48 protein-coding genes, 1 tRNA gene and 1 pseudogene (2 of these 50 cut by a window edge) are annotated in these 56,074 nt (G+C 67.0%); 14 read left to right on the forward strand and 36 right to left on the reverse strand.

From position 1 onward, the window contains the following. The 4 genes from gabD to KVG96_RS23625 form a co-directional block, all read right to left on the reverse strand. A protein-coding gene (gene gabD / locus KVG96_RS23610) for an NADP-dependent succinate-semialdehyde dehydrogenase (protein WP_085639510.1) crosses the window boundary here: on the reverse strand, nucleotides 1–1,270 show its 5' portion. 173 nt of this gene lie to the left of the window's left edge; only the first 1,270 of its 1,443 coding nucleotides appear in the window; its start codon is at nucleotides 1,268–1,270; the stop codon falls past the left edge of the window. 318 nt (nucleotides 1,271–1,588) lie between these two features. Continuing rightward, complete coding sequence (locus tag KVG96_RS23615) at nucleotides 1,589–1,873, reverse strand: RebB family R body protein (RefSeq protein WP_217894169.1); 285 nt, start codon at nucleotides 1,871–1,873, stop codon at nucleotides 1,589–1,591. Nucleotides 1,874–1,905: 32 nt separating this feature from the next. Further along, nucleotides 1,906–2,448 (reverse strand): hypothetical protein, encoded by a 543-nt coding sequence (locus KVG96_RS23620; protein WP_217894170.1) that lies wholly within the window; start codon nucleotides 2,446–2,448, stop codon nucleotides 1,906–1,908. After that, complete coding sequence (locus KVG96_RS23625; protein ID WP_085582097.1) at nucleotides 2,445–2,672, reverse strand: RebB family R body protein; 228 nt, start codon at nucleotides 2,670–2,672, stop codon at nucleotides 2,445–2,447. The genes KVG96_RS23620 and KVG96_RS23625 overlap by 4 nt, the downstream gene beginning before the upstream one ends. 197 nt (nucleotides 2,673–2,869) lie before the next feature. Between KVG96_RS23625 and KVG96_RS23630 the strand changes: the two genes are divergently transcribed. Beyond that, nucleotides 2,870–2,946 (forward strand) — tRNA-Arg (locus tag KVG96_RS23630). Nucleotides 2,947–3,022: 76 nt separating this feature from the next. On the opposite strand, the gene KVG96_RS23635 is transcribed toward KVG96_RS23630, so the two are convergent. From KVG96_RS23635 to KVG96_RS23655, 5 genes are all read right to left on the reverse strand, one after another. After that, the gene (locus KVG96_RS23635; RefSeq protein WP_437180515.1) at nucleotides 3,023–3,313 is read right to left on the reverse strand and encodes a hypothetical protein; all 291 of its coding nucleotides are present in this window, start codon (nucleotides 3,311–3,313) and stop codon (nucleotides 3,023–3,025) included. After that, nucleotides 3,310–3,921, reverse strand: coding sequence for a hypothetical protein (locus KVG96_RS23640; protein ID WP_217894171.1), 612 nt, complete (start codon nucleotides 3,919–3,921; stop codon nucleotides 3,310–3,312). Before KVG96_RS23640 ends, KVG96_RS23635 begins: the two co-directional genes overlap by 4 nt. Further along, nucleotides 3,918–4,499 carry an RNA polymerase sigma factor gene (locus KVG96_RS23645; protein ID WP_217894272.1) on the reverse strand — a complete coding sequence of 194 codons (582 nt, stop codon included), beginning with the start codon at nucleotides 4,497–4,499 and terminating at the stop codon, nucleotides 3,918–3,920. The genes KVG96_RS23640 and KVG96_RS23645 overlap by 4 nt, the downstream gene beginning before the upstream one ends. Nucleotides 4,500–4,528: 29 nt before the next feature. Next, nucleotides 4,529–6,214 carry a vWA domain-containing protein gene (locus tag KVG96_RS23650; RefSeq protein ID WP_217894172.1) on the reverse strand — a complete coding sequence of 562 codons (1,686 nt, stop codon included), beginning with the start codon at nucleotides 6,212–6,214 and terminating at the stop codon, nucleotides 4,529–4,531. Between the two features lie 88 nt (nucleotides 6,215–6,302). After that, nucleotides 6,303–6,863, reverse strand: a complete 561-nt coding sequence (locus KVG96_RS23655) for a YbhB/YbcL family Raf kinase inhibitor-like protein (RefSeq protein ID WP_217894173.1) — start codon at nucleotides 6,861–6,863, stop codon at nucleotides 6,303–6,305. Nucleotides 6,864–7,002: 139 nt separating this feature from the next. Here KVG96_RS23655 and KVG96_RS23660 point away from each other — a divergent pair, with 139 nt between their 5' ends. Continuing rightward, nucleotides 7,003–8,532 (forward strand): FAD-dependent oxidoreductase, encoded by a 1,530-nt coding sequence (locus KVG96_RS23660; protein WP_217894174.1) that lies wholly within the window; start codon nucleotides 7,003–7,005, stop codon nucleotides 8,530–8,532. On the opposite strand, the gene pgaD is transcribed toward KVG96_RS23660, so the two are convergent. From pgaD to KVG96_RS23715, 11 genes are all read right to left on the reverse strand, one after another. Next, nucleotides 8,525–9,058, reverse strand: a complete 534-nt coding sequence (pgaD, locus tag KVG96_RS23665) for a poly-beta-1,6-N-acetyl-D-glucosamine biosynthesis protein PgaD (RefSeq protein ID WP_217894175.1) — start codon at nucleotides 9,056–9,058, stop codon at nucleotides 8,525–8,527. The two genes, KVG96_RS23660 and pgaD, sit on opposite strands and share 8 nt — an antisense overlap. Beyond that, a complete protein-coding gene (gene pgaC, locus KVG96_RS23670) occupies nucleotides 9,055–10,410 on the reverse strand; it encodes a poly-beta-1,6-N-acetyl-D-glucosamine synthase (RefSeq protein ID WP_217894176.1) in 1,356 nt (451 codons plus the stop codon). Before pgaC ends, pgaD begins: the two co-directional genes overlap by 4 nt. Nucleotide 10,411: 1 nt before the next feature. Further along, nucleotides 10,412–12,409: a poly-beta-1,6-N-acetyl-D-glucosamine N-deacetylase PgaB gene (gene pgaB, locus KVG96_RS23675; RefSeq protein WP_217894177.1), complete on the reverse strand. Its 1,998-nt coding sequence runs from the start codon at nucleotides 12,407–12,409 to the stop codon at nucleotides 10,412–10,414. 12 nt (nucleotides 12,410–12,421) lie between these two features. After that, the gene (gene pgaA, locus KVG96_RS23680) at nucleotides 12,422–14,902 is read right to left on the reverse strand and encodes a poly-beta-1,6 N-acetyl-D-glucosamine export porin PgaA (protein ID WP_217894178.1); all 2,481 of its coding nucleotides are present in this window, start codon (nucleotides 14,900–14,902) and stop codon (nucleotides 12,422–12,424) included. 252 nt (nucleotides 14,903–15,154) lie between these two features. Further along, nucleotides 15,155–16,660: a YdgA family protein gene (locus KVG96_RS23685; RefSeq protein ID WP_217894179.1), complete on the reverse strand. Its 1,506-nt coding sequence runs from the start codon at nucleotides 16,658–16,660 to the stop codon at nucleotides 15,155–15,157. Between the two features lie 191 nt (nucleotides 16,661–16,851). Beyond that, on the reverse strand, nucleotides 16,852–17,487 hold the full coding sequence (locus KVG96_RS23690) for an NADH:ubiquinone oxidoreductase subunit N (protein WP_217894180.1): 636 nt from the start codon (nucleotides 17,485–17,487) through the stop codon (nucleotides 16,852–16,854). 91 nt (nucleotides 17,488–17,578) lie between these two features. Then, the gene (locus KVG96_RS23695; RefSeq protein WP_217894181.1) at nucleotides 17,579–19,021 is read right to left on the reverse strand and encodes an efflux transporter outer membrane subunit; all 1,443 of its coding nucleotides are present in this window, start codon (nucleotides 19,019–19,021) and stop codon (nucleotides 17,579–17,581) included. After that, nucleotides 19,018–19,905, reverse strand: a complete 888-nt coding sequence (locus tag KVG96_RS23700) for an efflux RND transporter periplasmic adaptor subunit (RefSeq protein WP_217894182.1) — start codon at nucleotides 19,903–19,905, stop codon at nucleotides 19,018–19,020. Before KVG96_RS23700 ends, KVG96_RS23695 begins: the two co-directional genes overlap by 4 nt. Beyond that, nucleotides 19,902–20,111 (reverse strand): DUF1656 domain-containing protein, encoded by a 210-nt coding sequence (locus KVG96_RS23705; RefSeq protein ID WP_085582123.1) that lies wholly within the window; start codon nucleotides 20,109–20,111, stop codon nucleotides 19,902–19,904. Before KVG96_RS23705 ends, KVG96_RS23700 begins: the two co-directional genes overlap by 4 nt. Further along, the gene (locus KVG96_RS23710) at nucleotides 20,108–22,180 is read right to left on the reverse strand and encodes an FUSC family protein (protein ID WP_217894183.1); all 2,073 of its coding nucleotides are present in this window, start codon (nucleotides 22,178–22,180) and stop codon (nucleotides 20,108–20,110) included. Before KVG96_RS23710 ends, KVG96_RS23705 begins: the two co-directional genes overlap by 4 nt. Then, complete coding sequence (locus KVG96_RS23715) at nucleotides 22,177–22,605, reverse strand: MarR family winged helix-turn-helix transcriptional regulator (RefSeq protein WP_217894273.1); 429 nt, start codon at nucleotides 22,603–22,605, stop codon at nucleotides 22,177–22,179. Before KVG96_RS23715 ends, KVG96_RS23710 begins: the two co-directional genes overlap by 4 nt. A gap of 129 nt (nucleotides 22,606–22,734) precedes the next feature. On the opposite strand from KVG96_RS23715, the pseudogene KVG96_RS23720 reads away from it, so the two are divergent. Next, a pseudogene (locus tag KVG96_RS23720) lies at nucleotides 22,735–22,932 on the forward strand (type II toxin-antitoxin system RelE/ParE family toxin); the annotation flags it as partial. Nucleotides 22,933–22,935: 3 nt separating this feature from the next. Here the strand turns inward: KVG96_RS23720 and KVG96_RS23725 are convergent. Together KVG96_RS23725 and KVG96_RS23730 are read right to left on the reverse strand one after the other, a co-directional pair. Next, nucleotides 22,936–23,181, reverse strand: coding sequence for a DUF2789 domain-containing protein (locus KVG96_RS23725; RefSeq protein WP_217894185.1), 246 nt, complete (start codon nucleotides 23,179–23,181; stop codon nucleotides 22,936–22,938). 95 nt (nucleotides 23,182–23,276) lie between these two features. Further along, nucleotides 23,277–23,738, reverse strand: a complete 462-nt coding sequence (locus KVG96_RS23730) for an aminoacyl-tRNA deacylase (RefSeq protein ID WP_217894186.1) — start codon at nucleotides 23,736–23,738, stop codon at nucleotides 23,277–23,279. A gap of 193 nt (nucleotides 23,739–23,931) precedes the next feature. Between KVG96_RS23730 and KVG96_RS23735 the strand changes: the two genes are divergently transcribed. Beyond that, nucleotides 23,932–24,462, forward strand: coding sequence for an NfeD family protein (locus KVG96_RS23735; protein WP_217894187.1), 531 nt, complete (start codon nucleotides 23,932–23,934; stop codon nucleotides 24,460–24,462). A 2-nt stretch (nucleotides 24,463–24,464) separates the two neighbouring features. After that, nucleotides 24,465–25,223 (forward strand): slipin family protein, encoded by a 759-nt coding sequence (locus KVG96_RS23740; protein ID WP_085582135.1) that lies wholly within the window; start codon nucleotides 24,465–24,467, stop codon nucleotides 25,221–25,223. On the opposite strand, the gene KVG96_RS23745 is transcribed toward KVG96_RS23740, so the two are convergent. The 6 genes from KVG96_RS23745 to KVG96_RS23770 form a co-directional block, all read right to left on the reverse strand. Then, a complete protein-coding gene (locus KVG96_RS23745; RefSeq protein ID WP_217894188.1) occupies nucleotides 25,189–26,181 on the reverse strand; it encodes a sulfotransferase family protein in 993 nt (330 codons plus the stop codon). The genes KVG96_RS23740 and KVG96_RS23745 overlap by 35 nt on opposite strands. Further along, nucleotides 26,169–26,954, reverse strand: coding sequence for an aspartyl/asparaginyl beta-hydroxylase domain-containing protein (locus KVG96_RS23750; protein ID WP_217894189.1), 786 nt, complete (start codon nucleotides 26,952–26,954; stop codon nucleotides 26,169–26,171). The genes KVG96_RS23745 and KVG96_RS23750 overlap by 13 nt, the downstream gene beginning before the upstream one ends. Before the next feature lie 15 nt (nucleotides 26,955–26,969). Then, nucleotides 26,970–28,484 (reverse strand): TolC family protein, encoded by a 1,515-nt coding sequence (locus KVG96_RS23755; RefSeq protein ID WP_217894190.1) that lies wholly within the window; start codon nucleotides 28,482–28,484, stop codon nucleotides 26,970–26,972. Between the two features lie 41 nt (nucleotides 28,485–28,525). Further along, nucleotides 28,526–34,900, reverse strand: coding sequence for an Ig-like domain-containing protein (locus KVG96_RS23760; RefSeq protein ID WP_217894274.1), 6,375 nt, complete (start codon nucleotides 34,898–34,900; stop codon nucleotides 28,526–28,528). A gap of 53 nt (nucleotides 34,901–34,953) precedes the next feature. Beyond that, nucleotides 34,954–35,790 (reverse strand): sulfotransferase family protein, encoded by an 837-nt coding sequence (locus KVG96_RS23765; RefSeq protein ID WP_217894191.1) that lies wholly within the window; start codon nucleotides 35,788–35,790, stop codon nucleotides 34,954–34,956. A gap of 149 nt (nucleotides 35,791–35,939) precedes the next feature. Next, on the reverse strand, nucleotides 35,940–37,526 hold the full coding sequence (locus KVG96_RS23770; protein WP_217894192.1) for a glycosyltransferase family 39 protein: 1,587 nt from the start codon (nucleotides 37,524–37,526) through the stop codon (nucleotides 35,940–35,942). Nucleotides 37,527–37,766: 240 nt separating this feature from the next. Between KVG96_RS23770 and KVG96_RS23775 the strand changes: the two genes are divergently transcribed. The 7 genes from KVG96_RS23775 (at nucleotide 37,767) to KVG96_RS23805 (ending at nucleotide 45,607) form a co-directional block, all read left to right on the forward strand. Further along, nucleotides 37,767–38,354: a phage tail protein gene (locus KVG96_RS23775; protein WP_217894193.1), complete on the forward strand. Its 588-nt coding sequence runs from the start codon at nucleotides 37,767–37,769 to the stop codon at nucleotides 38,352–38,354. A gap of 53 nt (nucleotides 38,355–38,407) precedes the next feature. Beyond that, nucleotides 38,408–38,719: a DUF6916 family protein gene (locus KVG96_RS23780; RefSeq protein WP_217894194.1), complete on the forward strand. Its 312-nt coding sequence runs from the start codon at nucleotides 38,408–38,410 to the stop codon at nucleotides 38,717–38,719. 147 nt (nucleotides 38,720–38,866) lie between these two features. After that, a complete protein-coding gene (locus KVG96_RS23785; protein ID WP_217894195.1) occupies nucleotides 38,867–40,939 on the forward strand; it encodes a type VI secretion system Vgr family protein in 2,073 nt (690 codons plus the stop codon). Next, a complete protein-coding gene (locus KVG96_RS23790; RefSeq protein WP_217894196.1) occupies nucleotides 40,936–41,790 on the forward strand; it encodes a DUF4123 domain-containing protein in 855 nt (284 codons plus the stop codon). Before KVG96_RS23785 ends, KVG96_RS23790 begins: the two co-directional genes overlap by 4 nt. Further along, nucleotides 41,787–42,560 (forward strand): hypothetical protein, encoded by a 774-nt coding sequence (locus KVG96_RS23795; protein ID WP_217894197.1) that lies wholly within the window; start codon nucleotides 41,787–41,789, stop codon nucleotides 42,558–42,560. Before KVG96_RS23790 ends, KVG96_RS23795 begins: the two co-directional genes overlap by 4 nt. A 12-nt stretch (nucleotides 42,561–42,572) precedes the next feature. After that, complete coding sequence (locus tag KVG96_RS23800) at nucleotides 42,573–43,409, forward strand: hypothetical protein (RefSeq protein ID WP_225927446.1); 837 nt, start codon at nucleotides 42,573–42,575, stop codon at nucleotides 43,407–43,409. Between the two features lie 11 nt (nucleotides 43,410–43,420). After that, complete coding sequence (locus KVG96_RS23805) at nucleotides 43,421–45,607, forward strand: lipase family protein (RefSeq protein ID WP_217894198.1); 2,187 nt, start codon at nucleotides 43,421–43,423, stop codon at nucleotides 45,605–45,607. Nucleotides 45,608–45,619: 12 nt separating this feature from the next. On the opposite strand, the gene KVG96_RS23810 is transcribed toward KVG96_RS23805, so the two are convergent. Genes KVG96_RS23810 through KVG96_RS23825 form a run of 4 tightly spaced genes read right to left on the reverse strand, consistent with a single transcriptional unit; the run spans nucleotide 45,620 to nucleotide 50,325 of the window. After that, complete coding sequence (locus tag KVG96_RS23810; RefSeq protein WP_217894199.1) at nucleotides 45,620–46,117, reverse strand: GNAT family N-acetyltransferase; 498 nt, start codon at nucleotides 46,115–46,117, stop codon at nucleotides 45,620–45,622. A gap of 12 nt (nucleotides 46,118–46,129) precedes the next feature. Next, nucleotides 46,130–48,226: a site-2 protease family protein gene (locus KVG96_RS23815; protein WP_217894200.1), complete on the reverse strand. Its 2,097-nt coding sequence runs from the start codon at nucleotides 48,224–48,226 to the stop codon at nucleotides 46,130–46,132. Next, complete coding sequence (locus KVG96_RS23820; protein ID WP_217894201.1) at nucleotides 48,227–49,546, reverse strand: efflux RND transporter periplasmic adaptor subunit; 1,320 nt, start codon at nucleotides 49,544–49,546, stop codon at nucleotides 48,227–48,229. Then, nucleotides 49,543–50,325: an efflux RND transporter periplasmic adaptor subunit gene (locus KVG96_RS23825; protein WP_217894202.1), complete on the reverse strand. Its 783-nt coding sequence runs from the start codon at nucleotides 50,323–50,325 to the stop codon at nucleotides 49,543–49,545. The genes KVG96_RS23820 and KVG96_RS23825 overlap by 4 nt, the downstream gene beginning before the upstream one ends. Nucleotides 50,326–50,494: 169 nt before the next feature. Between KVG96_RS23825 and KVG96_RS23830 the strand changes: the two genes are divergently transcribed. Together KVG96_RS23830 and KVG96_RS23835 are read left to right on the forward strand one after the other, a co-directional pair. Then, nucleotides 50,495–50,860 (forward strand): type II toxin-antitoxin system RelE/ParE family toxin, encoded by a 366-nt coding sequence (locus tag KVG96_RS23830; protein ID WP_217894203.1) that lies wholly within the window; start codon nucleotides 50,495–50,497, stop codon nucleotides 50,858–50,860. Next, nucleotides 50,853–51,158 (forward strand): XRE family transcriptional regulator, encoded by a 306-nt coding sequence (locus KVG96_RS23835; protein ID WP_217894204.1) that lies wholly within the window; start codon nucleotides 50,853–50,855, stop codon nucleotides 51,156–51,158. Before KVG96_RS23830 ends, KVG96_RS23835 begins: the two co-directional genes overlap by 8 nt. 91 nt (nucleotides 51,159–51,249) lie before the next feature. Here KVG96_RS23835 and KVG96_RS23840 read toward each other — a convergent pair whose 3' ends face one another. From KVG96_RS23840 to KVG96_RS23855, 4 genes are all read right to left on the reverse strand, one after another. Further along, a complete protein-coding gene (locus KVG96_RS23840; RefSeq protein WP_217894205.1) occupies nucleotides 51,250–52,782 on the reverse strand; it encodes an efflux transporter outer membrane subunit in 1,533 nt (510 codons plus the stop codon). Beyond that, nucleotides 52,779–53,849 (reverse strand): HlyD family secretion protein, encoded by a 1,071-nt coding sequence (locus KVG96_RS23845; RefSeq protein WP_217894206.1) that lies wholly within the window; start codon nucleotides 53,847–53,849, stop codon nucleotides 52,779–52,781. The genes KVG96_RS23840 and KVG96_RS23845 overlap by 4 nt, the downstream gene beginning before the upstream one ends. Nucleotides 53,850–53,867: 18 nt before the next feature. Then, entirely contained in the window at nucleotides 53,868–55,406 is a 1,539-nt protein-coding gene (locus KVG96_RS23850; protein WP_217894207.1) for an MFS transporter, read from the reverse strand. A gap of 220 nt (nucleotides 55,407–55,626) precedes the next feature. Beyond that, nucleotides 55,627–56,074: the final stretch of a LysR family transcriptional regulator gene (locus KVG96_RS23855; RefSeq protein ID WP_217894208.1), read on the reverse strand. It continues 470 nt past the right edge of the window; 448 of the gene's 918 nt are visible here — the last part of the coding sequence; its start codon lies beyond the right edge, outside the window — the gene reads right to left on this strand; it ends in the stop codon at nucleotides 55,627–55,629.

Consider the following 56,074-nt stretch of genomic DNA (forward strand, 5'->3'; position numbering starts at 1 on the left):
CACGGCCCAGGTCGCGGGCATAGAAGTAGGAGGCCAGGCCGAACTCGGTGTCGTTGGACATCGCGATCACTTCGGCTTCGTCCTTGAAGCGGAACAGCGGCGCCAGCGGGCCGAAGGTCTCTTCCTTGGCCACGGCGGCATCCTTGGACACGTTGGTCAGGATGGTCGGCTCGAAGAAGTTGCCTTGCATCGGCTTGCCGCCGGACAGCACGGTCGCGCCTTTGCCCACGGCGTCGGCGATGTGCTCCTGCACCTTGGCCACGGCCTTCTCGTCGATCAAGGGACCGGTGGTGGTGCCTTCCTCCAGACCGTTGCCGATCTTGAGCTTGGCCACGGCGGCCTTCAGCTTCTCGGCGAACGCGTCGTAGACCGCGTCCTGGATGTACAGGCGGTTGGCGCAGACGCAGGTCTGGCCGTTGTTGCGGTACTTGGAAATGATCGCGCCTTCGACGGCCTTATCCAGGTCCGCGTCGTCGAACACGATGAACGGCGCGTTGCCGCCCAGTTCCAGGGACACTTTCTTGATGTCCTTGGCGCATTCCGACATCAGTTGGCGACCGATCTCGGTGGAGCCGGTGAAGGACAGCTTGCGCACGGTCGGGTTGCCGGTCAGTTCGCTGCCGATGTCGCCGGCGCTGCCGGTGACCACGCTGAACACGCCTTTGGGAATGCCGGCGCGCTGGGCCAGTTCAGCCAAGGCGAAGGCGGAGAACGGGGTCTGCGAAGCGGGCTTGAGCACCATGGTGCAACCGGCGGCCAGGGCCGGGCCGGCCTTGCGGGTGATCATCGCCGCCGGGAAGTTCCACGGGGTGATGGCGGCGGTGACGCCGATCGGCTGCTTGATCACGATCAGGCGCTTGTCCGGCTGGTGGCCGGGGATCACGTCGCCGTAGATGCGCTTGGCTTCCTCGGCGAACCACTCGATGAACGAGGCGGCGTAGACGATTTCGCCCTTGGCTTCGGCCAGCGGCTTGCCTTGCTCGAGGGTCATCAGACGGGCCAGGTCGTCCTGGTTCTCGATGATCAGCTCGAACCAGCGGCGCAGCTTGGAGGCGCGCTCCTTGGCGGTCAGCGCACGCCAGGCCGGCAGCGCCTTGTCGGCGGCCTCGATGGCGCGGCGGGTCTCGGCGGTGCCCATCTTCGGCACGGTGCCCAGGATTTCGCCCGTGGCCGGGTTGTTGACCTTGATCGTCTGACCGTTGTCCGCATCGACCCAAGCGCCATCGATGAAGGCTTGCTGGCGGAACAACTGGGTGTCTTTAAGCTGCATGTCGGCTTTCCTTAACAGCACCGCGCACGGCGCGGAGCAAAATTATGATTGTAGAAAGGCGCCTCTCGAGGCTGCCGTCAGGGAAATCATTCACCGGGTGAAGCACATGGATGGCGCACGGTCCGTAGCGTGTGCGGCTCAGCACCCAGACAAGGAGCGTTTGAAATCTCAAACGAATCCTAGGTTCAACAGGTTTAAAGGACAATAGGCCGTTCGAAAAAAAGAACAAAAACGGCGCATTTGCTGAGGTTTTCGGATCAACGAGCAAAAGGCCCCGCTCGGTGGGCGGGGCCTTTTGCAGTATCGGCGACGGGTGTTTCAGGTTTTCGGCGCCTTGGCGGCGGCATCCTGGAGGATGTTCCGGGTCGCCAGGGCATCCGCCGTGGTGTCGAGGCTGTAGATCTGCATCACGCCCTGGGTGGCCGCTGCCTGGGCCAGGATGTTCTGCTGTTGCTGGGCGTTCACGGCATTCTCGAACAGGATGCCGGTGGAGTGCGCCATGGATTGGTAGAGACTGCCCAACGCCATCGCCGGCGCCTCGGCCAGCACGTTGACGTTGGTTTGGGTGACCGCATCGGTGATCTGATCATTCACGGTTGCCATGTTCCGGCTCCTTTCGCTGGACGCTGGGTTGCTCATGCATTGGCGGCCCGCTCGGCCAGGTTGGCGCTGAAGCGGGCGATGCTCTGGTTGATCCGTTCAAGCGCCTGGTCCACGCCTTCGCCGTCCAGGGCACCGGTGGCCGCCGCGACCGCCGCGGCGCCGCCCACCAGCAGGTGAGTGTTGAGCGCCCCCAATGCGCTTTCGCTGGCGATCTCCAGTTCGTCGTTGACGATGCTTTCGGTCATCTTGCGCAGCAGCACGCCCTGGGCGGCCAGGGCCAGTTTGGTCACGCCGTCGAAATAGCTGGCCGCCGACTGCGCCACCAGGCCGCTGGCCTGACGCACCAGCAGCTCCGACGCGAGGGCCGAGACCACCGGCGTCTGCGTGGCCAGTTGGGTGTTCAGCAAATTGATCGACTCGACGATCTGCCGGTTCAGGGATTCGCTGCCGACGCCGTCGGCCACTTGCTTGAGCAACTGCTCGTTGAGCGATTCCAGCAGCGAGGCCGCCGTGGCGGCGGGGTCGGCCGCTGTCGGCTCTGCGGCGGCGCTGCGGGCCTGCTCCTTGTCCGTCATGATTTGTCTCCCACCGCCAGGATCTGCCGCACGGCCGCCGCCACCGTGGCGTTGCCGACGATGTTCATCGCCTGCTGGTGGCTGACCGCGTTCTCCAGGGCCAGGCCGACCGCATGGCTGGCGACCTGGGACAGCGTGGCGATGGCCGTGGACGGCGCAGAGCCCACGACCTGTACGTTCGATTGGGTGACGGCATCGGTGATTTGTGGATTGACGGTAGTCATGGGTTTCTCCTTGGGGATGGGCATCCGGAAGCCCGCCGCAGGAAAACGATAGATCAGCCGCGCCAAAGCGCCAGAAGCGCTCATTGCAGGACATTGCAGCCGGCCGGCGCAGAAAAGGCCGGTAACGGAAACGCAATGCGCCGAGCTGAAAACCGGCATGGACGCCCCGGATCGACCTAGGTATGATGTCGCCCGCTGCACCAGTAGCTCAGCTGGATAGAGTACTGCCCTCCGAAGGCAGGGGTCGTGGGTTCGAATCCCGCCTGGTGCGCCATGAACAGAAACGAGAAAGCCCCGAACCGCAAGGTCCGGGGCTTTTTTGTGGGTGTCGGAACGGGCCGGTTTCGAACCTACTCCGTCGTCCAGTCGAACTCGTCGTACCCGTCGTCCTCGTCTTCCCCGGCCTCCTCGTCAAAGACATCTTCCTCGTCAGCCACGTTCTCCTCTGCTTGGTTCAGCAGAAACTCCTTGCGGGCTTCGGTAATCGCTCGCCGCATCTCCTCGCCCTTTTCCGGGCAGTTGAGGAGTTGGGCGATGCGGTCGATTTTCGGTGCCACGGTGTTCTCCAGCGCATCGGCAATGCCCCGATAGTGCGCGCTTTTGCGGGGCAATGCCAAATCGCTGGCGGACGCAGCGGTCATTTTTCCTGCAATTGCGTGAGCCGCGCGTCGAGGTCGGTGCCCGGATAGCGCTTGTGCAGTTCGTTGAACAGCCTGTCGGCTGCCTGGGCCTGGCCGGCTTCGCGCAGGCGCAGGACCTCGCGCAGTTGCCGGTCGAGGCCGTTGGCCGGGGCCGCGGCGCGCTTGCTGGCCTTGGCCTCGTCGACGCTGTCGGCGCTGAACGCTTCGCTCTCCATCGGCGCCGCCCTTTCGGCCATCGGCGCCGGCGCAGGGGCCGACAGCGCGGCGGCCGGCGCGGCCAGCGAGCGGGATTCGGCCGCTTCCTTGCGGGCCGCAGGCGCATCGGGTTTGGCGGCGGGGGCGAAATCGTAGCGGGGCACCGGCTCGGGTGCCTGCTGCACCATGGACAGCATCAGCGCCACGCCGACCAGGCTGGCGAACGCCACCTGATAACGCGGCTGACGGCAAATCCGCAGCCAGCGCTGCCACAGGCCCGGTTCCGCGGCCGGCGCCTGTCGGCGGGCGGCGTCGAGGATGAACGCATCCAGGTGCGCCGGCGGTTCGCCAGCGTGGTGCTCGCGCACGTGCGCAGTCACCGGGTCTTCGGGTGTCCGGCGGGCGTCAGTCATGTCAGTACCTCCTCGGCCAGCAGCCGACGCAGTTTGTGCTGGGCGTAGCGCAGGCGGCTCTTGACCGTTTCCAGCGGTGTTTCGGTGAGGCTGGCGATCTGCGCCAGGTCGAGGTCGCCGTGGGCGCACAGCAGGAACACTTCGCGCTGGTCGGCGGGCAGGGCCTGCAAGGCGTTCTCCAGGCGCTGGCTGTCGCGGCTCAAACTCAACAGTTGTTCAGGGTCGGTGGTTTCGTCGCTGACGGCGTGCGCCTGCTCGTCGTAGCTGTCGTGCAGCGGCTGACGGGCGCCGTGCTTGCGCCAATGGTCGATCAAGCGGTTGCGGGCGATCTGGAACAGCCAGGTGCGGAACGTCGCCCGCCCCTGCGGTTGGCTGGCGCTGCGGATCAGGCTCAGCCAGGTTTCCTGGTACACCTCCTCCGCCAGTTCGGGCTGGCCGCTCAAGCCCAGCAGAAAACGGTACAGACTCTGACGGTGGCGGGCGTACAGAATCTCGAACGCCGCGCCGTCGCCCTCGCGGTAGCGCGCCAGCAGCGATTCGTCGCTGCTGGCGGCAAGGCTGTCCTTGGCTGCGAACAGCTGGCTGATGAAGCCTTTCAGGCCGCTCACTATTCGATCCGTCGCTCGGTGGCTTCGGGGGCCGATGCGGTGGTGTCGCGCAGGCTCCGGGTCAGCTCCACCAGTTGCACGAATTCGTTGCGCAGGCCGAAGCGGTCATCGCCACGGGCGCCACGGGCCAGGTCTTCGGTGTCCTTCAGGCTGAAATCGCCGGTGTAGCGCCCGTCCTTGAGCTGTTGGGAAAACGCGGCGACAGCAGCGGCGAACCGCAGGTCTTCGCTCGGCGGCGCGACCCGGTCGGCGATCGGCCGTTCGATGAGTAGACTTTTCCCACCCTGAGGCTGTTGATAGCGCACACGCAGCATCGCCAATTCTCCGTTCTTTTCCGACGCCGCCGCGCTGGCCTTGCCGTAGCGCAACGGCTCCAGCCAGCCCTTCCCGCCGCTCGGGACAATTTCGTACAGCGCGGTCACCGTATGCCCTGCACCGATTTCCCCGGCATCGACCTTGTCGTTGCTGAAGTCTTCGCGCTTCAGGGCCCGGTTCTCGTAGCCCAGCAACCGGTACTCGCTGACCTGCGCCGGGTTGAACTCCACTTGCAGTTTGACGTTCTTCGCCACCGTGGCCAGGGTCGAGCCCAACTGATCCACCAGCACCTTGCGCGCTTCGCGCAGGTTGTCGATGTAGGCGTAGTTGCCGTCGCCGGCGTCGGCCAGCTGTTCCATCAGGTGTTCATTGTAGTTATCCACACCAAAACCCAGGGTGGTCAGGGAGATGCCGGTCTTGCGTTTATCCACAGCCATTTGCTTGAGGCTGTCGAAGTCGCTGACGCCGACGTTGAAGTCACCGTCGGTGGCCAGCAGGATGCGGTTGATGCCGTTGGGGATGAACGCCTGCTGCGCCATCCGGTAGGCCAGTTCGATGCCCGAGGCGCCGGCCGTGGAGCCGCCCGCCGTCAGTTGCTCGATGGCATTGCGGATCTTCGCCTTGTCCCGTCCGGAGGTGGGTTCCAGCACCACCCGCGATTCGCCGGCATACACCACCAGCGATACCCGATCCTGCTCACGCAACTGATCGACCAGCAGTTTCAGGGTGCCTTTGACCATCGGCAGGCCTTCGCGGCGATCCATCGAGCCGGACACGTCCACCAGGAACACCAGGTTGGCCGGGGCCAGTTCCGCTACTGCGCGGTCGGATGCCTTGATGCCGATGCGCAGCAAGCGGGTGTGCGGGTTCCACGGCGTCGCGGCCAGTTCGGTGGTCACGCCGAACGGCGAGCCGTCGCCGGGCAGCGCGTAGGCGTAGGGGAAGTAATTGACCATCTCCTCCAGGCGCACCGCGCCTTCGGGCGGCAGGCGGCCCTGATTGAGCAGGCGACGGACGTTGGCGTAGGCGCCGGTGTCGACGTCGGCGCTGAAGGTCGAGACCGGTGACTCGGCGACACTGTGGACAGGATTGTCGGCCAGGGTCTGGTACTGCTCGCGGTACTCGTCGCGGTAGCCCTGTGGATAACTTTCTGCGGCGGGCACCGGCGCATAAGCGGCCATCGGTGCGGCGCGCAGGCTGCGCTTGGCCATCGCGCTGTCCGCCATGGCCGCTTCCTCCCTGATTTGCGGGGCGGAGGGAGCCGGCGGCGCCACTGCGGCGGAATCCGGTGCGGAGGACACCCCGCAGCCGGCGATGACCAGCATCACAGCGGCGGCGACGGGACGCAGAAACAGGGAAGGAAAGGACATGGGGGGCTGACCTCGGGCGGAAATTGATCCATTCATCCCGTGAGACGGACAGCCCCTCGCGTTCGGGTTAACCCCGGACAACTTTTTTTCAGCGGTGGTAGCGCCGCACTGCGCTGCTGTTGCGCAGCACGTGGCCCTTGATCTTGTCCATCAGCTCGGCGCGGGTCAGCCCGGCCGGCAAGGCGTCCGGAGCCAGGTCCAGGGCGTAGATCTGGATGATGTAGTGGTGGGCGCTGTCGCCGACCGGCGGGCACGGGCCGATGTAATGGGTGGTGCCTTTGCTGTTGGTGCCGCCGACGCCTTCGAGGGCCGACTTGGCGCCGACGCCGGCCGGGATCTGCCGGGTGGAGGCCTTGATGCCGTAATGAATCCAGTGATCGACGCCCAGGCCCTTCTGGCCGTCCGGGTCGTGCATGACGATGGCGTAGCTCTGGGTACCGGCGGGGCCCGCGTTCCAGCTCAGGGCCGGCGACTGGTTCTTGCCGCCGCAGCCGCTGGCGTCGCTGGCCGCTGCCGAGGTGAACAGGCGGTTGTCCGATACGCCGGGGATGCTGAGGGTGAAGCGCTCCTGGGCCTGCGCCGGCAACTGCACGCAAAGGGCGACGGCAAGGGCCGCCAGCCAAGGGTTGAGAGAAATCGATCGGGTCATTCCGGGAGCACCTTGTGCGGTTGGGCCTTCGTCGGCCTGCAAACTATAGCCGTACCGTTCATGCCGTGGCAGTGGCAATTGGCTGAACCTGGGAATCGGCGCCAAACTCGTAAGAGAAACACTTGCGTGGAGCACGATCATGTCCCTGCACCGTGTCGCCCGTTTCGCCGATGTCCCCGAAGACCGTGGCTTGCCGGTGCAGGTCGGCGAGCAGAAGATCCTGCTGGTGCGCGCCGGAACAAGCCTGCGTGCGTTCCAGGGCGAGTGCCCCCACGCCGGGGCGCCGTTGGCCGAGGGGGCGATCTGCCATGGGCGCCTGATCTGCCCGTGGCACAAAGGCGCGTTTCGCCTCGAGGACGGTGCGCTGTGCGAACCGCCGGCCCTCGACGGCCTCCTCCGCTACCCGCTGGAGCTGCGCGGCGACGAGGTGTGGGTCGACGACCAGCCCTTGGCGGATCCGCACACGCCGCCGGCGGACGATCCGCGCACCTTCATCATCGTCGGCGCGGGCGCCGGGGGCACCGCCTGCGCCGCCGCGCTGCGGGAGAAAGGGTTCGGCGGACGAATCGTCATGGTCGACCGCGAGCCGGGCGCCGGGTACGACCGCACGGTGCTGAGCAAATTCGTGCTGTCCGGGGAAATGCCGCCCGAGGAAACCCCGCCGCTGCGCGATGACGGGTTTTACCGGGCGCAGCGCATCGAACGCCTCGAAGACGAAGTCACCGCCCTCGACACCGCCGCGAAGACCCTGCACCTGAGGCACGGCGCGAACCTGGCCTATGACGCCGCCGTGCTGGCCACCGGCGGCTCGCCCAACCGGCTGACGCTGCCCGGCGCCGACCTGCCGCAGGTCTTCGTGCTGCGCTCCAGGCTCCAGGCCGAATGCATCCTGGACAGCGCCCGCCCCGGCCAGCGCGCAGTGATCGTCGGCGACGGATTCATCGCCCTGGAGTGTGCCTCGGCCTTGCGCCAGCTCGGCCTCGACGTGACGGTGATCGCCCGCCACGCCGTGCCCTTCGCGGCCCGTTTCGGCGATGCCGTGGGCCGGGCGGTGCGGGCGCTGCACGAGGACAACGGCGTCAAGTTCATCACCGGGCATGAGGCGTGCGAAATCATCGGCGACGGCAAGGTCGAGGCGGTGCTGCTCGACAATGGCCTGCGCCTGTCGGCGGACCTGGTGCTGGCGGGGATCGGCGTGCACCCGGCCACCGAAGCCTTCGCGTCGCTACCGCGGGAAAAGGACCTGTCGCTGCGGGTGGACGACGGCATGCGCGCGGCCCAGGACGTGTGGGCCATCGGCGACATCGCCACGTTCCCGCTCAACGGCCGGCCCGAACGCATCGAGCACTGGCGCCTGGCCCAGCAGCAGGCGCGGATCGCGGCGGCCAACATGCTCGGCGGCGAGGAACATTACCTGGACGTGCCGTACTTCTGGACCTGGCATTTCGGCAGGAGCTACGATTGCCTGGGCCATGCCGCGCACTGGGATGAGGTGGGGTTCAACGGCGACCCCGGCCAGCCGCCCTTCATCGGCCTGTTCGGCAGCCACGGCGTGGTGGTGGCCGCCGTGGCCTGCGAAGAGGACCGGGCCATGGCCCTGCTGGCCGAACGCATGAAGCAGCCTTTGCCGATGGAGGAAGCCTGGCGGCTGATCCGCAGGCTCAAGTGATCCGGTGGCTCGGCTCGCGGTTGTCGTCGTCCTCGGCGTGCAGGAAGATCACCCGGGGATGCTCCAGCGGCGCCAGCGGCGGCGGCAGCTCATCGGGCGTCACCGGCCAGAAGTGCGGCACCACATGGCTGACGTCGCCTTCCTGGTCGTTGTGGATGGTCATCACCCCGCTGCCGCGCAGCTTCTGCAGGCGGTCGTCGCACAGCTTGAAGCTTTTGCTCAAGCCTTCATCGTCCACCACCGGCGCCGGCAGGCGGCGCTGGGCGAAGCTTTTGCTCTTGCGCTGCTGGTAGCGCGCCCAGCCGATCAGGATCACCGCGTTGACCAGCGCCACCCACAGGTAGATCTGCAGGGTGCCCAGGGCCTCGAACGCGGAATTGTCGATCCGCGGCCCGCCTTCGTGGGTGTCGATCAGCGGCCACAGCCCGCGCACCAGCAAGTACAGCAGGCCGACCCAGGCGAGCACGGTGATGAACACATCGACCACCACCAGGAAGGGCCGTTGGCGGGTCCGGATGATTTTCATTTGATGACCTCCTCTTCGTCGTCCCCGACCGGTTTGATGCCCCGGTCGGGACTGACCCAGCGCGCCCGCTTCTGGTGCTGGCCGAACAGCACTTTGGGGAAACTGACCAGCGTGGTCAGCAGGCTGATGAACCAGAACACCAACGGGTACCAGACCACCCAGAACATGGTCTTGCCCAGCCCCGGCTCGTAGCGCCGGTCGATCACGATGCTGACCGCGAACTGCACCAGGCAGACGAACGCCAGCAACAGCCCGGTGAACGCCGGCGGCATCAGGTGGTGCACCGCGATGGCTTCCGGCAGCGCCACGAATTTGCCGACCGCCCAGAAGATCACCGACAGCAGGAAGGTGAACGCCCAGCCGGTGGACAGGCAGTATTCGAACAGCAGCGGCCAGAGGTAGCGGTGGCGGTACTGCCAGATCCCGCGGATGTTCTTGAACAGCACTTCGGCGCCGCCCTGGGCCCAGCGCAGGCGCTGCTTCCACAGGCCGCGCAGGGTTTCGGGCATGAGGATCCAGCACAGCGCGCGGGGCTCGTAGAAGATGCTCCAGTGATCCAGCTGCAGCTTCCAACTGATGTCGATGTCTTCGGTGATCATGTCCGGGCTCCAGTAGCCGACCCGGTGCAGCGCCGTGCGGCGGAAGGCGACGATCACCCCGGACACGGTGAAGATCCGCCCGAACACCCGCTGGGTGCGCTTGATCAAGCCGATGATCGAGGAAAATTCGCCGACCTGCACCCGCCCGACCAGGGTGGAACGGGTGCGGATCCTCGGGTTGCCGGTGACCGCGCCGAGCCGGGCGTTGTCGAGCATCGGCGCCACCAGGTAGGCCGCGGTGTTCGGCGCCAGCAGCGCGTCGCCGTCGATGCACACCAGGTATTCGCTGCGCGCCGCGATGGCGCCCATGCGCAGGGCCACGGCTTTGCCCTGGTTCTCCGCCAGGTGCAGCACGCGCAGGCGCGGGTCTTCCTTGGCCAGGGCGTCGAGCACCTCGGCGGTGTTGTCCTTGGAGCCGTCGTTGATCGCGATGACTTCGATGTTCGGGTAATGCTGGGCCAGCGCCGCGTGGATGGTGTCGGCGGCGTTGTCGCCCTCGTTGTAGCAAGGGATCAGGATCGAGATCAGCGGCTCGCCGGCCAGGGGCGGCGGCAGCGTGTCGTCCTTCCACGGCCAGTGCCGCTCCCAGTGCAGCCAGAAATACAGGCCGCCGGAGATCCACAGCCCGGACATGAACAGCGGGTAGAAGAACACGAAGTCCATCAGGAACTGCCCGGTGACCAGGAAGATCAGCCCCAGCGGTACGCCGAGGACGAGCGCCAGAACAAGCAGGGCCAACAGTCTATCCAGCATGTCATGGGTTCCATTTGTTGGAGAGCGCTGGCCGCACGGCTTTCAGGTCCGGCAGGTTCTCGAGGAAGTTGTCCGGGTAATAGCCGAAGCTGGTCACGCCCTGACGCTTGAGCACGCCCATCCACTCGGCCAGTTGCGCGCCGTCGATTTCGGCCTGGTCCTTTTTCGTCCAGTCCCGGCCCTGCAACTCGAACACCGTGCGCTCGAGCGCGCCCGGGCGGGCCTTGACCGTCGCCACCAGCGACTCCAGCCAGGGGCCGGAACGGGCATGGGTCTGTTTCTCCATGAGCGGCATGGCCATCGGCGCCGTCCAGTCATAGGTGACGAGGAAATCGTCGAAGTTCTGCGCGAACCACGCCTCGCTCGCGGGGTTGAGCATCGGCTCGGCGAAGATGTTGCGCGCGGTCAGCACCTGCGGGCCGCGGATCGCCCGCACCTTGGCGGTCAGTTCCTTGGTGAAGTCGATCAGGTAGCGGCTCTTGAAGCGCGTCCAGCGCTGCATCGTCGCCGGATCGTCGCGCAAGGCGCCGATCGAACCCGGCAGGCCGTTGGCGGCGTAGACCTTGAGCGCCTGCGGGCCGGCGTCTTCGAAGTCCGAGAGCACCGCGTCGTCGTGATAGAGGATGCCGTCCACCGAGGTCAGGCGCGCCAGGTCCTCGTAGATTTCGCCCACGACCCGCCGCACCTCGGGATCGAACGGCGACAGGCGCTTGTACTGGTCCGGGTCGACCGACACGGCGCCGGTCTGCGGATCCCAACGGGTGACCCGCGGCAGTTTCGCGTCGAGGGCGAAACTCAGCACCGGCATCCACGCATAGACCTTCACATGGGCACGGGTGCGCAGTTGCCAGGCGACGCGGTCGAACAGGTCGGCACGCACCGGCAGGTGGCGGTTGGGGAAGTACAGCGAATGCACCAGGCCGTCGCCCTGGGGATCGGCGAAGGCCTGCAGGAACACCGTGTTGGCGCCCATGTCGGCCATGCGCTGCACCAGTTTGCCGAGGTTGGCGTCCTGCTGCGCCGGATCCGGGTCGTAGACGTTGTCCAGGTCCACGTGCACCACGCGCATCGGCGATTCGGACTGCACCGCGACGATGCTGTTGGCGAAGTGCTCGCCGTCCGGATCCGACGCCACCAGGAAGCGCGGGCTGCTCATCAGGTTGTCGAGGGCGTCGAGGCCGTCGTCGAGGGTCAGGGCCATTTCGTAGCCCTGCTCGCCCACCACCGTCAGCGAGGTGCCGTCCGCCGTGCCGTACGGCCAGACCCAGATGCGCGGCTTCTTGCCGGTGACCTTGCGGATCTTCTCGGAGATGGCGTCGACGTCGGTGCGGATCCGTGCGCGGAATTCGTCCTCGGTCTCGTAGCGCTTGGTGACCGCGTTGTATTGCCGGGTCGCCGCCGCCGGCTGCAGGTTGCCTTGGGGGTTGGCCAGGATGCCTTTGTGGTTGGCGTCGGTGTGGGCGGCGATCTCCACCAGCCCCGACTGCGAGATTTCCCGCACCTGGTCCCAGGTCAGGAAGTCCGAACGCTGGCGCGGGGTGCCGGCGAAGTCCACCGGTTGGTTGAGGGGCGTGTCGATCCAGGTGCCGACCGGCGCCAGCAGCGCGTGCCAGTCGTAGGCGCGCAGCACCGGCAGCACGCGGGTGTAGAAGCTGGAATAGCCGTCGTCGAAGCTGAGCAGGATCGCCTTGGGCGGCAGTTCCGGCCCGCCCTTGCGCGCCGCCATGATCTGATCGACCGTGACCGGCCGGTAGCCGTTCTCGCGCAGCCACGCCAACTGCTCGATCATGCGTTCGGTGCGCACCGCCACCACGGCCTGGTCGGGGTCGCGGTCTTCGACGTCGTGGTAGGCGATGCCCAGCACGTGGTTCTTCGGCCAAGGCTTTTCGCTGGCCGCCACCGGGCGCTCCGACGGCGGCAGGAATGCCGGGGCCTGCTGGGCGCAGGCGCTGGCCAGCAGCGCGCCCAGCAAAAGGATGAATCGCGAAATCAGAGGCATCTTCAGACTCTTCTAGAAGCGGAAAGTGAGGTCGACGAGCAGACGCAGATCGGTTTCCCGATCACCGTCGTAGGGCCGGTTGATCGCGCTCAACAGGCCGCCCACTTCGAACACGTCGTTCCAGGCGTAGCGCTGGCCGTAGCCGATCAGCGCCATGCCGCCGGTGCCGTGGTCACGCTGGCTGTAGGTGCCGGCGCCCAGCTGGAACTGTTGGCTCCAGACCGTTTCGTAGCGGTGGTGCAGCACGTGGTTGACGTTCAGCAGCGGCATGACGCTCAAGTCCGCCTTCGGGTTGAAGTACGGCACGTCATCGGACTTGGAGTTGTGGCTGGTGCCCACCTCCAGGCCGGCGTCGACCTGCAGGTTCGGCGCGCTGTAGACGCCCTCGCGGCCGGTGAGCAGCGCCTCGACCCGGTTGTTGCCGTCGCTGAAGTGCGACGGGCTGACCGCCAGCTTCCATTCCCGGCTCTCGTTGGCCCGCCAGCGGATGAAACCGCTGCCGCCGTTGGCCTTGATGTCGCTGTTCAGCGCGCGCAGCGGGGTCTGCGCCGAGAGGTACTCGAGGCTGCCGCCGTACTGCCAGTGGTCGTCGATGTCCCGGGCGATCGCCAGGCGCGCGCCCTGCTTGTCGCCGAAGCCGTAAGAGTGGTTGGAGATTTCCGCCTCCAGGGTCATGTCCCGGGTGCGGCGCTCCAGGCCCACGCGCTGGAAGCGGTGGTGGCCGGTGCCTTCGGCGAAATCGCCGGTGGCGTAGCCGATGCCGGCGAACACCCGCCAGTCTTCGTCGATGGGTGGGCTGTACAGGGTGCTTTCGATGCCGAAGTCGCGGCTGCCGGTGACCGCGCCGGCATCGCCGCTGCCGCCGCCGTAGGCCTTGCCGCCGTAGCTTTCGACGCGCAGCTCGGCCATGTCATGCACCTCTCGCTGACGGGCCAGACGCTGCACCTGACGGTTGTCGGGGAAGCGCGCGACCACGTCGTCGGTCAGCGCGTCCATCTGCCGCCATTCCTGCAGATCCATGGCGGTGTGGGCCTGGGCGACTTCCAGGCCCATGTCCCGCGGCACCAGGCTTTCGGTTTCCTTGAGCTGGTTCTCGGCGCGGCGCGGCCAGTCGCGGGCCAGGTACAGGTCGGCCTGGGCCAGGCGCAGGCCGATGTTGCCCGGCGCCTGGTCGACCAGCGCTTGCAGGCGCTCCTCGCCGTGGGGCAGGTCGGAGCCGTAGGTGCCGGCCTGCGCCGCGAGCTGCTGGGCGTCCATCCATTCGTCGTTGGGGTTGCCCACCGGCAAGCCCTTGAGCTCGATGCGCGGCCGCTGGGACTTGGCCAGGTCTTCGGCGACCTTGCGGGCCTCTTCGGCGCGGTCGCATTCGAGCAGCGAGTAGTACAGGCCGGTGGTGTCTTCCAGGCGGTCGCCGGCATCGGCGTCCGGTGCGGTCAGCACCTGGCGGTAGAGGTCGGTGGAGATCTCCGGCTGGCGCTGGTCCAGGTAGGACGCCGCCACCCAGCGCAGGGCGTAGGTCGGGATCTTTACCCCTTCGCCCTGCAGCTTCTGGTATTCGCTGATGACCTCGGCGGTGCGCGCACGGGCCCTGAGCGCGCCCATGCGGTCGATGCGCCAGCGGGTCACGTCGTCGTGGGCGCTGGCGTCCGGCGTCCAGGTGGCCAGCAGCTTGTCGTAGTCGGCCAGCGCCCGGTCGGCGATGACGTAGCGCTCTTTCTCGCTGCGGGTGGCCAGGTCGGCCAGGCGCACCCGTTCGGCTGCCAGGTCGCCTTCGAGACGCCGCCGGGTGACCGGGTCGATCAGCCCCGGACGCTGGTCGGCCAGGCGCAGCGCAGGCTCCGGCAGACGGGCCTTCTGCAGGGCCACCACGTATTCGCGGGCGACTTGCGGCTTGCTGCCGGCGCGGATGAACGCCTGGTCGTATTCGTGCAGCGCGTCGTACTGCTTGCCGGCACGGGTCAGGGCGTAGCCCAGCGCGAGCCGGCGGGAGGGATCGTCAGGCTTTGCCGCGACCAGCGCCTTGGCGCGGGTCACCGCTTCGTCGGGCTTGCCGGCGTCGGCCTGGGTGAGCGCCAGCCCCAGTTGCAGGTCGGCATTGCCCGGATCCAGCGCCAGGGCCTGGTTGTAGACCTGGGTCGCCTGATCCCAACGCTTGAGGTTGCGGTAGGCCCGGGCGGTGGCGGTCAGCGCCTGGACCGGCAGCGTGCGGCCGCGGCCCTGGGTCTCGTAGACCTGCACCACTTCGGCGTCGAGCCCGGCCCAACCGGCGATCTGCAGGTGATCGCTGACCTGGCCGGCGGTCGCCTGGGCCGGCGGCACCTGGCGCAGGGCGTCGAGGGCGGGCGCGTAGTGGCCGGCCCGGGCGTCGAGCACCATTCGGTCGTAGGCCGTATCGGCGAACCCCAGTGCCGGCCAGAGCAACTGGCTGCACAGCGCGACTCGAAACAATGGGCGTAAACCACGATGCAATACAGGAACATCAATACGCGGCATTCGTCAGCATCCTTACATGGCCAGCCGGGTCGCAATGCCCTCCTTGCCCATTCGTAACGGTGGCCGGATCGCAGACCCGGCCAAGCTTATCCAGGCAGTCTTGCACGCAAGCGTAGACCAATATCGGCAACGCAATAATTATTCAGAATTGCTGTGACGGTTCCCCTACCGGCCGAAAACCCGGACGCCAGACAGCAAAACGCCCGGCGTCTGCGGTACGCAGAGGCCGGGCGCCGTGGCGTCGCGGGGCGGTTACTGAACCTGGCCGACGCCGGCGAACTTGCCCATCAGGAAGCCGACGAACTGCTCTACGGTCATCTTCTGGCCGTTGAACTCCACCTGGTTGGCGGCGTAGTGCAGCTTGGTCGTGACGTTGGTGCCGTCCAGGGTCGCCAACTGCGAGCCGACCGCCATGCCGGCGAACATGTCGGTGGCGGCGCTGGCCTGGTCGACGATGGCCTTGGCGTCGGTCTGGCCGTCGAGCTGCGCCTGAACGCTCATCAGGTCCACCAGCATCGGCTTGGACACCAGCACGTTGAGGTCAAGCAGGGCGATCAGCTGCTTGCCCAGTTGGTCGGGCGGTAGGTCCATCGACTGCGGTTTGGCCAGGTCGATCACCAGGTTGGCGCGGCTTTCGCCGTTGGCGGTCTTGAACGACAGGTTCTCCAGCGCCACTTGGGGCCCTGCGGCCAGCAGTTTCTGCAGGTCGGCCTTGACCTGGGCCTCTTCGGCCGGGGTCAGGTTCAGCTCCGGTGACGGCAGGCCGGCTTCGGCGGCTTCGGCAGCGGCCTTCTCGTAGGGCTGCAGCTTGGTCTGGTAGATCTGCATCAGCGACATGGTCGACGGAATGTCGAGGTTCTTCAGGCTCATGGCCAGGTTGGCCGAACCGATCTTCTTGTCGTTGAGGGTGACTTCGCCGATCTTGTAGTCGGCGCGGCCCGAGGCGCTGGAGCCGGTCTCTTCGGTGAGGTTCTTCATCTCGAAGTTCTTGATGCCCAGCACCGACTGCTTGGCGCCGAAGGTGGTCTTGCTGTCGGTCAGCTCCAGGGTGTTCTCCCCGGTGTAGTAGCCGTAGGTGCTCTTGGTGAGGTTGCTGGCCAGGGTCAGGCCGCTGAGCTCGACCTGCACCGGCGCTTCGTCTTCGGCGACGGTGGTCAGGTGCAGGCTGTCCATGTAGCCGTTGGCCTTGACCTTCTGGGCCTGGGCGCTGGCGGAGATGTCCATGTTCAGGCCGGAGAACTTGAGGCTCGACTTGTCGTCCAGCGCCGTTTCCAGCGGCAGCAGTTCGAGGGTGCCGGTGGTGGATTCGTCGTAGCCGATGTTGACCACGCCCTTGAGCGGCGCGGCGCCCTTGGTGGCGGCGAACCATTTTTCCGTCAGCGGGGTCTTTTCCAGCGCGTAGTGACTGCTGGCCATGACCGGCAGCCACTTGAACGACGCCAGCCGCGAGAACGGCAGCGGGCCGTGTTCGATGCGGTCGGTGAACAGCAGCTCGACCGGCGCCTCGCCGAACATCTCGCCCTCGCCCTTGAGGCGGTACTGGGCGGTGCTGCTGAAGGTGTGGCGCTCCAGGGACACCAGTTCCAGCGACGCGCTGCCGTTGGAGCCGGCCATGGCGGCCTGCAGTTCCTTGTTGGCGTTGGCGACGGCGTTGTTCAGCACGCCTTCGATTTTGGTGCCGGTGTACCACGCCCCGCCGGCGCTGACGGCGCCGATGGCAACAACGATTCCCAGAAGCACGCCTGCTGATTTATTCATGAATGACCTGATCGATTTCCGTGGCTGAAAGTGTGGTCGTCTTCCTTGAACCCGTGATCGGGCCGCGGCACGACTCCGCTGGATTTAGCGGTGCAGATTAGCACTGGCGCCCCGTGAGGGCCCAGTGCTTAAAGGTTAAAGAGTGTCCATGGCGAGGGGATGGCGGTGAACTCGATGGCGCCTTCGCGGGCTCAGGAGTACTGCACCTCGATCTCGTCCAGTTGATGGTCGAAGCTTTTGAGCCGCGCCGTCCAGGTGAACACCAGCACTTCGAAGTCCCGGTCGATCACTGCGCCGCCGGGGCCGTCGCTGCGCGGGTCGCAGAAGTCCAGCTGATAGCGTTCGCGGGCCATGGCCGTGGCGACGTCGGACAGTTCGCGGGCGTTGTTGAGCCAGTGCCAGCCGTCGCTGGCGACTTGCTTGTCGAGCTCCAGGCACTGTTTTTTCAGGACATCCAGGCTTTTTTCCAGCGGCGTGCCGGTGAGTTCGCCCATGACTTCGGCGAAGGTGCGCCCCGGTTGCCAGTAGCTGCCCCAGAAATACCGGTCGAACACGGTCTCGACCCGGCGCAGCGCGACTTTGGTGTCCCAGATCAGCAGCAGCACTTTGCTTTGCTCCAGCTGACGCTTCTTCAGCCGCCGGACCTGCACCAGGGACCAGGCCACCACCACGATCCCCATGACCGCGATCAAGGCCACGGTGCTGTCGAGGAACACCATGGCCTTGTCGATCTGGTGGGCCAGCATGATGCCGTAGAAATAGGTGGCCGAGAGCAGCACCAGCGCTACCAGGGCGCACCAGAAGCCAAGAGCGTAAGGGTTTTTCATTATTGGTTTCCCCGACCTGCGCAAGCCCAGTGCGCTGCAAGGGCGCCTTGCACCGGGCGCCCTTGCAACACTTCAAAGCATAGCAACGGCCTCAGGGTTTGCCGGTGCCCGACGCTTGCGTTCGTCCGCTTTCCCAGCCGCCGCCCAGGGCGAGGAACAGATCGATCTGGCTCAGGGCGACCTGGGTGTTGGCCGACGCCAGTTGCGCCCGCACGTCGGTGTAGGTGCGGGTGGCCTGCAGGTCGGCGAGGAACGACGCGCGGCCGGCCTGATAGAAGCGGTGGGTCTGCTCTGCCGCCTGTCTCGCCGACTGCTCGGCATCGGCCAACGCCTCGCGGCGCTGCAGTTGCGCACTGTACTGGGCCAGGCCGGTCTGGGTCTCGCGGACGGCGTTCAGGACGACGCCGTCGAAATGCGCCAGGGCGCCCTGAGTCGACGCTTCGGCCTCGTGGATGCGCGCCCGGGCGCCGTTGGTCGGCACGTTCCAGCTCAACGAAGGGCCGAAGCCCCAGCGGTTGGTTGACGGTTTGCCGAGGTCGTCCAGCAGGCCGACGGTGCCGATCGTCGCACCGAAGCTGATGTCCGGGTACAGCTCGCCGGTGGCGATGCCGATGCCGGCGGTCGCGGCGGCCAGTTGTCGCTCGGCCTGGCGCACGTCGGGACGGCGCTTGAGCAACGCGGCGCCGTCGCCGACGGGCATCAGTTGCGCGACCTTCGGCAGTTCGGCGCACCCGGCGGTGCCGGCGGGCAGTTGCGCCACCGGCCTGGCCAGCAGCATCGACAGGCGGAACAGCCCGGCCTGCCGCGCAGCCTCGTAGCGCGGCAGGTCGGCCCGCAGGGATTTCAATTGGGTCTGGGAGCGGGTGACTTGCGTCTCGTCGCCCCGGCCGGCGTCGCGCAGGCGCTGGGTGAGCCGGGTGCTCTGGTCCTGCAGGTCGAGGGAATGCTGGGCGATCTCGCGCTCTTCGTTGGCGGCGCAGACCTGGGTGTAGGCCCGCACCACATCCGCCACCAGGGTGATGCGGGCGGTGTCGGCGGCGGCCTGGGTCGCGTCGGCGCCGGCCTTGGCCGCTTCGATGCCGCGCTGCAGCTTGCCGAACAGGTCGAACTGGTAAGAGGCGCTGATGGCGATCTCGCCGATGTTGTCCACCGGCACCTTTTCCGGCAGCAGGAACGCTTCGCCGGACTCCTGCAAGCGCTGGGCGCCCATCTTCACCCCGCCGCTCCAGCCGCCGGCCGCTTCGGCTTCGTCGACCCGGGCCCGGGCCCGCGACAGGTTGGCCGCCGCCACCCGCAGGTCGGTGTTGGAGGCCAGGGCCTGCCGCACCAGCTCGTTGAGCCGGGGATCCTGATACAGGCGCCACCAGTCGGCCGGCACCGGCGCCGACACCACCGGCTTGCCGTCCACCGCCAGTTCGCCCTGCAGGTCGTGGCGTTGCACCGCCGCTTCGCCCGGCAGGCGATAGTCGGGCCCGACCACCTGACAGGCCGACAGCAGCGCGCCCAGCCCGGCGACCATCAGCGCCCGGTTCATTGCGCGGACTCCTGCCGGCCGTCCTCGATGATCGACACCGTGGCAGTGCGCCCGGCGATCATGCGGAAATCCTCCGGCACATCATCGAACGCGATGCGCACGGGAATCCGCTGCGCCAGCCGCACCCAGCTGAAGGCCGGGTTGACGTTGGGCAGCAGGTTGCTGCCGCTGGTGCGGTCGCGGTCCTCGATGCCGGCGACGATGCTTTCGACATGCCCGCGCAGCTTCGCCCGGTCGCCGATCACCCGGATGTCCACGGCCTGGCCGACGCGGATGCCGTCCAGCTTGGTCTCCTCGAAGTAGCCGTCGATGTGGAAGGAGTTGCTGTCGACCACCGACAGCACCGGGCGCCCGGCGGTGACGAACTCCTGGGCACGCGGCGCACGGTCGTTGACGTAGCCGTCCACCGGGCTGCGGATCACCGAGCGGTCGAGGTTGAGCTGCGCGCTGTCCACCGCCACCAGCGCTTCGGCGAGGGCCGATTGGGCGCGGGCGACCTTCGACAGGCTTTCTTCCAGCTGCTCGGCCGGCACCAGATTGCCCAGGCCCCGGTTGCGCTTGGCCTCGCGCTGCGCCTGGGCGAGGGTCTCTTCGCGGTCGGCGACGGCGGCCTTGGCCTGGCGCAGGGCCAGGCGGAAACGGTCCGGGTCGATGCTGAACAGCACCTGGCCGCGCTTGACCGGCTGGTTGTCCTTCACTTCCACCTGCTGGATCAGCCCGGACACGTCCGGGGCGATCTGCACGATGTCGGCGCGGATATGCCCGTCGCGGGTCCAGGGCGCAAACATGTAGTACATCACCATGCGCCACACCACCACGACGGCGAACGTCACGATCAACAGGGTCAGCACGGTGCGGCCGAGCGTCAAAAACGGTTTTTTCATGTCATCAGGTATCGGCTGAGGGAATCCACGGCGCCCAGCAGCAAGGCGTACAGCGCCACGTTGAACAACGCCCGGTGCCAGACCAGGCGGTAGAAATGCAGGCGCGTGAGCACGCCGTGCACCAGCAGGAACAACAGGTACGTGATGCCCATCAGGATCAGCAGGGTCGGCAGGAAGATGCCGCTGATGTCCAGGTCACCGATCATAGGGGGGCTCCATCGATGCCGTGAGGCAACGGTTCTTCGGGTTCGGCGTTGCCGAGAAACTCGACGCCGGGCAGCAGCGCCAGGCGCAGGCCGCTGAGGGCATGCAACAGGTGCAGCCGGGTTTCGTCATCGCCGTGGCCGCCGAGGGCGCGGCGGGTGCGGTCCATCGTCATCAGCAAGGGGCTGGGCGCCGGCAGGCGCTCGCCGGCCTTGAGGCAGGCGCGGAAGTAGTCGCCGACTTCCGCCACCACCTGCTGCAGCAGCGCCTGCGGCGCGCCGGGCACCCGCGGGGTGTAGGCCAGCAGGTCGAGCAGGTTCAGCCCCACCCGCACTTCGCGCAGGGCAATGCCGGTGTCCTGGCCGGTCAGCGCCAGGCGCGGCAGGTGCTGCATCAGGCGGTCGAGCAGTTGCACGCCCAGTTGCCGGTGTTCGGCGAGGTTCGCCGGCTCCGTCATGCGGACGATGTCCTTCCAGCTGAACCGGGTCAGGCGTTTGGCCGCCAGCTCGGCGCCGAACGGGCGGGCCACCAGCGTCCAGATGAACGCGAACAGCAGCCCCATGGGGCCGGCCAGGTTGGAGTTGGCGAAAGCGAAGAAATCCGCGTCGTAGGCACCCTGGATGCTGATGAACGACGAGGTGTTGACCAGCGTCAGCAGCATGCCGAGGTAGAAGCGCGGCTGCACCGTCAGGGTGCCGACGCAGATGAACGGCACGGCGAACGCCAGCACCAGCATCGGGAAGTCATGCAGGTTGGGCAGCACCAGGAACAGGTACAGGCTGGCGAACAGCACCGACATCGCGGTCCAGAAGAAGAACCGGTAGATCTGCGGCGCCGGGTCGTCCATCGAGGCGAAGAAACTGCACGACACCGCCGCCAGGATCACCGCGCTGCCGCCGTCGGTCCAGCCCAGCAGGATCCACAGCACCGACGCGACGATGATCGCCAGGATGGTCGAGGCCACCGAATACAGCATCAGCCCGCGGTCGAGGAACGGCGTCAGACGCCCGAGGCGCCAGTGGCGGTAGACCGCGCGCCAGCTGTCCTGGCGCTCGCAGAGGATCGCGTCCTGCAGCGAACGGCAGTCCTGCCACAGGTCGATGAACTCGGCCAGGCGGTACAGCGCGTTGGAGAACAGCAACTGCTTGCGGTCCTCCAGGGCCTCGGCATCCGGCTGCAGGGCGTCGAGCCGGTCTTTCAGGGTTTGCCACCGCTCAAGGTCGGCGTCCTTGTGGCCGAGCCACTCGGCGGTGGCCGCCAGCAGCGGCGCGAACCGGTCCACCAGTTCCGGCGTGCGGCGCTCAAGGGCATAGAGCGCATCGTCGAGGGCGTCGATCACCGGCAGCAGGTGGATCATCCGCCCGCGTAGCTCCTTGGTGTTGCGCACCGTCTGCGGGCGGGCGCCTTCGTGGGGCAACTGGCCGATCATCAGTTCGAGGCTGTTGAAGCTGCCGACCATGGCCATGCGCAGGGCGCTGATCTCTTCCGGGCGCACGTCGCGGCCGAGGAAGCGCAGGCTGTAGGTCGTCGCGTCGGCGAACCACTTGCCCACCGCGTCGTTGAACACCGGGGCCAGCCGGCGCGGCCAGAACATCGCCCCGACCACCGCCGCCACGGCGATGCCGAGGAAGATCTCCTCGGTGCGCGCCTCGGCCACGTCCCACACCGCCAACGGGTTGTCCACCACCGGCAGGGCGATCAGCGGCAGGGTGTAGCCGGCCAGCATCAAGGCGTAGTTGTTGGCGGTGCGCAGGTGCAGCGAGAGAAACAGCAGGATCCCCGTCCACAGCGCGATGACCACCACCAGCACATAGGGGCTCTGGACGAACATCGGCACGAACAGCACCGCCGCCGCCGCACCGAGGAACGTCCCGATGGCGCGGTACAGGGCCTTGGAACTGGTGGGCCCGAGGAAGGGACTCGAGACGATGTACACCGTGGCCATCGCCCAGTACGGACGCGGCATCTGCATGAGCAGGGCGATGTACAGCGCGATCATCGAGGCGGCGAAGGTGCGGATCCCGTAGAACCAGTCCCGGGCCGGAGGAAAGCCGGAGAAGAAGCCGTTCACGGATGGGTCACCGCCAGCGGACTCGCCGCCTCGAAAGCCTTCAATACCCGAAGCGTAGCTTCCAGATCGCGCCGGTCGATGCCTTCCAGCACCCCGTGGCGCAGACGCACCAGTTCGGCCTCGACCGCCTGCACCAGCTCGCGGCCGGTGTCGGTCAGGCTCAGGCATTTGGCGCGGCGGTCCTGGGGGTCTTCGCTGCGGCAGACATACCCGGCGTGGCACAGCTGATCGAGCAGGCGCACCAGCGAAGGGCTTTCCATCCCCGCCGCCTGCGCCACCTGCACCTGGCGGACGCCCTCGCCCAGCCGCCCGATCATCAGCAGCGGGACGGCGCAGGCTTCGGAGATGCCGTAGTTGACCAGCGTGGTCTGGCAGATTTTGCGCCAATGACGGGCGGCCACCACCATGGCACTGCTGATGTTCATCTGGAGGATGTCGAGGTTGTCGGACACGGGCGAGGCACATACTGTTAGTTTGCTAACTATCAATATGGCATTGACGGGGAATTTCAGTCAAGTTTTGAAACAAATTGATCCGCGTACCCAAAAGCCGCCGCAGACATGGACACCCGTTTCAGCGAGGCGGTGTCCCGCCTCTCCCGGAACCCGAACATCGGCCCCGTCGGCATCATCGCCGGCACACGCGAGATCATTCCTCATCCAGGCTACCGTCTCGTTCACCAGATCGAGCAAGAGGCGGTTTGGATTCTGGTGCTGATCCATACCGCTCGACGATGGCCATTGCCGCAGTGACGGCTACCCGGCCCTTCCCTTTCTCAACATCACATCCAGCTGATCCACCACCTCCGCCCAATCCGCGTCATCCAGAGTCTCGTCCCGCAGAAAGGCCTTCTGCGCCTCGTTCCAGAAAAACGCATCGGCCAGGTGCAGTTCCGGCTTGAGCGGGGAATGGGTGGCGATGAACTGGTCGATGCCGGCCGGATCGCTGGCCAGGCCGAGTTGCTTGAACAACGCTGAAAGGCTGTGGGTCGGGTTTTCCATGTCTGGCTCCTTCGAAAATCGCGGGCAAAAGAAAGACTGCGGGCGCCAGCCTGCTGGCTCCCGCACGTTCTGTGTCGTGCACGGCAGGGCGATGGCTAGTCGCTCAGCTCCCGCACCTGCGCATGGGGCACCGCCTTGAGGAACTCAGGGATGCTCATGTGCAGCAGGTTGTTGTGGTTGCCGGCCTCCAGGTAGATGTCTTTCTGCCGGGTCAGCAGCGGGTCGATGACCATATCCAGCCCGTAGGCGTCGCCCAGCGGCGGCACCGCGCCGCGTTCGCAGTCGTCGAACAGGTGCGCCAGGTTGCTTTCGCGGGTGATCTGCCATTGCCCGCCGTCGGGCACTTTGCTCAGGTCCAGATGATGGCTGGCCGGCAGCACGGCCATCAGGTAGTGCCCGTGGCGATCGTCGAGGATCACCGATTTGGCCACCCGCTCCGCCGGCACCCCGGCGACCCGCGCCGTCTCCAGGCTGCTGGAGGAGTGCGGATGGGCGACGATGTCGTATTCGCATTGCGCCTGTTTCAGGCTGCTCTGCACCTTTCTTGCCATACGCATGATGCACCTCGGTGCCCGCCGGCGCTGTGCGGCGGACGCTCATGAATGCTGTTGCCGTCCTCAAAGTCTAGCCCGCCGGGCCGCCCGCGCCGGGAATTCCGCCCACTGGCGGCTTGCCCGGACTGATCAAAAATCATCCAGGTGCAGGCTCAACTAGACTGTAGGTAAGCCCCTGACTCTCGCGGAGGGTCACGTGAACACCCGTTGCTGTGCGCTTGCCTTGTCGATGCTGCTCAGCGGAGCGGCCCTGGCGGCGGATGCCCCGCTGCCGGCGGTCAACCCGGTGGGCCTGTGGCTGATCACCTTGGGCATCGCCTTTCTGATCGCCGAAGCCGCGCTGCCCAACTATGGCGTGATCGGCCTGGGCGGCATTGTCATGTTCGTGATCGGCGCGCTGATCCTGGGCAACGCCGAGCCGCCGGTGCCGATGATGATCGGCCTGGGCCTGGTCAGCGCGCTGCTGCTGGCCGCGCTGCTCTGGCGGGCGCTCAAGACCCGGCCGCGCCAACCGGTCAGCGGCGACGCCGGCCTGCTCGGCAGCGTGACCGCGGTCACCGTCGTGGAACCGGGCGACGGCCGCAGCGGCTGGGTGCAATTGCAGGGAGAACGCTGGCAGGTGCTCAGCCCCACGCCGCTGCACACCGGGCAACCGGTGCGGGTGGTGGGCCGCAAGGGCCTGTTGCTGCAAGTGGCCGCGGCTGACGCGGCACCGCTCGGAGAGTGATCATGGGTCTGCAAATCGGTTTTGTCGCGCTGCTGCTGTTGCTCATCGCCCTGGCCGGCTCGACGTTCCGCATCCTGCGCGAATACGAACGGGGCGTGGTGTTCCAGCTCGGGCGCTTCTGGCAGGTCAAGGGGCCGGGGCTGATCCTGCTGATCCCCGTGGTGCAGCAGATGGTGCGGGTGGACCTGCGCACCATCGTCCTCGACGTGCCGCCCCAGGACGTGATCACCCGCGACAACGTGTCGGTGAAGGTCAACGCGGTGCTGTACTTTCGCGTGCTCGACCCGCAGAAGGCGATCATCCAGGTCGAGGACTTCCTCATGGCCACCAGCCAACTGGCCCAGACCACCCTGCGCGCGGTGCTGGGCAAGCATGAGCTGGACGAACTGCTGGCCGAACGGGAACGGCTGAACATCGACATCCAGCAAGTGCTGGACGCCCAGACCGACGCCTGGGGCATCAAGGTCGCCAACGTCGAGATCAAGCACGTCGACCTCAACGAGTCGATGGTGCGCGCCATCGCCAAGCAGGCCGAAGCGGAACGGGAGCGCCGGGCCAAGGTGATCCACGCCGAAGGCGAACTGCAGGCCTCGGAAAAGCTCATGCAGGCCGCCGAGATGCTTGGTCGCCAATCGGGCGCCATGCAATTGCGCTACATGCAGACCTTGAGTTCGATCGCCGGGGACAAGAGTTCGACGATCGTCTTTCCGCTGCCGATCGAGCTGCTCAAAGGGATGAGCGACCTGACGAAGCCGTCCTGACCTCAGCGCACGCCGTGTTCAGCCGCAACGCCTCCAGCGCCCGGTAGGGCGCCCGGGCGTAGTGCTCGACCCGCGCCTGGAGCAGCGCCGAGGCTTCGCGGCGCTTGTCCTCGCTGTCGGCGACGAACACCTGCGCCGGCTGTTTGGCATGCTGCACGGTCGCCGCCGACGCCCGAAGGCACTGTTCGGCGTTCAATCCGAAAAACGTCGCCAGGTGCCCGCTCATGGCCTCGGGCAGCTCGCTGTAGTTCACCGCCAGCCCGCCGCCATCGCGACAATGCACCCACCCGGCCTCCAGCAGACGCCCCAGGCGCCGGGCGATGAAGTCTTCGCGCCCCTCGAACGGCAGGCCGTCGTCCAGCACGCAGTCGCCGAGCATGCCCGCCACCATGTGCATGCCGGGACGGCGCATGTGGGAGACGGCGATCTCCAACGGGTCGCGGTAGACGAACAGCCATGGCGTCTGCCCGTGGCATTCGCGCAACAGCGGCCATTCGCCGATGTTCCACGCATCGAGCTTGATCACCAGCCGCTGTTCGCCGCCGCGCCGCCGCTGGCCGTAGGCCGACAGCAAGCCGGCGATTGCGGCCCGGCGTTCGGGCGCCGGCAGGTCGCTGCGCAGCAGGGCGTCGAGGGGCGGCGGCTCGGACACGACGATGTGGTCATCGAGCCGGGCCAGCATCTGGCTGACCAGGGTCGAGCCGCAGCGCGAGGCATGCAGGATGAACGGGCCTGGCGCAAGGCCGGGGCTGTGCGCCTGCCAGTCCGTCAGCGCCGACAGCGGCGTCTGCCGGCGCAAGGCCTGGTTGAACGGCAACCGCAGCGCGTCGTCCACCGCGTCGCGGAAAAACGGCTGGCGCAACGGCGCATCACCGAACCAGCACCAGTCCACCTGCCAGTGCCCGGCCTCGTTCCAGATGCGGATCGGCAGCCAGCCGTCGAAATTCATGCGCGCCATTGCCCGTTCCATGTCCGCCGTCCGTTGCGCATCGCTGCGCGCAGCACCTGGGGCGTGAGCGCAAGGCCGCGCTCGGCGGCCAGCGCCACGGCGCAATCGATGAAGCGGTCGGGATCCTGCACGGCCTGCAGCGTCGCGCTGAGCGCCGGATCGTCCGCCACCTGCCGCTGAAACCGCTGCAAGGCCGTGTCTTCGGTGCCGGGGGCCGGCGTGTCCGCCAAGCCTTCGCCGATCATCCGCTCCAGCCACGGGCAGGGACGGCAATCGAGCACCAGATGAACCCGATAGCTGCTGTCGCGGTTGTCGACCCGATGGGGCCGCGACAGGTCGAGGAACCAGCACTCCCCGGCCTGCATCGGCATGCGCTGGCCGTCCAGCCAGAAATCCACGGCGGGCGGGCTGAGCAGCGGGATGTGCAGGCGCAGATCCGCCTCGGGGCCTTCCAGGTCGTAGTCGCGGTGTTCGTGAATCTGCCCGCCCGGCCCGAGCCGCAGCAGCCGGGCGCTGACGATCTGCAACGGCAGGCCGCGCAGCGCCTGGCGCCAGCGGCGGTCGTTGAGCCAGGGCCCGCGGGGCACCGGCGCAGCCTGGCCGGGCGACAGTTCGGTGAATGCATCCGCCGCGGAGATCAGCGCCACGCCGCTCCAGTCGCCGGCAAAGTACGCGGTGTTGAAATGCCCCCGCCAGGCGCTGTCGTCAATCGCCGCCAGCGCCTGGCGCAGCAGCGGCAAATCCACCGCCACCGGCAACCGCGAGTAGGCCGGCCGGCTCATGGGGCACCGGGCGCATCACTGCGCAGGGGCATGGGCCACCGGCACCGAAATGTCGCCCGAAGCCCACGCCGCTTCGCGGCTGGCCAAGGCGGTGGCGATCGACTGCACCTGGGTCGACTGCACCTGGTCCGGCAGCGGGTCGAGCCCGGCGCTGGCGAAGATCTGGCCGTAGGCGTTGCGCAGGTCGGCGTAGGCCAGGTCGCGGCGCAGGTCGGCCTGCAGGTTGTTCAGTTCGCCCTGGATCAGATCCAGCTCGCCGATGCCGGCCGCCTGGTGACGGTTGCGCAACTGACCGACGATCTGGCCGTCGATATCCGACAGTTGCTGGCTGGTCTTGAACTGGCGCAGCGCCTCCTGATAGTTGGCGTTGGCCACGTACAGCTGGGCCAGCACCGCCACCGACATCGCCTGGCGGCGGGCGGCGGCGACTTCTTCGCCGGCCTTGGCCACGTCGATGGCCGCCGGGGCGGAGATCACGTTGAACAGGTTCCAGGTGACCTTCACGCCGTAGTCGGCCCAGCGGTCGTTCACCAGGAACGAGTTGCTGTCGTAGTGCCCGCCGGCGGAGAACTCCAGCCCCGGCAGCATGCGCAGCATGGCCTTGCGGGTCTCGGCGGCGCTGATGCGGGTCTGGTAGTCCTGCTCGCGCAGTTCCGGACGGCTGGTCAGGGCTTCCTGCTCCAGTTTGGCCATGTCGACCTTGAGTTCCGGGATCTGGTAGCCGTCGTCGGTGGCCAGGGTCAGCTCCGAGCCCATCGGCAGGTTGATCAGGGTCGCCAGTTCAGTCTTGGCCAGCGACAGCGCGCGGCGCTGCTCCTCCAGCTGGCGGGTCGCCTCGATCAGCGAGCGCTGGTAGCCGAGGGCCTGCACCGGGTCGCCGATGCGCTGGTCGCTCATGCTCTGGCTGTTGCGCCGGGCGGTGTCGACCCGGGCCATCAAGGCATCGATCTGCTTGAGCAGGCGTTCGGCGGCCATCGCCCGCCAGTAGGCCGAACGCACGTCCTGGACGATGGTGTTGATCACCTTGCGCCGGCGCTCCTGAACGATCAGGCGCTGGTCGCCCTGCTGCTTGGCGCTGATGTAGCTGACGCCGAAGTCGAGGACGTTCCAGACCATGGTCAGGTCGGCGACGTCACGGTCGCGGTCCTGGGAGGTCGACGGTTCCAGGGACTGGGTGCCGGTGCGCACGCTCTGGCTGCTGGAGGCGCTGACGTTGTTGCGCCCCACGTAGCCGGCGTCCAGCGCCATGCGCGGCAGCATGTCGAAGCTGGCGAGGTCGAGCTGCCGCTTGGCCAGCGCCTCTTCCATGACCTTGAGCCGGCCTTCGAGGTTGTACTTGACCGCCCGGGCCATCGCCTGGTGCAGGGTCAGCGGGCCGTGCAGCGGCTCCTGGCCCTTGTACATGTTCTGCAGATCGCTGCGGGCCCGCTGTTCGCTGACGCTGCGCTCGATCGGCTCGCTGGTGACTGCACATCCGCTGATCGCCAGCGCCAGCAGGCTGGCGCCGAACAACTTTTGACTCTTCTTCATCCCTGGATCGCCCCTTGGGTCCAACAAATGGTGTGTTGTTTTTATGCGCTCGGCGTTTCGCTGACGCCGATCTGCTTGAGCGCCGCCGCCAGGCTGTCGACCCGGTGCTGCTCGCTGTCCTTGAACTGTTGCAGTTGCTGGCCCAGGGTCGGCGCGCCGAATACGCCGCGCAGGCCCTGGGAAATGTCGCCGCCCTTGATCGGATGGCTGTCGAAGGCGTTGACTGCCTCGCGCTCGGCATCGCTGGCCTGGTTGTACAGGCCGGCGAAGGTGCTGCTGCCGAACACCCCGCCGTCGCCCCCGCCGAAGCCGAGGAAACCGTGGCCGGTCCCGTCGCCGTAGGTGCTGTCGCCGAACACCTGGGCGATGAAGCTGGGGCTCAGGGCGCCGCGGTTGATGAAGATGTCGCCCAGCGGGCGGATGCCGTCGCCGATCACCCGTTGCTCGAACAGCGGCGAGAAGGTCAGCGGCGAGCCGAGGTTGCCGGTGGGCGGGGCGAACACGATCGGTTGCAGCGGCACGTAAGGCGGCGGCGGTGCGGTCACCGGGTCGCTGCTGCGGAACTCAGGATCCGGGGTCACCACCACGGTGGGTGCCGTCGGCGTCGGCGGCACGGTGTTGATCACGTAGTTGCCGGACTGGCTGATGCCGCTGCCGCTGTTGCCGGACAGGTCGCTGACCCCGGCGGCGTTGACGCTGATCGCGTTGCTGGCGCTGTTGACGTTGGCGTTCGGCGTCAGGGTCGCGGTCCAGGTCTTGCCGCCGTCGCTGCTGCTCAGGCCGGACAGGGTGCCGTTGGCCACGCTGATGTCCGCCAGGTCGAAGCCGCTGACCGCCTCGTTGAAGGTGATGGTCACCTGGGTGGTCTGGCCGATGCCCAGGTTCGGGTTGGCCACCACCACCGTGGCGGTGGGCCGCTCGGCGTCGAGGGCGTAGTTGTTCGACACCGCAACGGTGCTGCCGGCGTTGCCCGCCAGGTCCGTGACGTTGCCGGTGTCGAGGGCGATGAAGTTGCTCGGGTCGGTGACGTTCGCGGTCGGCGTGAAAGTCGCCGTCCAGGTCTTGCCGCCGTCGCTGCTGACGAGGTTGCTCAGGTCGCCGTTGGTGACGCTGAGGTCCGAGAGGTCGAAATTGCTCACCGCCTCGCTGAAGGTGAACGTCACGGTGGTGGTCTGGCCGATGCCCAGGTGCGGGTTGGCCACCACGATGTTCACCGTCGGCCGGGTCGCGTCGAGGATGTAGTTGTTGGAGATCGCGATGCTTGCGCCGAGGTTGCCCGCCGCGTCCTGCACGCCGCCGGTGTCGAGCACGATCAGGTTGGTCGCGTCGTTGACGCCGGCGGTCGGCGTCAGCGTGGCGGTCCAGGTCACGCCGCCGTCGCTGCTGCTCAGGTTCGACAGCACGCCGTTGGCGACGCTGATGTCCGACAGGTCGAAGCCGCTGACCGCCTCGCTGAAGGTGATGGTCACGGTGGTGGTTTCGCCGATGCCCAGGCGGTTGTCGGCCACCGTGATGGTGGCGGTCGGCAGCGCGGTGTCGATGGCGAAGTTGTTGGAGTCGGTGGTGCCGACGCCGCTGTTGCCCGAGGCGTTGGTCACCCCGGCGTTGTTCAGGGTGATCAGGTTGGTGGCGTCGGTGACGTTGGCGGTCGGGGTGAACGTCGCCGTCCAGGTGATGCCGCCGTCGCTGCTGCTGACGTTGCTCAACGTGCCGTTGGCGACGGTCAGGTCGCTGTTGTCGAAGCCGCTCACCGCCTCGTTGAAGGTAATGGTCACCAGCGACGTTTCACCGGCCTTGAGGGCCGTGTCGGCGACGATGACGGTCGCGGTCGGCACCAGGGTGTTCACCGTGAAGTTGGCCGAGCTGGTGGTGCCGAGGCCGGCGTTGCCCGCCACGTCGGTGTAGCCGGTGTTGTTGAGGATGATGAGGTTGGTGTTGTCGGTCACGCCCAGGGCCGGCGTGAAGGTCGCCGTCCAGGTGATGCCGCCGTCGCTGGAGGTGACGTTGCTCAAGGTGCCGTTGGGGATGCTGAGGTCGCTGTTGTCGAACCCGGTCACCGCCTCGCTGAAGGTGATGGTGACCGTGGTGGTCTCGCCCGGACGAAGGTCGGTGTCGGCGATGACGATGGTCGCGGTCGGGCGCTGGCTGTCGACCGCGTAGTTGTTCGACTGGGTGTTCCCGCTGCCGGCGTTGCCCGCAGCGTCGGCGACGCCGGTGTTGTCCAGGGTGATCAGGTTGCTGGTGTCGGTGATGCCCGCCGCCGGGGTGAAGGTGGCCGTCCAGGTGATGTTGTCCGAGGTGGTCAGGTTGCTGAGCGTGCCGTTTTCCGCGGTCAGGTCGGCCAGGCTGAACCCGGTCACCGCTTCGCTGAAGGTGAAGGTCACCGTGGTGGTCTGGCCGACGCCGAGCGCCGTGTCGGCCACCACGATGGTGGCGGTCGGCCGCTGGGTGTCGATGGCGTAGTTGTTCGAATCGGTGGTGCCGCTGCCGGCGTTGCCGACGCCGTTCTGCACCCCGGCGTTGTCCAGGGTGATCAGGTTGGTGGCGTCGGTGATGTTGGCGGTCGGGGTGAACGTGGCCGTCCAGGTGATGCCGCCGTCGGCGCTGCTCACCGCGCTCAGGGTGCCGTTGGCGACGGTCAGGTCGGCGTTGGTGAACCCGGTGACCGCTTCGCTGAAGGTGATGGTCACCAGCGAGGTGCTGCCCACGTTCAGACTGCTGTTGGCGACCACGATGGTGGCCGTCGGCACCTGCGTGTTGATCGTGAAGTTGGCCGAGCTGGTGGTGCCGCTGCCGGCGTTGCCCGCGAGGTCGGCGATGCCGGTGTTGGCCAGGGTGATCACGTTGGTGGCGTCGTTGATGCCCGTGCTCGGCGTGAAGGTCGCCGTCCAGGTGATGCCGCCGTCGCTGCTGCTCACCGCGCTCAACGTGCCGTTGGGGACGGTCAGGTCGGCGTTGGTGAAACCGGTGACGGCTTCGCTGAAGGTGATGGTCACCAGCGAGGTCTCGCCGGCGGCGAGGCTGCTGTCGGCCATGACGATGGTCGCCGTCGGCCGCTGGGTGTCGATGGCGTAGTTGTTCGAATCGGTGGTGCCGCTGCCGGTGTTGCCCGACGTGTCCGTGACCCCGGTGTTGTCCAGGGTGATCAGGTTGGTGGCGTCGGTGACGTTGGCGGTCGGGGTGAAGGTCGCCGTCCAGGTGACGCCGCCGTCGCTGCTGCTCACCGCGCTCAAGGTGCCGTTGGCGACGGTCAGGTCGGCGTTGGTGAAGCCGCTCACGGCCTCGCTGAAGGTGATGGTCACCAACGATGTCTGGCCGACGGCCAGCGCGGGGTTGGCGACCACGATGGTGGCGGTCGGGCGCTGGGTGTCGACGGCGTAGTTGTTCGAGTCGGTGGTGCCGCTGCCGGCGTTGCCCGCCGCGTCGGTGACTCCGGTGTTGTCCAGGGTGATGACGTTGGTGGCGTCGGTGATGTTGGCGGTCGGGGTGAAGGTGGCCGTCCAGGTGATGCCGCCGTCGCTGCTGCTCACCGCGCTCAGGGTGCCGTTGGCGATGGTCAGGTCGGCGTTGGTGAAACCGGTGACGGCTTCGCTGAAGGTGATGGTCACCAGCGAGGTCTCGCCGATCTTCAGCGCATTGTCGGCCACCACGATGGTGGCGGTCGGGCGCGCCGTGTCGATGGCGTAGTTGTTCGAGTTGGTGGTGCCGCTGCCGGCGTTGCCCGCCAGGTCGGCGATGCCGGTGTTGTCCAGGGTGACCAGGTTGGTGGTGTCGGTGATGTTGGCGTTCGGCGTCAGGGTGGCCGTCCAGGTGATGCCGCCGTCGCTGCTGCTCAGGCCCGACAGCGTGCCGTTGGCCACGGTCAGGTCGGCGGTGGTGAAGCCGGTCACCGCTTCGCTGAAGGTGATGGTCACCAGCGAGGTTTCGCCGGCCGCCAGGCTCGTGTCCGTCACGACGATGGTCGCGGTCGGCCGCTGGGTGTCGATGGTGAAGTTGGCCGAGTCCGTGGTGCCGCTGCCGGCGTTGCCCGACAGGTCGACGACGCCTGTGTTGTCCAGGGTGATCAGGTTGGTGGTGTCGGTGATGTTGGCGGTCGGCGTGAAGGTCGCCGTCCAGGTGATGCCGCCGTCGGCGCTGCTCACCGCGCTCAAGGTGCCGTTGGGGATCGTCAGGTCGGCGTTGGTGAAGCCGCTCACGGCTTCGCTGAAGGTGATGGTCACCTGCGAGGTTTCGCCGACCTTGAGGGCCGAATCGGCCAGCACGATGGTCGCGGTCGGCCGCTGGGTGTCGATGGCGTAGTTGTTCGACGAGGTGGTGCCGACGCCCGCCGCGCCGTCGGAGACCGCCGTCACCCCGGTGTTGTCCAGGACGATCAGGTTGGTGGTGTCGGTGATGCCGTTGGTCGGGGTGAACGTGGCCGTCCAGGTGATGCCGCCGTCGGCGCTGCTCACCGCGCTCAGGGTGCCGTTGGCGATGGTCAGGTCGGCGTTGGTGAAGCCGGTCACCGCCCGGCTGAAGGTGATGGTCACCAGCGAGGTCTCGCCGATCTTCAGCGCGGTGTCGGACACCACGATGGTGGCGGTCGGCGGTTCCACGTACGCGGTGTTGAGGGTGCCGCCGTTGTTGAAGATCGCGGCGAAGGCCGTCGGCGACGCGCCCGTCGAGCCGCCGCCCTGGGCCGTGCCGCCCGCGCCGCTGCCGGCGGCGTTGCCGCTGATGGCGGCGAAGTTGGCGGCGGTGATCAGCACCGTGCCGCCCTGGTTCCAGATGGCGCCGACGCCGCGCCCGGCGATCCCGCCGTTGCTGGCGTTGCTGCCCTGGCCGCCGCCGCCGCCACCGCCGCCGCCCGCACCGATGTTGTTGCTGATGACGGACGTGCCGACGATCTTCAGGGTGCCGCTGGCGGCGTTGTAGATACCGCCCGCCGCGTTGCCGCCGGCCCCGCCGACCTTGTCCCAGCCGGCTCCGCCACCGCCGCCGCCGATGGAGATCGTGCCGTTGCTGGCCGTGCCGCCGTTGCCGCCGTTGCTGTAGTAGGAAACGCCCAGGCCGCCGGTGCCGCCGGTGGTGGAACCGCCACGGCCGCCCATGTGGGTCGCGTCGTAGCCGCCGCCGTAGCCGCCGACGCCGCCGCTGCCGGCCTGGCCGCCCAGGGTGCCGACACCGGGGCCTGCTGTGCCGCCGTGGCCGCCGCCCTGGCCGCCGATGCCACCGCCGCCGCCACCGCCGCCGCCGTAGAACGCGCCCGTGACACCGCCGCCGCCACCGCCGCCGGCCGCCGCGTTGCCGGTGACCGAAACGTTGCTGAGGGTCAGCACGCCGGCGTTGAAGATCCCGCCGCCCATGGCGCCGGTCGCGCCGTAGCCGCCGTTGCCGCCGTTGCCCGAAACCAGCCCGCGGGTGATCACCAGGCCGTCCAGCGTCACCGTGCTGCCGGAGGCGATTTCCACCACCCGCGTCTTGTACTGGCCGTCGAGCGTCACGTCGGCCACGCCGTCGTTGTTCAGGTCGCCGTCGACGGTGATGTTCTTGTTGATCAGCAGTTCGGAGGTGAGCTGCACGGTCATGCCGGAACTGAACGTGACGATGTCGCCGTTCTGCGCCGAGGCCAGCGCCGCCCGCAGCGAGCCGACACCGGTGTTGAGGTTGTTGGTCGCGGTCCAGGTGGCCAGGCCCCACTGGTATTCGCTCATCGACTTGGCCGACAGCACGTTGGCGCTTTCGATGGTGCCGGTGGCGATTTCCAGGTCCCAGTCGCCGCCCACGCCGGTGCGGTTGTTCGAGGCCGCCACGTCGCGTCCGGTCAGTTGAGCCAGGGAATCGACGAAGCTCAGGCCGCGGTCGCCCTCGGCGGTGTAGCAGCCGTAGATCAGGATGTCGCCGCCGACGTTCATGTCCTTGCCGATTTGCGCCAGCACCGCGCTGCGCTGGGCGACGTTGTCCGCCGACAGGTAGCTGTTGCCCAGCCACAGGTCGCCGGCGTTGCCGTGGGCGATGATCTGCACCGAGCTTACGCCCTGGTGCTGGTCGAGGTAGTCGGCGATCTGCTGCAGGCCGTCCTTGCCCGCGTCGAGCCGGACCACCTGGGTGCCGGGGGCGACGCCCTGGAGCAGGCTGTCGGCGTCCTTGACCCGGGAGTCGACGAACACCACGCTCTGGCCCGGCACTGCGACGGGGCTGGCGGCCGGCGCGGCGTCGGCCTGGCCGTGGGTGTCCTTGCTGGCGACCGGGTGATCGGCGGCCGGCGCCTTGGCGGCGTCGGCGGCGGGATGGCTGTCAGCCTGGGCGGCGGTGTCGGCGACGGTCGCCGCCACGGCGCCGTCGAACAGCATGCGCGGCTCCAGCGACATGATCATCGGCGCGGCCAGCGTCCGTGCACCCTCGGTTACCCGCGCGTGTTTCTTGCTCCACCACATGTTGCTCACCCGGACTCGAACAGTTGTTGACGCATCAATGAAAAACGCCGCGATCAACTGATCGCGGCGTCGGACTTCATACGAATGACATTGGCGGCGCTGGCTGAGCCATCGAGCCAAAAGGACAGATCGGCGTATTGCTTGAACAGGTCCGGCGGCAGGATGGTGCGCCGGGACTGCAGGGCGACCTTGGGCTTGACCTTGTGCAGGCCGGACACCCCCAGGGCTTGGTCGAACTCGGGCGCGTCGTAGGCCAGATGCTCGAAATCGTGTTCGAACCACGGCTCGCCGATGAACTCGTAGACCAGCCGCAGCACCCGCTCCGGGGCCTGGGTCAGCAGGTCGTAATCGATGATCAGCAGCGAATCGGCGTGCTCGCCGTAATAGGCTTCCTTGAGCGCCGCCCAGGCGAATCCCACCAGGCGGTTGCGCTGGGCCAGGGTCTCGCAGCGGCTGTAGACGGTGTTGCGCTCCCCGGCGTCGCCGAACAGCTTGGTGTTCTCGAACGGATTGGCGCGGTACAGCCGCTCCAGGCTGTCCATCACCCAGGCGACGTTACGCACGCAGGCGATCACCTTGGCGTTGGGGAACAGGTCGTTGATCGCCGGCAGGCGGGCGCTCCACTGGCGGTTGGTGTCGAACACCACCGGCTTGTCGGCCTTGTCGGCGTAGTAGGACTGGAACAGGCCGCGCAGCAGGCGGCGGCGCATGTCGGTGTCGATCACCGCGCCGAACTCGCTGCCGGCGCTGCACTGCTCCAGGACTCCGGAGAACAGCGCGCCCACCGGGCTGGTCATGCCGGCATGAAAGCGCGGGTTCTGCAGCAGGATCGCAGAAAGAAGGGTCGAACCTGATCGCGGCAAGCCGGAGATAAAGTGGAACTGCTGCATCCCTTCACCAAATGGTTAAGTCCGTTTGTCGGACAGAGCGTAGCCCATCAATAACCTTTCGACTAGTGGTGTTTTGATATCAAATCGAAGCTAAATCGACTTTGAGCATCCGTTTCGCGAATGACTGCGCCGGTGAATCGTTTAAGCGCTCATCCCCCCGGTTTGTCGGCACTTGGCCGGACATAGAGCCGCGCGTAAATGTCGCCACCGTGAACTTCACGGGTACGCTGCCATTCGGCGGTCAATGGCGGGTACTCGTCGGGGTCGTTGAGCGAACCAATCAGCCAGATGCGATCACTGCCGTCGGGTAAATCGGCCAGACGATCGAGATAAACATCTTCGCTCACCAGCGTGCCGAAACCGTATTCGTTCGGCCGTGTCGAACGGCCATCGGCGGCTGGCGGGGTGTACAGGCGAATTTTCGCGTCGGTGCGGTTGTAGTAGACGTAGCTGAGGTAAAACAGCATGTCGCTGGTGACGATGCGGTCGCCGCTGACGAAATGTTGATTGACGAACTCCACCGCGACATTGAATTGATCGTCGCGGTCAACCGTCGCGTTGTTGTTCACGCCTGTCAGCTCAATCCCGATCCACGACACCAGCACCGCCAGGGCCAGCACCCTGGCATTGCCGTACAGGCGGTCGATGGCCAGCGCGGCCAGCATCGGCAGCCCCAGCGCATAGGCCATCAGGTAACGGTCAACGAAAACCGGGGTGATGAACGACACGGCAAACACCAGCAGCAACGGCACCAGGGTGTAGAGCGCCAGCAGCACACTGCCGTGGTTGACCGTGCGATCACGCATAAGGGCCACGCCGACGAGTACCAGCATGGCCAAAGGCATGCCGACGAACACCGGCAACGACCATTGCTCACCATCATCCTGCGTCAGCCACGCCCAGATCATCGAGGGCAGCGAGGCCAGCGTGACCGGGTCTTCCCAGCCCACATCGCCGCCGACCTTGAGTTCATCCATGTGCTGCAGCAGCCCCAGCAGGCTGGGCAACCACGGCAGAAACAGCACGGCGATGCCCAGATTCGCCAGCCACCAGCCCGGTTGCTGGACATGCCGCAGGCGAAACCCCGGCAACAGACGAACCAGCCCCAGATACAACCAATGGCTGAGCGCCGCGAACACGGCGAAATAGTGGGTGTAGAGCGCAGCGCCCATCAGCAGCGCGTAAACCACCAGATAGCGGTGCCGCTGCGGCCGCCTGACCCAGTAGACAAGGGCCAGATTGGCCGCCAGCAGCAACAGCCCGAGCAGCGCGTACATGCGCACGTCCTGGCTGTAACGTACCGCGGTGGGCAGCAGCGCCAGCAGCACCCCGGCAATGACGGCGGCCCGGCGGGTGGCCAGTCGGTCCACCAGCCACATGCCCAGGCCGACCGTGGCGATCCCCGGCAGCGCGCTGAAACAGCGCAGCGCAAAGATGCCGTCGCCGAACAGCCCGATCCAGCCGCGCAGCAACATGAAATACAGTGGCGGATGGACGTCGAACGCCGCATGACGCCAGATTTCGCTCAACGGATAACGCGCCAGCAGCACGCTCGACCCTTCGTCGCCCCAGATCGCCTCTGCCGTCAGGTCATAAAACCGTACCGCTGCCGCCAGCAGCAGAATCGGGATCAGACTGTTACGGCGCACCCAGCGCAGCAAGCGCTGCAGCCGCGCCCCCGGCGCAGCGAACGGGTCCTGGGTATCGCCCAGCGGTGTTTCGCGACGCGCTTCCATCTACATCCCTTGGTTGTCCGCAATGAAAAAGTCGACCCTTGGCCGTGCGCTCACTTTAGGCCAGTGACACCGACAATGGCGACCTCGACGACATCCGGCAAGTCCTGCAATCCGGGTCTACGCTACGGCATGGCGTGACCTGCCCGCGCAACGGGAAGGAACCGGCGGATCATCCTGACCTGCCCGGCGACAAGGGCCGCTGCGCGGCGCGCCGACCACACAACAGAAGGATGAGGAACCATGGAAGTATTTATGGGTACGATTCAGCCGTTCGCCTTCCAGTTCGCGCCACGGGACTGGGCCTGGTGCAACGGACAGATTCTTGCGATCTCACAGTACAACGCCTTGTTCGCCTTGCTCGGCACCTATTACGGCGGCAACGGCCAGACCAACTTCGCGCTGCCCAACCTGCAGGGGCGCATGCCCATGTCGCAGGGCAGCGGCCTGGGCCTCACGCCGCGCACCATCGGCGAAGTGGCCGGCGTCGAAAGCGTCACCGCCACCATCGCCAACATGCCCAACCACACCCACGCGATGACCGGGCTGACCGCCAACAGCGCCCTGCAGCTGGCCGTGCCCGCCAGCAACCCGGCCACCACCCCGAGCGCCACCAACGCCTACCTCGGCGCCTCCGGCGGCGGCCCGGGCTCGGCCAACATCTACTCCGACGGCCAGGGCGCCACACCGGTGCCGCTCAAAGGCCTGACCACCACCGTCACCGGGGACATCTCCCCGGCCGGCGGCAGCCAGCCGATGGGCGTGATGAACCCGTTCCTGGTGCTCAACTTCAGCGTCGCCCTGAACGGCATCTTCCCGTCGCGCAACTGAAAGGACGCCGGGGGCGCAAGCCCCCGGCCGTTTTCCGTCACCGGAGCCCAACCATGCTGCAATCGGTCCAGAACCACCATTTCCAGGCCCTGCTGGGGCAGACCGGCACCCTGCACCTGCCGGACGGCTCGGCCTTGGCGATCCACATCCGGCACTACGAGGAAATCCCCTCGGCCAAACTGCGCCACAGCGAACGCATGCCGTTCAGCCTGGAGTTCGACAGCCTGGAGCCGACCGACTTCGTCGACGGCCTGTGCGCCCTCGAACTGCCGGAACTCGGCCGGGTTGACGACATCTTCGTGTCGCGGGTGCCGCCGATGGGGCGGGATCCGCAGCTGGGCTATTTCTGCATTTCCTTCAACTGAAACCCCTTGCAGGAACGGACTGTAGGACGCACGCCAACGCCCTGTAGTCCCTGCATTTCAACCGGATGAATTGGGAAACGTCCGACATCATTGCGCCGTTCCGCTTGATACGTTGTTCCGACTCCGCCACAGGACAAGGAACAACGGATGTTCGATGCCAGCGCTCGTTTCCGCTTCACGACCGACGACCTTAAACACGATTTCCGGGTGCTGTCCTTCACCGGCACCGAGTCCGTCAGCCAGCCGTTCGCCTTCGAGATCCGCCTGGTCAGCCCGAGGCCGGACATCGACCTGGCCGACCTCATGCACCGGCAGGCCTTCCTGGCCTTCGACAACGCCGGTTCCGGCCGCCACGGCCAGATCCTGGAGGTCGCCCGCGGCGACATCGGCCACCGGCTGACCCGGTACGACGTGACCCTGGCGCCCCGGCTGGCGAGCCTGCGCCATCGCGTCAACCAGCGGATCTTCCAGCACCTGAGCGTCCCCCGGATCATCGCGCAGGTGCTCGGGGCGCACGGCATCCACGCCGACCTCCACCGCTTCCAGGTCGGTCGCGCATTGCCGGACCGCGAGTACTGCGTGCAGTACAAGGAATCCGACCTGCACTTCATCCAGCGCCTGTGCGAGGAAGACGGCCTGCACTATCACTTTCGCCACAGCCGCGACCGCCACCTGCTGGTGTTCGGCGACGATCAGACCGTGTTCCCCAGGCTGGCCGGGCCGACGCCCTTCAAGCGGCCCGGCGCCCTGGTCGCCGACCGGCCGGCGATCCAGCGTTTCGACGACCGGCGCACGACCCGGCCCCACAGCGCCAGCCGCCGCGCCTACGACTTCGAGAAGGCGCACATCGTGCTGGACGCCGACGCCCGCCTGCCGGAAGGGCGCCGCCAACCCGGCCTGGACGACTACCAATACCCCGGCCGCCATACCGACCGCGAACACGGCAAGCTGCTCGCCCGGCGGGCCCTGGAACGCCACCGCAGCGACGACCGGCCCTGCACCGGCGACAGCGACGAGCCGGCGCTGGTGCCGGGGCATTTCCTGTCCCTGTCAGGCCACCCTGATCCACACCTCAACGACCTTTGGCTGCTGACCGAGATCCGCCACGAAGGCCAGCAGCCCGAGGCGCTGGAGGAATACGGCGGCGACATCGCCGCCCCTGACAGGCAAGGCGAACTGCGCCAGGGCTACCGCAACCATTTCGTGGCCACGCCGTGGGACACGGTCTACCGCCCGCCGCTGCGCCACCCGAAACCGCTCATCGGCTGCACCCAGACCGCCGTGGTCACCGGCCCCCCAGGCGAGGAGATCCACTGCGACCGTCACGGCCGGGTCAAGGTGCGGTTCTTCTGGGACCGCGAAGGCCGAAACGACGCCCACAGCAGCTGCTGGCTGCGCACCGCCCAGACCTGGGCCGGCCAGGCCCACGGCAGCACGGTGATTCCGCGGGTCGGCATGGAGGTGCTGGTGACGTTCCTGGACGGCGACCCCGACCGCCCGGTGATCAGCGGCTGCCTGACCAACAACCTCAACCCGCCGCCCTACGAACTGCCGGCGCACAAGACCCGCAGCATATTCCGCTCCCGCAGCTCGCCGGACAACGGCGGCTCCAGCGAACTGATGATCGAGGACCGCGCCGGCCACGAACTGATCCGCCTGCGCGCCCAGCGCGACCTGCACCAGGAGGTGGCCAACGACAGCCGCCTCGAGGTCGGCCACGAACGCCGGGAAACCGTCCGGGGCAACAGCATCAGCATGCTGAAGGCCGAAGAACACCGCACCGTCACCGGCGACCGCAAGACCCGTCTCGAGGCCGGCGACCACTTGCACGTCAGCGCCGGCAGCCACACCCGGATCGGCGAGTCCATGACGGTCGACGCCGCCGGGCACCTGTGCCTGCGCGCCGGCGAACATCTGGTGCTGGAAGCTCAAAAAAGCATCAGCCTGAGGGTCGGCGGCGAGCATCTGCTGCTCGACCATCGCGGGATCCTGGCCAGCTCCGACCTGCAGACCGGCGGCGCACCGGCCGCTTTTCTGCACGCACCGCCGCTGCAGCCCGACGGCATCGCCGACGCTGCGCCGCCCCCGCCGCTGCCGCCGTTGGTGGCGCCCTCGCAACCAGGCCTGATGGCCGCCAGCAAAGGCCTGGGGGCAGATTTCTGTCCGATCTGCGAAGCCTGCCGCGACGGGGCCTGCCCGGCGCCGGGAGCGGCGGCATGACAGACTCCACCGCCCTGCGCTGGCTGAACGAACAGCACCGCGCCGACCGCCTCCTGTGCCTGGTCCTCGACTCGCAGAACGAACGCGACATGCGCCAGCGCTGGCTCAAGAGCAGCCGCTACGAACAGTTCCGCAGCGTCTACGGCGAAACCGTTGTGGCCGAACTGGCCGACGCCGGCCCCTACGTCTTCACCTTCGAGCGGCCCGACGACCGACGCCTCGACGCCTTGCTCGACCGGCCCCACACCCACTGGGGCTGGCTCGCCAGCCTGGACCGGGGCGGGCTGCCCGGGTGGGTTCGGCACTGGCAGGAGCGGCTGATCGTCGGCGCCCGCCCCCACCAGGCGCTGTACCGCTTCCACGATGCCCGGGTGCTGGCCCGGGCCCTGGCGCACCTGTCGGCCGAAGCCTTGCCGGCGTACCTGGGGCCGGCCATCAGCGTGTGCCACTGGCAGGGGTCGGGCTGGCAGTCCGTCGACAACCCTGTGCCAGGCACCTACCCCGTGCCGGATTCGCCGCCGTGGCTGCAACTGCCGCTGCCCGATGAGCAGACCCTGGACATCCGCCTGGCCAATGCCCACCGCTTCCTGCTGGCCGGACACGTTCAGGCCTATGCCGGCCTGGCCCGCTCGGAGGATCCGCACACCTGGCTGCGCGCACGGCTGGCACTGGCCGAGGCCTGGGGTTGGTCGAGCCCGCAACGGCTGGAGTTTCTCCTGCTGCAAAGCCTGCTGGCCCCGGCCCATGAACTCGCGCCGCACTGGCGACCGGGGCCGGACGAGACCCCGGACGAGCACTTCGAGCGGGTCGATCAGTTGTCGAGGCACTGGCAAGGGGAGGACGCGTCATGAGGCTCTGGATCAGGGGTGCCGGGGTGTGCGGCAGCCTGGCGATGCTCATGGGGTGCGCAGCGGGGGAACCCAACACCTTCACGTTCACCGCCGACCTGCCGCCGGGGTTTGCCTATGTCGCGGCGGTTCATTACGTCCCTGAAAGAGGCCAGACCTGCACCGTCGAAAGGCGCGACAACCTGGCACCGGTGTTCAACAGCCAGTGGCGGACGGACTACCGCCCCGACGCTGAAATCACCATTCGCAAGACCGTCAAGGGCTGCCCGTTGGTGGTCAGGAAAATCGCCCTGAAAATCAATTCGGCGTACGGCAAAGATTGGGGAGACATCAGCGGTGACGAAGGCATGGTCATCATTCGTGACGTGCTGGAGGAGCGCTACAAGAACACCTTCAACCCGGCGGGTGAGAGCTTCATCTACAGCCAGTGCGAATGGTGGTTTCGCACCGCAGGCGCAAGCCGGCGCATCGTGAAAATCCTTGATTGCACGACATCCGACGATCAAGGCGCCCGCAAACAGGGCAAGACCTTCTCCGCCTACACACTCGACCAATTGCCGGGTAAGACCGTGAAGTTGAAGGTCAGGTTGGCGGAAAAAGAGAAGCCTGCAATCGGCGACACCTGGGTCAAAGTGCCAAAAGGCTGGAAGCGTTGCATGGGTGACAACTTCGAGGATCAGTACGCCTTCTGTTACGGCAACTACAAGGACTTCAGCGGATTCCAGATGCCGGACGGACGCCAGTGCACCATTTATCCGGGCTGCACGGAATAAGGAGATTTCGGCATGACGTCATTGGAAAAGGAGCTTTCGCCGCGGTCGTCCTCAAGCGGGACGACCGGCCCGAAAAACCGGCACCTGCAGGCCTTTGCGGCACTGACCGGTTGTCTTGCACTTGCCGCCGGATGCAGGGCGGGGCCACCCAACACCTTCACGTTCACCGCCGACCTGCCACCGGGGTTTGCCTATGTGGCGGCAGTTCATTACGTCCCTGAAAGAGGCCAGACCTGCACCGTCGAAAGACGCGACAACCTGGCACCGGTGTTCAACAGCCAGTGGCGGACGGACTACCGGCCCGATGCTGAAATCACTGTTCGCAAGACCGTCAAGGGCTGCCCGTTGGTGGTCAGGAAAATCGCCCTGAAAATCAATTCGGCGTACGGCAAAGATTGGGGAGACATCAGCGGTGACGAAGGCATGGTCATCATTCGTGACGTGCTGGAGGAGCGCTACAAGAACACCTTCAACCCGGCGGGTGAGAGCTACATCTACAGCCAATGTGAATGGTGGTTTCGCACGGTAGGAACAAACCGGCGCATCGTAAAAATCCTTGATTGCACGACATCCGACGATCAAGGCGCCCGCAAACAGGGCAAGACCTTCTCCGCCTACACACTCGACCAATTGCAGGGTAAGACCGTGAAGTTGAAGGTCAGGTTGGCGAAGGAGGAAAGACCGGGTTGGGGAGACACTTGGGTGAAAGTGCCCAACGGCTGGAAGCGTTGCCTCGGTGACGGTTACGAAGATCAAGAGGCTTACTGCCATGGCAACTACACCGACTTCAGCATCTTCAGAATGCCGGACGGTCGCGTTTGCACGATCTATCCGGGTTGCACCGAGTAAGGAGGTTCGAAATGACATCAATGGAATTGGATCTGGAACACCCCTTGAGCGCCCGCAAGCTGACTTGCCCGACTGGAGGCAAGTGGACGAGTTTTCAATTGGTCGATGAGTTCTGCTCGAGCGAGCCCTACGCCGGGCTGGCCTACATCGCTACCGATTCGGAAGGAATGAAATACGAGGGCCATCTGGACGCAAAAGGCATCGGCAAGCTAGAGAACCATTTTGCCGGACCAGTTTCAGTGTTGTTTGAACAAGCCTACGAAGGAAAGGAAGCGGTTTATTTAAGAATCAAGGAACGCCCGCATTACCCCCTCAAGATCACCGAACTCCAGGTCCGCGCCGAAAAAACCCGCTACCGGAACCCGGACTCCACCCGCACGCGCGAACGACCCGCATTGGCTGACGGCGGCGATTACTTCCAGGTGGAAGTCCGGCATCTGGTCAGGCACGTTTCGCACCTGCCGCCGGAAGTGTTCCGCCATTTCCCCCTCGACTCGGGATGCGCGGCCATCATGCTTGAGCACGGCAAAATAGGGGCCGCACTGATGCCGAACCGACACACGGTGCTTGAAGTGCGTCCGCTGAGGGCATTGCGCCCCCTGCTATCTACAGACACGTCGTTCTGCGCACTCAACCTTTACCAGCTCGCATTGATGGCGACCTTGAGCTACAGCCCTTTCGGCCAACAACCCGCAATACCTTCCGCCGATACACAAACCCTAAAGTTCTCGATTCAGCCCAGCGTCGGCAACTGGTTCGGCGATGCGCTGGCCAAGTGCGAAGAACTCTGGAAGGTCGATAGCGCACAGACCACAGCCTTTTACCCGCTCTACGAAGATGTGCCGTACTCCAGACGGCTGGAAATCATACCGTTCGACCCGACCCTTTACGCCGAGAACCGACCGACTCCGGAAGGCGAACTGGAACATCCGGCCAGCGTTCACTTTCTAGATGATGTCGGTGATAAAGACAGCACCGACACCCAAGCCTTCATCACGCACAACGATGAACTGATCCTGATTGCCGTTCGTGGCACCGCGGAGAAAATCCCCGATGGCCTGCGCGATGCCGATGCGCTGCAAGTGTCATTCACTGAAGGCGAAGGTCACGTGCATCGCGGTTTCTATGAAGCGGCCCAAAAGGCCGCTACGTTTGCGACAGCCTATCTAGACCGGTTCTACATCGGCCAAAAACTCCTCATCTGCGGCCACAGCCTTGGTGGCGCGATCACTCTGCTCTTGTCTGAAATGCTCCGTCGAAGGGCCGGATTCAACTACGACATCCAGCTCTACACCTACGGCGCCCCCCGCGCCGGCGACCGCCGTTTCGTCGAGGCCGCGGGCGAGCTGGTGCATTACCGCATGGTCAACCACAACGACCCGGTGCCCAGCGTGCCCGGCAGTTGGATGAACACCAAGGCCGATGTCTACGGCGCGGGGGCGGCGCTGACGTTCGTCAATGTGCCCGTCGGCCTGTCGCTGTTCGTCGCCGGCATCACCAACTGGACGGGTGAAGCCTACGGCCACCACGGTGCCCTGCGCCATGCCATGCCGGTGGAGTTCGGGCAAGGGCAGGTGTCGTCGATCCTGTGGGCGCCGGGTTGCGACACCATCACCCAGCACGCGGCCTGCGAAATGGCGGTGCGCCAGCGCCACGGCCTGCCGGATCGGCCGTCGCTGCTCAAGCAACTGCTCGACGGCGGGCACCATTCGATGACCGGGGCGTACATCCCGGCGTGCTGGGCGGCCTTGCGGCGTTGGCAGGAGGCGCAGGAAGCGGGGCGTTCGCTGGTCACCGACCGCGAGTTCGAACTCATCGAGTCGGCGCTCCAGCGCATCACCGGGCAGTTGCGCAAGCGGCGCAACGAACTGACGGGGCGGCCGGACAGCGCCGTGCGCGCTCACCAAAAGCAGATCGATGCGCTCAGCCGTGAAGTCGACCGGGTGGACAGCACCCGTCAGCGCCTCGCGACCCTGCGTTACCGCCAGGTCAAGGCCGAAGACGTCTACGGCTCCATCGCCGGGCACCCGCAGCGGCTGGCCGAGAGCCTGCCGCGCTGGCAGGCGCATCCGCAGAACCTCGTGCAGGAACAGCTGGCCATGGCGCCGGACAGCCCGGCGGACGACCCGCTGCTGGCCACGCTGTCCGGGCGCACCATCGGCGCGCCCTACACCCTCGACCTCGATTCGTTCATCTAGCCGCCGGCAGGCTCAGCCCTGGGGATACCACACCAGCCGCTCCGCCGTCGGCGAGCGCTCCTCCACGCAAAACCCGAGCGCCAGGTAGTGCTGGCGCGCATGGGGGTTGTTGGTCCACACCACCGTCGCCACGGGACAGCGGATCTGCTGCGCGGCCTTCTGCACCCCTTGCAGCACCGCGCGGCCGTAGCCTTGGCCGCGGGCCTGGGGGATGAAGGCCAGGTACAGCACGCGGATTTCGTTGGCGCCGAAATCGGTGCTCAACGAGCCGATGGCCGTGCCGAGCTTCTCGACCACGTAGTGCATGGCGTTGGGGTAGTGTTCGCCCATGCCCTGTTCCTGCGCCCGGAACTGCTGGCCGACGATCTGCCGGACGAACTCCTGCTCGCCGTCGATCCATTGCAGGTCTGGCCGCGCCGACTGGTAAAGGCTGTGCAGGAACGGCCCGTCGGTGGGCCGCGACGGCCGCACCACCAGACCGTCCGCCGCGACATTCGTGTTGTCCGCCATCGTCGTGCCCTCCTAGAAACCGCTTTCCCTGACCCCCAACGCCGCCAGCCGGCGCCAGGCCACCCCCAGCAGCGACTCGCCGCTGCCCTGCAGCACCGCCACGCCGCGCAACGGCTGCGCCGGCATCGGCAGCCGATCCAGCGCCTCCAGGCGCGCGCCGTACTGCGCCTGCACCGGCTCGGCCCGCTGCTGCACGTCGCGGCGCACGGCGATCGGCCCGTGATGATCGGACGTCAGCGCCTCCTGATCGACATAAGCCACGCCGTTGGTGTCGATTTCGTCCAGCCGCACGGCGATCGCCGGGTGCATCGGATCGTCGGCGATGAACCGCCCGGTGGCGCCGGGCTTGACCCGCCACAACTCGGCCTCCGCCAGATAGCCGCGCAGGCGCGTGCCGTCCTCGACCACCCGGGCCAGCGCGTCCTTGGTGGACAGCCAGCGGCCGGGCGCCAGGTTCGGCAGCAGGTCGCGCACGGTGCCGGCATGGGGTGCGCGCAGCAGCAGGCGCTCGCGCTGGGCGCTCAAGCCGCGGTAGTCGGCCACGGCCTCGGCCAGCCGCTGTTCGACGATGCCGGCGTCGGCGGCGGTTTCGCTGCGTCCGGCCTGACGGCGCATCAGCAATTGCTGGATCTGGATTTCCTTGCGCACGATGGCCTGGCGCGAATCCAGGTCCGACGACTCCAGTTCGATCAGCACATCGCCCTGCGCCACCTGTTGCCCGTCCCGCACCTTCACCGCCTTGACCCGCGCAGCCACCGGCGCATGCAAGGCGCTGGCGCGACCACCCTCCAGCATCACCGGCAGTTCCACGGCGCTGCGCCAAGGCACGGTCAGCAGCAGCAACAGTCCGAGCACCGCCAGGCCGCTGAGCAGCACCCGCGGGCCGTGGGCCTGTTCGCGACGGCTCCACCACTGGCGCCACTCACGCATGATCGGCAAGAAGATGAACCACACCAGTTCCACCAGCATCAGGAAGATCCCCAACACCTTGAAGAACAGGTGATAGACCGCCAGCGCGATCCCGAAAAACAACGCCGCACGCCATAGCCACGAACCGTACCCCCAGATCAGCAAACGCCGCTGCATCGCCGGCGACCAAGGCTCCGGCGCAGGAGCACCGTAGCCGAACAGAAACTCGCGCAGGCGCCAGCGGCACAGGGCAAACGCCCGGCCCTGCAGGTTGTCCACTTCCCACAGGTCGCTGAGCAGAAAATAGCCGTCAAAGCGCATGAACGGGTTGAGGTTGACCGCAAGCGTGGTGATCCACGTCGCGCTGGCCAGCATGAACGCCGCTGTGCGGCCCGGCCCGTCGGGCAACAGCGACCAGGCCAGCAACGCCAGGCAGGCCAGCAGCAGCTCGGCCAGCACGCCGCCGGCGCCGATCAGCAGCCGGGCGCGCCGGTCGTTGACCCGCCAGGCATCGCTGACGTCGGTGTAGAACATCGGCAGCAGCACCATGAACGCCACGCCCATGCTCTGCACCCGGCAGCCGGCGCGCTTGGCCATGAACGCATGGCCGAACTCGTGGCAGAGCTTGGCGAAGAACAGCGACACGCCGAACGCGATCGCCCCGCCCAGGCTGAACAGGTGCGGAAACGTCCCGACAAAACGCTGCCAGTCCCGCGACACCAGAAACACCCCGAGCCCCAGGGTCGCCGGCAGGCCATAGCGCAGAAGCCTGGGGCCGAAACGCTCCAGCCACGGCCAAGCGCGGTTGAGGAACGCATCCGGGCGCCACAGCGGAATGCGGAAGAACAGGTATTGGTGAAGCAGGATCTGCCACAGGCTCTGGCGCCGCGCCAACGCCTTGAGCCGATAGCTGGCGCGCTGCTGGTCGTCGACGGCGCTGATCAGGTCGTGGCTGCGCAGGAAGGTCAGCAGTTGCTCAAGCTCGGCGCCGTCCAGGGCCAGGCCGGGCTCACGGTTGGCCGCCCGCAGCACTTGCTCGGCGTCGCCCAGCGCCCAGTGGCGCAGCAGGCGCATCGCCGCGGCGCCGAGCTTGAAGTAGCGGCCGCTCACCGGATCCGCCAGTGTCCAGCGCGGCGAACCGTCCAGGGCCGGCGCCGCGGGCGACAGTTGCAGGTCGGCGCGCAGGCTCGGCAGGATCATTTACAGACCCACGCTCTGGCGCAGGCCCGCCAGGGGCCGGCGCAGCAGGTACAGCGCCAGCGGTGCGCGCTCGCCAAAGATCTTCGCCGTGCCGCGCAAGCCGATGCGCGGCGGCGCTTCGGTGAAGCCGGCATCCAGCCGATAGGCCAGTTGGCCGCCGGCGGTGGGCTGCGCCTCGTAGGCCGAGCGTTCGAGGGTCGCGAGATGGCGTTGCAGCGGGTCGCTGTCGAGAAACAGCGAAATCTGCGCGCCGGGCTCCAGCGCGATGGCGTCGCCCACCGCCAGTTCGATGCGCAGCTCGGCCTGGCTCGGGTCGGCGATCTCCATCAGCCGTTCGCCGGTCTGCACCGGTTTGCCGGTCCAGCGTTCGGCGTCGGCGAACACGGCGATGCCGTCGCGCTCGGCGCGCACTTCGCTGCGGTTGAGCAGTTCGCGGGCGTAATCGCGCTCGGCGCGCTTCTGCTCGACCCGGGCCGCCAGCAGATCCACCCGGGAGCTGGACTCGGCATCGGCGAACGAACGCTGGGAATTGGATTTGAGTTCGGCTTCGGCGACGCCCAGGGCGCGCTCGGCGACGTCGGCCTGGGCCTTGAGGGTCGTGCTGTCGAAACGCAGCAGCAGGTCGCCGGCCTTCACGCTCTGGTTGGGCTTGACCCGGAATTCGGCGATCACCCCGTCCAGCGGCGCGGCGACCACACGGCCGCCCAGCGGCACCACTTCGGCAGGCGCCAGCACCGACTGGCGCACCGGCACCAACAGGCCGAGCAGCACCACCGCCGCCAGCGCCGCCTGACGCTTGCGCGTCCAGCGCAACCGCCACGGCTTGCGCGGCTGCAAGGCCAGCCAGGCATGGCTGCAAGTGTCGCCCAGTTGCGACAGCAGAACTTGCTCGGAGGGGTTCCACGGCACGTCCCGGGCCAGCCACAAACCGCCGAACACCTCGCCGTGACGGTCGACCAGCGGCAGCCAGAACACCTGCAGCGCCGACAGGCTCTGCCAGTCGGCCCGCACCGGCTCGCTGACCATCTGCGGCGCGATCACCCGCGCCTGCTTCAGCACACCTTGCTTGAACAACTGCGCCACGGCCTGTTCGACGAACGCCACGAACGGCGCGTTCGGCTCCACCGCACTGACCCCGGTCACGGCCTGCACCTTGCCGGCGATCAACAGCGCCGCGTGGCGATAGCCGAACAGCGACTGCCCGTCATTGACCAGGCCGTAGGCCAACTGCGGGACGTCGCGGGCTGCGCGGATCTGCCGTTCGAGGTCAAGGAACCGGGCGAACACCTGCTCGGCGCCGCCCCCCGCCGGGGCGTTCAATTGAGCTCCGCGAAGCGTGCGGTGCCGCTCATGCCGGCGAGCAGGCCGCTCGAGTTCGGCAACGTGGCCACCAGCAGCAGGGTCTGGCTGCCCTCGTCGATCCGCGCGCCGAGGCGCTTGACCGTGGCATCGATCGGCTTGCCGGTCTCATCGGGGACGAAGCTGAAGGTCTGGCCGGGCTTGAGCCGGGCCATCCAGCGCGACGGCACCAGCAGGTGGATCTCCAGGGTGCGGTTGTCGACCACATCCAGCAGCGGCGCGCCCGCCGGCACGCTCTCGTAGCGCTGCACCTTGCGCTCCACCACTTGCCCGTCGAACGGTGCGATCACGTTGCAGCGCTTGACCTGCACCTGGTACACCTGGGACTGCGCCTGGGTCTCGCTGACTTTGGCCTCGGCCCGCGCCACCTCGAACCGCCCGACGGAATTGAGCGCCGCCAGTTGCCGGTTGTGCGCCAGCTCTTCGCCGGCGCCGCGGCTGGCGGCCTGCGCCGCGTTGAGCTGGGCCTGGTAGGCCGAACAGTCGAAGCGCGCCAGGGTATCGCCCTTCTTGAAGGACTCGCCCTCGCTGAACGGCAGCTCGACGATGCGCCCTGACAGCTCGCTGGCCAGCACCGCCTGATCGCGGGCGCGCAGCACGCCGCGGGCCTCGCTGCCACTGGCGGCAGCCTGGGCGGCCACACCGTTTTCCAGCAGCGGATCGTCTGGCGCGGGGGGTTGCGCCTGAACTGCACTCGCTGCAAGGGACATTCCGAGAACCCAACCACGAAAACGCTGCATGACCGCTACTCCCTGTCGGATGTGCGGAGTCTACGACAGCGGGGTTTAGCGTCAAGCGAAAGGCCATCATTGCGACAACGATTGGCGTAATCTCATGAAACAGACTATGGTCGACCCATCGAAAATATAACCTTTATGGAATATTCCATGACGCTTATATTTGCCTCCCATGAATTGGGAAATCGAATACACCGACGAGTTCGGCAATTGGTGGGACGGCCTCACGGAAAGCGAGCAGAGCTCTGTGGCCGCAAGCGTCAAACTGCTGGGCCAGTTCGGGCCGGGCCTGCGCTTCCCGCACAGCAGCGCCATCAATGGATCACGACATGGCCATCTGCGCGAGTTGCGGATTCAACATGCCGGACGGCCCTACCGCATCCTGTATGCATTTGACCCGCGGCGCTGCGCATTGCTGTTGATCGGCGGAGACAAAACCGGTCAGGATCGCTGGTATGAAGTCAATGTCCCGCTCGCCGATCGACTGTACGACGAGCATCTCGATACATTGCGCAAAGAGGGTTATCACGATGGCTAAGAAATTTGCCGAACTCGAAGCGCGCATGACACCCGAAGCCCGGGCACGCGCCGAATCGATCTACGAACAACACATCAAGGAAATGCCTCTCAACGAGTTGCGGCAGGCCAGAGCCTTGAGCCAGGCGACGCTTGCCGAAACACTGCACGTCAATCAGGCGGCGATCTCGAAAATGGAACGTCGGACCGACATGTACATCAGCACCTTGCGCAACTACATCCGCGCAATGGGCGGCGAGCTCGAAATCATCGCCACATTTCCCGACGGGCAGATCAAAATCGAAAACTTCGCAGGTTGAGTCCTCTAGGCTCAATTGAACCTGCGAGGTTTTCGGGTTCCGCATCCTCTGCCCGTTCGGGTGAGGCACTCCCTGCCCGATCACGTGAGCCTTAGCGCTGCACCACCTCCCCTTCCGGATACACCGACTCCCACCCCCCGCCCAACGCCCGGTACAGTCCGACCATCGCTAGCGACACCCCGGCGGAGCTTTCCACCCATTGCTCCTGCGTCGTCAGCAGCGCGCTCTGCACGGTGAGGACGTTGACGAAATCGACCACGCCTTCGACGTACTGCTGTTGCGCGGTGCGCAGGGCGATGCGGTTCTGGCGCACGGCTTCGGCCAGGCTGTCGCGGCGGCGCTGGCTGGCGTTGTAGGCCGTCAGCTGGTCGTCGATCTCATGCCAGGCGCGCAGCACGGTCTGCTGGTAGGCGATCGCCGCCTCCTGCTGTTGGGCTTCGCGCAGGTGCAGCACGCCGCGCAGGCGGCCGCCGTCGAACAGCGGCAGGCTCAGTTGCGGGCCGATGGCGAAGGCCCGCGAGCCCCAGGAGCCGAAGTCGCTCAGTTGCATGGCCTGCGAGCCGAGGTTGCCGGACAGCGTGATGCGCGGATAGAAATCCCCCTCGGCCACGCCGATGTTGGCGGTGGCCGCATGCAGCCGGGCTTCGGCCTGGCGGATGTCCGGACGGCGTTCGGCCAGTTGCGACGGCAGGCCGATGGCGACCCGGGGCGGCGACTGCGGCACCGGCGCATCCGCGGACAACGCTTTGGACAAGGCCTGCGGCGGCTCTCCCATCAGCAGGCTGATGGCGTTGATCAGCTGCGCCTGGCGCTGCTCCAGCGCCGGCAGCCGCGACTCGATGGCGGCGACCTGCGCGGCGGCTTCGGCGACGTCCAGGTCGGTGGCCACCCCATCGTTCAGGCGCAGCTGCGACAGTTTCAGGCTGTGCCGGGCGACGTCCAGGTTCTGCTCGGTGACCGCGCGGGTGTTCTGCACGCCGCGCAGCTGGATGTAGTTCTGCGCGGTGTCGGCCAGGACTGCCAGCAGCACGCCGCGGCGGTCGTTTTCCGCCACTTCAAGATTGGCGTCGGCGGCTTCGGTCTCCCGGCGCACGCGGCCCCAGAAATCGAGTTCCCACGAGGCGGAGAACCCGGCGTCCCACAGGTTGAAGGCCGAGTCGCCATTGCGCCCCGACGGGTCGTTGAGGCCCTCGCCGCTGTTGCGCTTGCGCGCATAGCCGCCGGTGACGGCGGTGGTCGGGTAGCGGTCGGCGGTGATCGCCTGACGGACCGCGCGGCTCTGTTGCAGACGGCTGGCGGCGCGCTGCAGGTCGAGGTTGCTGTTCATCGCACGCTGGGTGAGGGCCGAGAGCTGCGGGTCGTGGAAGACTTCCCACCAGCGTTCGCTCAGAGGCTCGGCGACCGCTTGGCTCGGGGCGGTCCGGGCGGGTTGGGCCCATTCGCCGATCTGCACGCCCTCGGGTTGGCGAAAATCCGGGCCGACGGTGCAAGCGCTGAGACTGACGACGAGCAGAACGCTCGAAAGGCGTTGCGGCCATTGGCCGATCCGCGAGCAGACCCGCTCCCGCAGGGCGATTAGTACAAGGCCGTTCACGCAGGCGCCGGCCGGTTCGACGTTCATCATCGCTGGGTCACCTCGCGCACCGACGTCACCGAACTGTTGGTGTCGATGCTCGCCTCCACCGACATCCCCACCCGCAGCCGCTCGGCCGACGGCTGGCCCGGCTCCAGCAGGATCTTCACCGGAATCCGCTGCACCACCTTGGTGAAGTTGCCGGTGGCGTTGTCCGGTTTCACCGCCGCGAACGTCACCCCGGTGGCCGGGGCGATGCTCTCCACGCGCCCGTTCAGGGCTTCGCCGCCCAGGCTGTCGACCCGCACCTGCACGTCCTGCCCCGGCTGCACGTCGGTCAACTGGGTTTCCTGGAAGTTGGCCACCACGTAGGCCTGCTGCAGCGGCACCACCGCCAGCAGCTTGCTGCCCGGCGTCACGTAGGCGCCGACCCGCACGGCGCGCTCGCCGATCATGCCGTCCTGCGGCGCGGTGATGCGGGTGTACGAAAGGTCGAAGCTGGCGATCTCCAGCGCGGCCTGCGCGCGTTTCAGGCCACCGTCGGCGGCGTCGCGCTGGGCGGTGAGGATTTCCACCTGCTTGCGTTCCGCCGCCAGCACCGCCGTGGCGGTGTCCAGCCGCGCCGTGGCCTGGTCGATGCGGGTGCGTGCTTGCTGGGCGTTCTGCACGGTGCCGGCCCCGACACCGGCCAGGTGGCTGTAGCGGTTCAGTTCCTGCTGGGCGAAAGCCATTTCCGCCTTGGCCGCCACCACCGAGGCCTGGGCCTGGGCGATCACCGAAGCCTGACGCTCCAGGGTGGCCTTGGCGTTCTGCAGTTGCGCACGGGCGACCTGGGTCTGCGCATCGGCGGCTTCGGCGGCGGCGCGCAGGTCGCGGTCGTCGATCAGCGCCAGCAGTTGCCCGGCCTTGACCTGCTGGTTGTCCTCCACCAGCACTTGCTTGATGAACCCCGCCACCCGCGGCACGACCAGGGTGTAGTCGGCGGACACATAGGCGTCGTTGGTGTTCTGCTGGGTGCGTTTGCCGAACAGGCCCGGCACCGCCAGATGCAGCAGCACGCCGACGGCCAGTGCGGCCGCCACGGCGACCGCGAGTTTTTGCTTTGCTTGAGTCGTCATAAAAACCTTCAGTTCCAGTCAGGTCGGCGCACGGGGCGGGAAGATCCGCGTCGGCAGCCAGAAAATCAGCAGGATCAGCGCCACGGCGACACCGGCCATGCACAGGTAAAGATCCGAGGAGGTCAGCACCACGGCTTGCTCGTGCAAGCGATGGGCGAGGCCGGCGCCGTCGGGGTCGGCCAAGGGCGAATTGCCGAGGCGATCCACCAGCATCGTCGAGTGGAAATGCAGGCGCGCGGTGGTCAGCGCGTCGATCACCCCGGTGGCGATCACCGCCGCCAGGCCTTTTACGGTGTTGAACCAGGCCGAGGCGAACGGCCCGTCCAGCGGCGTGATGCTGCCGGTGGAGAGCATCAGCAGCGGCAGTACCGCCATCGGCTGCCCGAAGATCTGCAGCCATTGCAGGATGTAGAAGTCGTCGCGTATCCACGCCGACGTCAGCTGCGAGCCGCCCAGGCACGACAGCGCCAGCATGCTCAGGCCAAGGCCCAGCACCCAGCGGCAGTCGACCCAACGCAGGTTGCACAGCGCCGCCACCAGCGGCAGCGCGATCAGTTGCGGCAACGCCGCCAGCAGCATGATCGGCGCGGTCTGCACCGGGCGGTAACCCTGCACCTGGGCCAGGTAGCCGGAAGGAATCAGGATCACCGCCAGCAGGATCACCAACACCCCGGCCAGGGTCAGCAGCGCGAACGACAGGTTGCGGATGCCCAGCATCTGCAATTTGAAGAACGGGATCGGCTGCGACCACTCGTTGATCAGGAACGCCACCAGCAGCAGCGCGCCGGCGCCGAGCAGGCCGCAGATCAGATCCGACTCGAACCAGTCCAGGCGATTGCCCTGCAGCAGTCCGATCACCAGCATGCAGATCGCCGGGAACCCCAGCAGCAGGCCTTTCCAGTTGAACGCTTTCAGGCGCTCCAGGCGCAGCGGATCCTGCGGCAAACCGTAGGCCACCGCGGCCATGGCGATCAGGCACGGCACGATGATCTGCCAGAACGTCCACTGCCAGCCGACGTGCTCGGTCCACAGCCCCGCCAGCGGCGTGCCCAGACCCGGGCCGAACGTGGCGGTCAACGCGTAGCCGGCCAGGCCGTAGAGCTTGACGCCGGGCGGCAGGAAACGCAGCGCCACCGTCATGAGCATCGGCGGCAACGCACCGCCAGCCAGCCCTTGCAGGGTGCGCATCAGCAGCAGGCTTTCGTAGTTGGGGGCGAACGGGCAGAGCACGCCGAGCAGGGTGAACACAGCGATGGCGCACAGGGTGAAACGCCGCAGCGAGAACGTCACCGAGCACCACGGCGCGAACGCCATCGCCGCCACCGAGGTCGCGGTGTAGCAGGCGACGAGCCAGGTGCCTTCGTCGTAACCGATGCCCAGGGCGCCGCGGATGTCGGCCAGGGCGACCTTGGTCACCATTTCGTTGAGGCCCGACACCAGCACCGCCAGCAGCACACCGACCAGGCCGATGATGATCCGCGCTCCGAACACCGGCGGCGCGGCGGCCGGCGCCGCAGCGGTCGCGGCCGCAGGGGCCGGCACCGTCAGGGATGTCATGAACGCACACTCCGGTTGATTGAATACCGGAGCATGGTAGTGGGACTTAATGCTGACGAAAATTGACTTATCGGCAGCTTATAAGTGCATCTGACGCAACCATGGATGTCGTGTGGTGAGGGAGCTTGCTCCCGCCGGGCGCTCGGCGATCACCAAGGAGGGCCTGCCCTGCAGGCCAGCGGGAGCAAGCGCCCTCGCCACAGGCCGGCAGTCCGGACGGTCAGGGCTGCGCGGCGCGCCAGGTCTCGTCGCAGCACGTCTTGAGAGTCTCGCGCAACCAACGGTGGGCCGGATCCTTGTCGAAACGCGGGTGCCAGGCCTGGGTCAGCATCAGAGTCGGCAACGGGACCGGCAGGTCGAACGAACGCAGCTTCAGCCCCAGCCGCCGCACGCTCAGCAAGGCTTCCTTGGGCACCGGCAGGATCAGGTCGGAGTCCGGCAACGCGAACATCGCCGCATGGAAGCTCGGGGCGATCACCGCCACCCGCCGCTCCAGGCCCAGGGCGTTGAGCGCCGTGTCGATGGGGCCGCGGGCGATGCCCCGGCGAGACATGCTGATGTGGGAGAACCCGGCGTAGCGCTCGGCGGTGATTTCGGCGTCGAACAACGGGTGGTCTTCGCGCACCAGGCCGACGAAGTGGGTGGAGAACAGGTTCTGCACCTTCACC

The organism is Pseudomonas ekonensis (genome assembly GCF_019145435.1).
GTDB lineage: Bacteria > Pseudomonadota > Gammaproteobacteria > Pseudomonadales > Pseudomonadaceae > Aquipseudomonas > Aquipseudomonas ekonensis.

Bases quoted from the DNA above. Each gene is read 5' to 3' on its own strand.
- KVG96_RS23755 (WP_217894190.1), bottom strand. From the start codon at position 28,484: ATGAAGAAGAGTCAAAAGTTGTTCGGCGCCAGCCTGCTGGCGCTGGCG.
- KVG96_RS23845 (WP_217894206.1), bottom strand. From the start codon at position 53,849: ATGACGACTCAAGCAAAGCAAAAACTCGCGGTCGCCGTGGCGGCCGCA.
- KVG96_RS23635 (WP_437180515.1), bottom strand. From the start codon at position 3,313: ATGACCGCTGCGTCCGCCAGCGATTTGGCATTGCCCCGCAAAAGCGCG.
- KVG96_RS23830 (WP_217894203.1), top strand. From the start codon at position 50,495: ATGAATTGGGAAATCGAATACACCGACGAGTTCGGCAATTGGTGGGAC.
- KVG96_RS23705 (WP_085582123.1), bottom strand. From the start codon at position 20,111: ATGATCGGTGACCTGGACATCAGCGGCATCTTCCTGCCGACCCTGCTG.
- KVG96_RS23760 (WP_217894274.1), bottom strand. From the start codon at position 34,900: ATGTGGTGGAGCAAGAAACACGCGCGGGTAACCGAGGGTGCACGGACG.
- pgaA (WP_217894178.1), bottom strand. From the start codon at position 14,902: ATGCCGCGTATTGATGTTCCTGTATTGCATCGTGGTTTACGCCCATTG.
- KVG96_RS23850 (WP_217894207.1), bottom strand. From the start codon at position 55,406: ATGACATCCCTGACGGTGCCGGCCCCTGCGGCCGCGACCGCTGCGGCG.
- KVG96_RS23690 (WP_217894180.1), bottom strand. From the start codon at position 17,487: ATGAAAAACCCTTACGCTCTTGGCTTCTGGTGCGCCCTGGTAGCGCTG.
- KVG96_RS23770 (WP_217894192.1), bottom strand. From the start codon at position 37,526: ATGGAAGCGCGTCGCGAAACACCGCTGGGCGATACCCAGGACCCGTTC.
- KVG96_RS23765 (WP_217894191.1), bottom strand. From the start codon at position 35,790: ATGCAGCAGTTCCACTTTATCTCCGGCTTGCCGCGATCAGGTTCGACC.
- KVG96_RS23815 (WP_217894200.1), bottom strand. From the start codon at position 48,226: ATGATCCTGCCGAGCCTGCGCGCCGACCTGCAACTGTCGCCCGCGGCG.
- KVG96_RS23835 (WP_217894204.1), top strand. From the start codon at position 50,853: ATGGCTAAGAAATTTGCCGAACTCGAAGCGCGCATGACACCCGAAGCC.
- KVG96_RS23750 (WP_217894189.1), bottom strand. From the start codon at position 26,954: ATGAGCCGGCCGGCCTACTCGCGGTTGCCGGTGGCGGTGGATTTGCCG.
- KVG96_RS23775 (WP_217894193.1), top strand. From the start codon at position 37,767: ATGGAAGTATTTATGGGTACGATTCAGCCGTTCGCCTTCCAGTTCGCG.
- pgaC (WP_217894176.1), bottom strand. From the start codon at position 10,410: ATGCTGGATAGACTGTTGGCCCTGCTTGTTCTGGCGCTCGTCCTCGGC.
- KVG96_RS23825 (WP_217894202.1), bottom strand. From the start codon at position 50,325: ATGCAGCGTTTTCGTGGTTGGGTTCTCGGAATGTCCCTTGCAGCGAGT.
- KVG96_RS23615 (WP_217894169.1), bottom strand. From the start codon at position 1,873: ATGGCAACCGTGAATGATCAGATCACCGATGCGGTCACCCAAACCAAC.
- pgaB (WP_217894177.1), bottom strand. From the start codon at position 12,409: ATGCCTCTGATTTCGCGATTCATCCTTTTGCTGGGCGCGCTGCTGGCC.
- KVG96_RS23840 (WP_217894205.1), bottom strand. From the start codon at position 52,782: ATGATGAACGTCGAACCGGCCGGCGCCTGCGTGAACGGCCTTGTACTA.
- KVG96_RS23620 (WP_217894170.1), bottom strand. From the start codon at position 2,448: ATGACGGACAAGGAGCAGGCCCGCAGCGCCGCCGCAGAGCCGACAGCG.
- KVG96_RS23730 (WP_217894186.1), bottom strand. From the start codon at position 23,738: ATGCGTATGGCAAGAAAGGTGCAGAGCAGCCTGAAACAGGCGCAATGC.
- KVG96_RS23780 (WP_217894194.1), top strand. From the start codon at position 38,408: ATGCTGCAATCGGTCCAGAACCACCATTTCCAGGCCCTGCTGGGGCAG.
- KVG96_RS23700 (WP_217894182.1), bottom strand. From the start codon at position 19,905: ATGAAAAAACCGTTTTTGACGCTCGGCCGCACCGTGCTGACCCTGTTG.
- KVG96_RS23740 (WP_085582135.1), top strand. From the start codon at position 24,465: ATGGGTCTGCAAATCGGTTTTGTCGCGCTGCTGCTGTTGCTCATCGCC.
- KVG96_RS23790 (WP_217894196.1), top strand. From the start codon at position 40,936: ATGACAGACTCCACCGCCCTGCGCTGGCTGAACGAACAGCACCGCGCC.
- KVG96_RS23715 (WP_217894273.1), bottom strand. From the start codon at position 22,605: ATGAACATCAGCAGTGCCATGGTGGTGGCCGCCCGTCATTGGCGCAAA.
- KVG96_RS23810 (WP_217894199.1), bottom strand. From the start codon at position 46,117: ATGGCGGACAACACGAATGTCGCGGCGGACGGTCTGGTGGTGCGGCCG.
- pgaD (WP_217894175.1), bottom strand. From the start codon at position 9,058: ATGAAAATCATCCGGACCCGCCAACGGCCCTTCCTGGTGGTGGTCGAT.
- KVG96_RS23640 (WP_217894171.1), bottom strand. From the start codon at position 3,921: ATGACTGACGCCCGCCGGACACCCGAAGACCCGGTGACTGCGCACGTG.
- KVG96_RS23695 (WP_217894181.1), bottom strand. From the start codon at position 19,021: ATGAACCGGGCGCTGATGGTCGCCGGGCTGGGCGCGCTGCTGTCGGCC.
- KVG96_RS23650 (WP_217894172.1), bottom strand. From the start codon at position 6,214: ATGTCCTTTCCTTCCCTGTTTCTGCGTCCCGTCGCCGCCGCTGTGATG.
- KVG96_RS23795 (WP_217894197.1), top strand. From the start codon at position 41,787: ATGAGGCTCTGGATCAGGGGTGCCGGGGTGTGCGGCAGCCTGGCGATG.
- KVG96_RS23785 (WP_217894195.1), top strand. From the start codon at position 38,867: ATGTTCGATGCCAGCGCTCGTTTCCGCTTCACGACCGACGACCTTAAA.
- KVG96_RS23725 (WP_217894185.1), bottom strand. From the start codon at position 23,181: ATGGAAAACCCGACCCACAGCCTTTCAGCGTTGTTCAAGCAACTCGGC.
- KVG96_RS23800 (WP_225927446.1), top strand. From the start codon at position 42,573: ATGACGTCATTGGAAAAGGAGCTTTCGCCGCGGTCGTCCTCAAGCGGG.
- KVG96_RS23745 (WP_217894188.1), bottom strand. From the start codon at position 26,181: ATGGCGCGCATGAATTTCGACGGCTGGCTGCCGATCCGCATCTGGAAC.
- KVG96_RS23625 (WP_085582097.1), bottom strand. From the start codon at position 2,672: ATGACTACCGTCAATCCACAAATCACCGATGCCGTCACCCAATCGAAC.
- KVG96_RS23660 (WP_217894174.1), top strand. From the start codon at position 7,003: ATGTCCCTGCACCGTGTCGCCCGTTTCGCCGATGTCCCCGAAGACCGT.
- KVG96_RS23685 (WP_217894179.1), bottom strand. From the start codon at position 16,660: ATGAATAAATCAGCAGGCGTGCTTCTGGGAATCGTTGTTGCCATCGGC.
- KVG96_RS23655 (WP_217894173.1), bottom strand. From the start codon at position 6,863: ATGACCCGATCGATTTCTCTCAACCCTTGGCTGGCGGCCCTTGCCGTC.
- KVG96_RS23805 (WP_217894198.1), top strand. From the start codon at position 43,421: ATGACATCAATGGAATTGGATCTGGAACACCCCTTGAGCGCCCGCAAG.